The following is a 44,895-nucleotide window of genomic DNA, read 5'->3' on the forward strand; positions in this document are numbered from 1 at the left end:
GCTTCACCTACAGCGATGGTTGCTGCTACTGAAGAGATCGTTTTAAGCACGCTTCAAAAGTCGTAAGCTAGAGTCGAAAATAATGCGTTTGAGTAAGGCAATGAGTAAGCAGCAGATCATCGAGATATTGAAGAAGTCTACTGATGAGCGCTCTGTAGCTCGCTTCAATCCTTCTTTCCTAACGCCTAGACAGGAGATGACAAGCGAAGAGCACGCTCGGCTCAGGTCGCTCATCCCTACCCCTGTGGGACTTCGAAAACGCGAGACATTTTCCTTTCTTGTGAACCTGTCATACGCCTCCTCGCGACTTGAGGGAAACACGTATTCGGAAATCGATACTCGCACGCTGTTAGAGGACAATATTCCATCTGCTGACAATTCAGCTGAAGAAACGAAAATGATCCTCAACCACAAGCGAGCCTTTGATAGATTGCTCAAAGCTGAGAGTCTGGATAAGTCCTTAATACTGGATCTTCATAGGCAGCTCGCTGATAGTCAGGGTGTAGATTCCGCCCAGCACTTCCTTGAGCCTGAGTACTGTGGGGTGATTCGAACCTTTGATGAGCTTTATATAGGTCAGACTACCTATATCCCAACCGTAGATTACCCGGGTAAGAAACCAACGATATCGGATCATCTGGATACCATTGTTGCCTCCGCCAATACCATTAGCGACCCTCTAGAGCAGTCAATGTATCTTTTTACCCGCTTGCCCTACCTACAAGCATTCCGGGACTGTAATAAGCGCACTTCTCGCCTGGCTGGCAATTTTCCGCTGATAAAATCAGGCGACTATCCCATCAGCTTTATGGGTTTCGCCAAGAGCGAATATAACAAAGGCATGATCGCCTTTTACGAATTCGGCTTGACAGACCTCTTTAAAGACGGCTTTGTTGAGGCCTACCTACATTCTGCCTTGAGATTTCACCCGTTCGACCTGGCAACGACGATTTACCTGCAGTCACAGGACAAAGCTGAACTGCTTCGTGGCCTTCGTGAGTATGTCGTTGAGAACAAGGGCTGTGAGGCTGTGGAGAAGATCCTGAGCCACCATATGACAGATGAAACACTAGAGCCGCGGCGCTAAGCTCGCATAGCGCTTCTATCGTAAAGTTTCATAGCTGGTAGGCGGAGCTGATATGCCGTTTAACCATTCTGAAAGTCTCATTTATCCTGCTCTCCTCCTCAAAGTAGCTCTATCAAATTTTGATCAGCCGTAGCGCGAGCTTGGCCCAATCTCGATACGCATAGAGCTTCTCCAAGAAATCGCGACCAGGAGCAGGATGTGTATGGGTGCGCTGACTTAGGGAAAGGTCAAGCGTGGCTATTTGACTTCTCAATAATAGATCCCGATATATTGATGACAATCTTATCTTTGCAGCTGGACGATCGAGAGCGTTTAGCCCGAATAGAGGTAATTCCTGGTATTTGAGCTGTTCAAGATTTAACTGACACCATTGCAGGCATGCTGCCCAGTCATAAGCCTGCGGATCGCTAATGGATTTGGCGCAGACTGAGCAACAAGCACTCCATTTTTCCCTATCAGTCTTCCCCAAGCGCGCCGCCGCTCCGCAAGTGCAGGCTGGAAATGGTGCAATTCTAGGGTCATGGCTACCATACTCACGGGTAACTATATTGGTGACATGCTCGGGTGATTGAAGCTGCGTAAGTAGTGATAGCCGCTTGGCCTGCAGCTGCTCAACTGTGACATTAGGGCGACGATGGAAAGAGGTTGCCATTGGGGTTGTGGGTCCATGCTGAGTGTTATGATAATGCCCCATCTCTGTAGAGGTAGGAAAACTATGTCCGCTCCCGAGTATGGGATCATTCGCAACCAGGCAGACGATGGCTGGTGTGTTGTTCCAGTTAGAAGTGGGAAGTCACCTAAGCTATTTTACGACGTGGCATATGGAGGAAGTTCAGTTGACAGCTGCGTTTTAGCAAAACCTGCCCAAGCCATTAGCTGCGGGATGTAAACCTAGAAATCTGATGCTAGGTCTACCGCGTCGCCTTCTGCAGCATCCGAAACGTGGCTACTCCACTCCTCCTCATGATCGTGCCAGTCTCCCGTGTCTACTCTCACAGAGTTTTCGACAAAGTAGAGTGCGTCAGGGTCAAGATTCGGTGCTGCGCAAGTCAGCTCACAAGTCAACTCACAAGTGAAATCGAATGATTGGTTAAGCTCCGCTCCATCCCCCCTCCGCATATCGGAATTTGATCCCCATTGTAAAGTCACGCCCAGGCTACCGCTAACGCTGATATGAACCGCTTCTGAGGTGATGCCGATTACCTCATGTGAATTTATGTAAATCTTCTCTAGTGAGTAATGTGAGGCAATCTCGTCTATAGCTTCCAAGCTGTCACCAACTACCTGTTCCACAGCTGCAGAATTGATAGCTTCCTCAGAAAGGCGTACACCGATGGCTGCTCGGCAGTCCTGGATACATATCATCAGCCTCGACACCGCCTCGATTGTTTCTTTCGCTAAACGCGCAATCTCTTCATTTTCCAACTGGAAGACTTCTTGTGTGATATGCACGTAGCCGTTCAAGCGGACAACAGCGTCTCGAAGCTCTTCGAATTCTTTACTAAAATCCAGTCCAAGCTTTGTTTTCACATAATGGTTGGATAGGCCACCCTGCGTTGCATACACACAGCGCTCAATCCGTGTTACCTGAGGAGTTACAGGGTTTGCCTTCTTTTTCCACCATATGCACTTCATGACTTCTTCATCTGGCGCAAGACGGGCCAGCGTGTGGCCAACTAACTCGCGCATCGCAAAAGCGAAGTTATGAAAGCGAAGCTTGTTTCGTTGGTCCTCAAGATTAAACATTGCGGCTTCGTACAGGTCCCGCTCGAATGGAGTGTCACCTATGAGCTGCAAAATCCGTTCATCCATAATTTTCTCCAACGTGGCGATTGCTCCAGATCATCGCTCACAACCCTGATAGCAGTCATCCCCGGCGAAGCGACCGCGTACCGTCGGCCGCAGTGTCTGTTAAAGTTGTAAGGCACTTGAGCCGGTTATGTGGCTTTTACTTGAGGCGTTTCGCTGCTTGCACGAAGCAGAGGCAGGCGGGCGTCCTGACAAGAGGAGGTGCCGTCTTCGATTACCGGCTGAGTATTGTAATAGGCCGCTACTACTATAGATGTAAGCTATTAAAAACCGTTGGCCAGAATAGCTAAAGAGGTACGTACTGCCGGGTTAGTGTGACGACTCTCGGGCCAAATCGCTGGGATGTTGTGTCCCTCTACGGCAACCTCGGAAAGAACCGGGACTAACGCTTGGCGCTTTGCCCGGGGATCGGTAATAAGATTCGCATTATTGCTATCGCGGCGCCAGCAGGTGCCGCAATAGCTACTTCTCTGGCATATACGATGACAGCCGATTAGTGCTGCAGCTCGACCTCTTTACCCCCTTCCAGAAGGGCCATCTAAATGATTGTCCTGAGCTTTGATAGCGCAAGCTAACGGTTTCCCTCACCAGCTGAACAGAGTGTTTGGTAGCGCCGCAGCGGTGACGTAATCTGGCGTTTTCTCCCAAGCTTCAAGTGTCAGTACCACCGCCCTGATTTGGCTGCCACGATGGTCTCCAGACTCTCTAGGCTTACACAAACGCTATCAGATATAGTCAACTGATTAGAGTCGGACTAGTTTGATAACCCAGCTGACTGGGTCGAGGTCCCAGGGGCTAGTGGGATAGCGTTGATTCCAATGCAGAGCATACTCAGTCCAGGTGCTATACCCTTCATGTACCCACTCCCCGTCTTCCATACCATCAATCGTTCCGATCCGAGCAGAGGCAACTACTGCTGGCGCCAGCCCCTCAGTCTTCTGATAAGGCCCGATCTTATTTAGCGCAACCTTTGTGCCCGCTGGCCCCAAAGGGTTTCGGTTGGCCAACTCAGCGACACTCAGTTTCTGGCCGCTGCCTACAGGCCACTCATACCCAGCAATGCCTGCCGGCGCGTCGAACAGACCTCCCTGGCCTAGACATTCAGCAGCAAATGGCTTGAGGGCTACGCCAATGGGGATGCGCAGCACGATTGAAGCTTGAGTCTGATATACCTCAGCTCTAGTAGGATCGAGAACAACAGGAACCATGCTCAGACCCCCTGCGGAATTTCTTCGCCACCTAAAGCCTCCAGAAGAGCAGGCATAAGCTCGCGTAGGGTTAGCATCATAAGGGTGAAAGATGCATCAAGCTGCGCTGCAGCATCCTCTCCTCCGTCCTGGGCAGCCTGTTCCTGAAGTAGGTCTTCAAAGCGGATGCGCTTAAGGGCTAATGAGTCGTTGAGAACGAAACTAAGCTTGTCCTGCCATGCAAGGCTAAGGGTAGTAACCACCTTACCGGCATCAAGGTGATTCCTGATTTCATCACTGACCAAGTCCTGGCCCTTAGCACGGATAACGCCACCATCTTCGTGACTATCTCGGAGCTCACATTCATCAAGGATATGAAAATCATGAGTCGCCTGCTGTGTTTTGAGCCAGTCGGTCAGCGTAGCCGTTGGCGCAACTTTAACGGAAACCGGGCGCACCTTGAGAGAGCCTATCGCCTCTCTCAAGGTGGACAGCAAATCTTCTGCACGTTGTGGACTGGAAGCGTCCACGTAAATTAGCCCTCGCTTTGTATCGATCGCAGCCAGCGTTACCGGTTTACGGATAAAGGCCCGCGGTAGTAAGGACATGACAATCTCGTCCTTAATCTGATCACGCTCCTTTTTGTAAACCTTACGCACCTGCTGTGCTTCGATCTCTTCAACCTTTTCCTCCACGGCGTCCTTCACAACGCTACCTGGAAGGATTCGCTCTTCCTTGCGAGCTGCAATTAAAAGGAACTCACCACTTGCATGAACGACAGGTGCTTCGGGCTGCTTACCAATGGGAGAAATAAAACCATAGGTAGATAGCTCCTGACTTGCGCAGGGTCGAGCCTTTTTGGTCTCAAGCGCAATGGCTAGCTGAGCGAAAGGGTCAGCTTCCTCAACTTGAGCTTGGAAAGCTGGAATATCCTGAGTTAAGCGATAGATAAGAATGTTGCGAAACCACATTGCCAAAGATCCCCTAGGAGTAATAGGCCGTCAGCCTGATTTGCATACGTAATACCAATAGCATAATAAGTACAAAAACTAAAATAGGCGAGTGAATCATGTTTGTCCGCGTTGTATAGTGCGATCATAAGTGAAACGCCTAGGAGGCGGACGTGCGTAAATTAGTGATTCCAGCCGTGGTGCTGACTGTTCTTACGGGATGCGCTGGACCTCAGGATTACAACAACACTGCTCAATATGGTGGTATTGGCGCGCTGGCTGGCGCTGTTGCCGGTGCAGCCATCAATCATGACAACCGTATGCAGGGCGCCCTTATTGGAGGAACTCTGGGTGCAGCCGGGGGGGCGGGGATTGGCTATTACGTCGATAGGCAGGAAAAAGAGTTGCGAGCCAAGCTCCTAGGAACAGGCATCAATGTTAAGCGCGATGGAGAAAGGATAAACCTAGTGCTGCCTTCGGATATCACTTTCGAGTCCGGAAGCTATCGGCTTACTCCCTCAGTTCAGCATGCATTAGCAGATGTGGCCAAGACCCTGCAGGCCTATCCAGATAGCCATTTAGTAGTGACCGGCCATGCTGACTCAAGTGGAACGCCGCAAGCTAACCTGGAGCTATCCCGGATGCGTGCCCAAGCCGTTTCAATCTTTTTGCAGAGCCGAGGAGTTGATGCCTTTCGGCTTACTACTCTCGCCGCTGGGGACAGCGTACCGGTTGCGGCTAACAATACTGCAGCAGGTAGAGAAGCCAATCGCCGGGTTGAGATTACTCTTAGTCAACCAGGCGCTCCGCCACAGGTCGTGACCAATGGACCAGTAGTAAACCAGCCCTATACCCAAACCTATCAACGCACTGCTGTACGACAGAATGTGCAGCAGGCCCAGCCTCGCTATCAGTACGTCCCAACTTCAGTGTTCGTTGCGCCCTACACACAGAATACAAGCCAGCGAATCCTGACTAATACCGTGACCACTGGAGTCAATAGCGCCATGTATGGGGGTGCCAACGCCGGAGTACGTGCCGGCCTCAATACCGTGACGCGCGGTGTCACGAATGAGCTGAGCCAAGGGTTACAGCACATGATTAACAATTCGCTCGGTGGGTTCAGTCGATGAGAAAGACAAATGAACCTCAGAACCTCACAAATATAGATAGGCCTCACCCGGACAGTCTGCCGCGGCTGCCGAACATAAGCTATCTCACTGCTTATATATGTGAATCCGAGGCAGACCATTTCATTAATTGTGTGCGTGGTGAATACGCAACCATCACCGAGGAAGCCTGTAGATATAAAGCTGGACAAGAGAAATGCAGTCTTGAAGAGGCGGAGGCAGAGCTGAAGCATCAATGGGAGATGAGCTCAAAGCTCCTCAAGCCTTACCAAGGATTAAGTGCTGATGAGCTATACCTTTGGCACCAGATCCGGGACCAATTCCGAAAAGACCCTAATTTGGTAGGGGATGAATCGCATGTCTGGTTCACGGTTAATACCGAAGGCCACGTTTACTGCGATGCCTATCTTTTGGATGGGCATGATAGCCGAAATATGGATCAGCTAGCGCGCCAGGCTAATGTCGCCTCTGAAGCTGAGCTCGTTTTTGACTCGCTCAACATCCATCCGGAAAACTACTCACATGAGATGCTTGAGTTCATTAAAGGGTCTGGTCTTACGGATGCTTTCAATGAGTACCTAGCGGGCAGGATTCTGCAGCACCAGGATGAAATGACTATTAAAGACCCTGAGTTTTCAGGTTCATAAGGACTTTACCTATGATTATTCATATCTCCCCTACGCTGCTCACCTGTAGCCAGACAGGTCCCAATTGCTCACTGATCGATCTTGTTATCCCTGAACTGGGTATGGCCCTTTGGGAGGGAAAGGAGCTCGTAACCAGGCGGCCTTTTCCCAATAAAAACTACCTTGTTGCCTGTAGGAACTCAGGCAGAAAAGCCATCAAGGGATTGCTTATCGAAACGACGCATCCTATCAAGTCATTCACCATGCTGGCGCGCTGGTCAATCAATGCCAGCTATATCGTCAAACATCGAGTCAACTATGAAATCCTGGATGACGTGTTTGATACAGCTTCGAGCGAGATGTTGTTATGGGGGGAGCAGTCGAGTGAGAAGTTCAGCTTTGAATCTCGCTGGCCTGAGATGCCGAGCGATACCACACCGCTCAATACTCAGCCCAAGATGCAAGTGTCTCAAGCTTCATGGAAGCGCGGCGACTTCCATGATGTCATTAGCCATGGCCGGATCATGGAAAGAGTCGAGAATTTTCGTATGCCGACCATTGAACGGGAGCGCCTGATGCATTCTGTTTGGGACAGATTGCCAACAGTAGATTCAGCTTTTCTAATAGAGCATGAGTCAGGGGCTGTTATTAGCTAGTGTCTCCTATCCTTATGATCATCTGAAAAGCTTGAGGCATTTGCCTCAAGCTAATCACATCGTCGCATTTGGATCACAAGCTGAGATCTTGGCCTCGGCGATATGGCTGACACCGGTCCTACGCAAATGACGACGGCTAAATCGCAGATCGATGAGGTTGTATCGGCGGATAATCAGGCCCGCGCTTATCCTTCCCTTGGTATGCCCATCGAATTATCACGGCAGGGTTGGCCAATCCAGGTGAAGTTTCATTAATGCACAATCTTCAGCCCTGCCCGCTCCGCGTATAGACGCGCTTCAGTTTGCTCAACCGTCTCCCCCGTTTTGGCGATCCTTTCTGAAATGTCCGACGCATCAAAGCCGACCTGATCATTCATGGCTTGGTTAATCTCAGCCATTACCAGCTCAGCATTGCGGGACCATTCACTCACCAGGTTTTGCAGGTGTTTCATGTTGTCATTAATCCAAACCCGCGGATCCTTGCTATCGCTTGCCAGTAAGCCAAGCTCTTTTCCAACAGCCGGAAGCAGCGTCATATAAAGCGTGACCCAGCAAATCGGCTCCATTGGCTCAATTGGATCTATAAGCGCGCTATGTAGATAGGGAGCCGGCCCGGTGTCATCCAGCTCATTAGCGATGTCCGCTATGATCTCAACAAGGCGATCCTCAGTGAGGCTGAAACCGTCCAGTCTGACAGCCGTATGCAATAGGCTGATCAATTCGAACAGCGTGGTCATCTTGAAGGAGTCAGTATTGATTGAGGGCGTCATCTTGTTGCTCGTGATAGTGGTTCAGATGTACCAATGGACTTCAGATGGCGTAGGTTGTTGAGTGTGCCAATACCAAAATGATTACCTCGTCGCAGAACATCTGCCTGGGTAAAGCCGTTTATACTCCTGCTTTAACTTCTCCCAACTGACCATGACCGTTTCTCAATACAAATCGATCAATCTTTTCAGCTATAGCCCTCTCGTTGGGGTCCGCTATAGCGTTACTACAGATCAACAGATACTTGAGGATATGGATCAGCACGGGACATTGTTTTGTCGAAGCACCATAGAGCTTGCAAGGCTGACCAAGCTGGCCGACCCGGCGCAGCGCTTGCAGTTTGGTCTGAGAGCTTATGATCGAGCGCCAGACGAAAGCAGTAGAGAGAACGTGCCCCTTGTATGGATGCTTCTCCATTATGTGCGCGACCTTGAGGAGTGGAGCCATCTGCAACCTGGTGCAGCCCTCAATATCGTCGTCATAGACTGGCCCCAAGGGACTGGTTATGAACTCAGGGCTTGGCTTATCGTTGCCGATAATGCTCTGCAGGCGGCATCGATTCCGGCACTATATTCGGCCAGGCGAAGCTCAAACAATGCTTACAAAGCCATCGATCTGCCGCCTGTTACCCATTCCTGAACGCTCTAGATAAGGCTTGCTATGAATGCAGTGCAAGTTGCCGAAAAGCTCAAAGCTAAAGGGTGCACTATAAAGCGTATAGTCGAGCCTACAGCTGAGGCGCCTGGGCGTATAGAGATAGATAGGCAGATATACGTTGAGGTGCCGTATGAAGGAGACGTGCTGTTCGTGGTGATGACGCTGCCAGATGGTAAAGTTGTATACGGTCGCCCACGGAGGCGAATTGGCTACGTTGAGCTAGATATCTCGTGTGCCATCCATCAGGGATCGCCTAGGCCCTAGGCGTCTTTTTAACGATTATTAAGTACTGCTTCAGCCCTATCCAACATGGGTAGCAATAGCGGCATTACCGATACTCCAACCATGCGATTGTAAAGGGCGACGGCAAAAACTGAGTGCAACACCTGATCCATCCGGTACGGTGTACGCATGTCTTACCAAGAACTCAGCATTGAAGAACGCATCACTATCCAGATTGGCCAGCTCCAAGGGCTGAGCCAGCGAGCCATCGCGAGGATATTGAATCGCAGCTCCTCGACCATCAGCCGAGAGCTTCGTCGTAATGCCGCCGTTGCATCGCCCTATTCGGCCAGCCAAGCCCATCGAAAGATGCGCCAGCGCCGTACGGTCTGCCGGCCGGCCCGCAAGCTTGAACTAGGTACAGAACTCGGTGCCCATGACCATGTAGCCAACCTTGGCGGACAAGTCGGGGGAGAACAGATTGCGCTGGTAACTCAACTCCGTCAGCCGGGTGTACTCGCCCCCATAGATTTCTTGCGCGGACAAGCGGTTGCCAATCAGGTCCTCGGTGGCACTGTGGCCGCGACGATCATTGACCAGCACTTGCACACGACCGGCATCTGGAATGTCGAGCAGTTTGCTCAAGTCAAACTGCGCGCCCAGACGTATCTGTTGTGCATAGCGGGTGCCGCGCTTGATGCCGCCATTCAGGTTGGAAAGGGTTTCCGAGGTGTAGTCACCCGTCAGCTTTATACCTTGCTCCTCCAGCTTCTGGCGCTGTCCGCCCCAGTTGCCAGTGAGCGTAGGTTGCGTCATCAGGCTGGAAGTACCTGCCAGTGCGCAAGGCAGGGGCAGGAAACACAGGGACAAGCCGCTGCACAGGCTGCAGGCCAGCACGGTGCGGAGGGGTAATGACATGGTGGGCAGGCTCCCTTGCGTGAGAAATCGTTGCACAGCCCAGGCTTGCGAGAGGGCCGACTGGAAAGAAAAATCCCCGCGAACGGGGATTTTTCATAGGGCATCAACGAAGCGTTACGGCTTGCTGCTGTCAGGCAGCGCGTACGCGATGATGTAGTCGCCCACATCTGGCGAATGGCTCATGCCACCAGCGGAGATCACCACATACTGTTTGCCGGTGGTGGGCGACTTGTAGATCAGCGGGGCCGCCACGGCGCCCACTGGCAAGCGGGCCTTCCAGACTTCCTTACCGGTTTTCGAGTCGAGTGCACGCAGGTAGTAGTCCTGAGTGCCTGCGAAGAACACCAGGCCGGATGCCGTCGAGGTCGGGCCACCCAGCGTCGGCATACCCAGCGGGATCTGCATATGCGTCTTGATCCCCAGGGGGCCAGTATCCTGAACCGTGCCCAGTGGCACCTGCCATACCAGCTTCTGGGTATTCAGGTCGATCGCGCTCATGCTGCCAAACGGTGGGGTATTGCATGGCACGCCCAGCGGTGACTGGAGAATGTCGATCTTCACGCCGCCATAGATACCTGCAACCTGCGGGCGAATGGTGCCCATGAAACCAGGCACTTCATCGGTCGAGACTTTGTACTTGCGGGTGTTTTCCTGGGTTACCAGCGACATGCGTAACGGCATGCGCATGTCGTTGACGAACATCATGCCGGTGTTTTCATCGATGGAAATACCACCCCAGTTCATGCCACCCAACAGCCCTGGCCATTCGATGTACGGCTTCTCGGTGGGCGGTGTGAACGGGCCGACGTATACCGAGTCCTTGAACATGATGCGGCAGTAGAGTTGGTCGAAGGTGGATACCCCCCACATCGATTGCTCGGTCAATGGGTCCGCACCAATCACCGGCATGCCGGTCGAGAACGGTTGGGTTGGCGAAAGGTGTTCGCCTTCTGCAGCCGGTGAGGTGGGAACGGGGCGTTCCTGGACCTCAGTGACGGGCTGACCAGTACGACGGTCCAGTACGAAGATATTGCCGGTCTTGGTGGTCTGAATCAGCACCGGGGTCTTCACACCTTGCGCATTGTTCATTTCGTAGAGCACGGGTTGCGAAGGCAGGTCGTAGTCCCAGACATCATGATGGACAGTCTGGTAAACCCACTTCGCCTTACCCGTCGACGCGTCGACCGCGACAATCGCTGTGCCGAACTTCTCCTTCACCTGATTACGATCGCCACCCCAATAGTCAGGCGGGCCGTTACCGGTTGGCAGATAGACCAGGTTCAATTCCTTATCGTAGGTAGGAACAGTCCATACGTTAGGTGTTTCCAGCGCGAACTGATGGTCAGCTGCTGCGGTGTCGGTGCCTTCAGGCGCGCCGACATCCCACGCCCATACCAGCGCACCGGTCAGCACATCGAATGCACGTACGGCACCGGAAGGCTCGCCGGCCACGATGTCACGTACCCAACCGCCCACCACCGTGAGGTGGCCCATGACGACAGGCAGCGATGTCGGGTGGTAGCGCTTGCTGTCTTCCGTTGGTCCCATGCCTTTCTTGAGGTCAACGAAACCTTGCTCGCCAAAGTTGGGGCACAAGTTGCCAGTGTGTGCGTCCAGGGCAAACAAGCGGGCATCCACCGACGACACCAGGATGCGCTGGCGACATTGCTGTTCGCTGGCATGGGAGGCCTTGGCCTCGGCGCTCAGGCTGTCGTCGCGGTCGATGTCGTAATAGCCCACACCTCGACAGGTCACGTGCTCGGCGCTCTTGGCGTGCGGATCGAACTTCCAGAGCGGCTTGCCGCTGTCGCCATCAAGCGCGGTGATCAGGTTTTCCGGGGTGCATGAGTAGAGCACGTTGCCGATCTGCAACGGAGTGTTCTCGTCAACGCCGGCACCTGGGCCAGTGGTTCTGCGGCCAGTCCGGTAGGTCCAGGCAACTTGCAGGTCCTTGACGTTTTCTGGGGTAATTTGTGTGTAGGGGGCAAAGCGCGTTCCCGAAGCGTTGCGCCCGAAGAACTCCCAGTTCTCCGGGGCCTCGGCGGTTGCATCCGGGATTGCCTGGCTACCAGCTGCAATCGGGTTGGAGATCCCGCCGTGCGGGAAGAAGGCGGCGATGAACGTGGCGATCAAGGCCAGGAACACAGCAAACCCGGCGCGATTGGCGGCTCGACGTGTGCCCGATGCGGTATCGGGTAGCGCAGCTCCGACCCACAGGCTCAGGGTCAGAATGATGGCTGGAACAACCAGGCGAGGCAGCAGTTGCCAGTAACTGAACTGGCCAACTTCGTAAAAGGCCCAGACGCAAGTGGCAAGGAATATCAGAATGGAAAGTACAATACTGATTTTCTTGCGCAAGAATGCGAGTACAGCCAGCACGACGTAAGCCAGCCCTGCCAGCAAGTAATAACTTGAACCGCCCAAGGCCAGAAGCTTGGCACCGCCATAAATCAATGCCAGCGCTACACACATTACAAGTAGCGAGAAAAGAATTCGCCCGGCACCGCTTAACGAGCGCCTCCCAGCGTTGCTGCAATTTTCATCCGTCATAGTGTGTAAGCTCAATTGGTGAGTACATAGCTGTTCCCTCAGGGCGCGAGCAACCGAGCCAAGGAAAGGGTGGCTTCTGGTTTTAGCAGGTGATACGAACAAAAACTTCGGGAAGGTTTTCGCCAGCAGTAGATCTCGTGTAAAGCGTCAGCGATACAGATTAAATTCTACTAGCTGTAGAACAAATCAGGTGAGCCTGCTGACACGAAAGATCTATAAGCTTGGTATAAGCCCTGCATTAAAGCCCGTAGCCTATAGCTTAACGCTACTAGAAGACTAATCCAAAACAGCCGCCCAAATACATCCACACGATTGAAAAATATTGTTTGCAAATCAGCAACAATCAGTCTAGCTCTATGAAGCCCATGCCCGTAGCACGCTAACCTCTAGCGTTCCAATGAGCCTGATTTGTTGCGTTACTTGTAAAAGACTTGTTATTCTCAGACTAGGGTGAGTTCTGCGACAACGGTTTCTCTAATCTCGGTTCCCAAGCCGATAACTATGTCCTTAGCTTGACGTTGCTTGGCACTTAGCGATTCGACTGATTGGTCCTCATTAGGATAACGATGGGTAGAACCAGGCAAGACTGAACTTAATTCATCATAACTTTCTTTAACTCTAAGCTCGTCTAGACGAGACGGTAGAATAATTAGATCAGGGCGAGCATTAGTGAAGTCAATGATCTTTTTAGCAGCTCTTCTGAAAAATAAATTGAAGCTTACCTTGCTGCATAGATCCGACCCTATTTCGTATACTTTCTCCAAGAGAGAGCAGCGGAAATATTCAAGAAAGCCAAGCTAGGGATAGGCCAGAAGAATTGATGGCAGTATGCAATACTGAGCTACCTCTGTTGCAATGAAAGTAGGGATGCTGGCGCTTCGTTCAACGCCTGAAACGAGTGGACCCCAGCAAAGCGACATGGGGATTTTGGGCAAGTATCATATAGGAATGTTCAGGGGCAAGGGTTGGCTTGTCACTTATTCGCTGCATTCTGTCAGTCTGCTTTGAGAAATTTAGCGGCTAAATTTTTTAAGTGTACTTAGCTAAACAACTAAGACTAAAAATTAAATGTATAGAATGTATTTTTTTTGCCGCACAATATTTTATCAAGCAAGGTCTTGACGCTCTAACTTTTGATTGTTTATAAAACTGTTAGTGACCAAGGCTGAGACATCACTTAGTGATATCAACTAAACATCAATTTGATAATTTCTAAATGATGGATGCAGGAAGTTTTGCGGTACAACTCTTGAGGGATAGGCCAAGTCATGTGAACCACAAAACTATCAATTCTTTAGGGCCAAACCATGCAGCTAAATAGCAGAGAGACCAATTGGATTGTCATAACGATATTTTTTGTTGCTTTTCTATCTTACGTAGTCGTGAAATATGTTGCTGATAGTTTGACATACGGTGATCTGAGAGCAGGCGGATATCTGGTTATGGGAATAGTCATCGCACTCATATGTTTGATGGTGGGGCTCTATAACCATTTTAACGATGGGCTTTTCCGTCTAGGTTTCATGCTTCCGTTAGTATTAGTAGCTTTGGTGTCTGGTCTCTGGCCAGCAATCCAGATCTGGGCAGCGGTGCCGTTTTATCTTCCTGGCATGCCCCTCACGAACGAGAGCGTTGCATGGTGGGCTACAACACACACGAAATTTACTGTCTTAGCGACGGTTCTGTTTGGAGGATGGGGTTTAGCGTACTGGAGAGCCCAGCGTAGCTAGCCGTCTTATCTGAGTGATTGGCTTTCTCCAATGGACACCAATCACTCACCATCACTAAAAAAGCTAGCAGCTAGGCTGAGCTGAAGGTCCCCTATGCCATCCATCAAAGTTAACTTGGCCATGAGCTTGTCCTAGAACGCATCCCTCTAATCATGACATTGGCCTTGGCTATAACTGCCTGTTCCGACAACAAGCCTAGACCAAAAGCCTCAGTCCCCGAGCCGACACGATCCAAATGCCTGGCGCTCTTTGTACTTCACCTTGACCAAACAAAACGAGCCAACTCACTAGACGGCCTTACGGACGAAACTAGTAAAAACAAGCGCTCTGAAGCGCAACGACGTGTTGACCAATACTCCGAAGAAGCGAAGGCGCTAGGATGCGAGCCGTTATAGCTACAGCTCATCAATCACGCTAGAGCTCGTCGTCATTGAGCTCCATACCTTGCTTGAAGCTGTCACCTGCTATAGCTGCAGCGCACAAGAGCGTAAGGCTACGAGAAAGAGCGTATGGGTCCTGGCCACCCTCGCTTTCATCTGCAAGGTTAACATTCAGGCGATTTACTCCACACTGCGGACTCTCAACTGCTATCAGATTTTGGTCATAGCTAAAAAGGATGTTGATGGCCAGCTCCACCTGGAGGCGGCGAGAATCTCCATCATCCTGATGTGGACGCCAAACCCGTTCATTACCGTCCTGGTCGATAATGGTCGGGACGTCATTTTCCCAGTTTTTGATTCTGTACCCTACTGCAGCAGCCGCTAGCACCAGCTGATCTCTGTCGGTGAGTTCAGGTATATCGCCCAGGTTTACCATCTTGATGCCACCCAATGATTGATGAACAGGTTGGACTGTCTGGCGCCAGCATACCTCCAGAAGGTACTGCGCGTTAATAGTAAAGACCCGGGGCTTAGGCAGTTGCCACGCAGATCCTGCATGGCTGTACCTTCAAAGGCTTCTTGGGAAATCACCAGTATGGATTACAGATTACGTAAAGCCTGCATACCTTCGAAGTCCTTCGTCTTTCGATCCATAAACTGCTCGATCACAACGCTGGTATAGCCGAATCGTTTACAGCATGCTTCACGATGTGACATAAAGGCTTATCTACGTATAGTTGATAGCATAACAAGGTATCTAAATCGGGGCGTTTCCATTACAATCGGCAACTGCTTGGGAATGCCTATAGCAGGCTCAGTCGGTGAGATACACCATAACAAAAATAACACTAATCCATCTGGTCTATACGACTTATTGCCATATCTCCTCTTCTGATTACCTTTCGCTCTTCCTCCCCTCCCCTTCTGCTTCCTTTCGTTGTGCCCCTTTGTTCAGGGCAAACCTATATAAAGTGGTCTAGATCAACTAATTCAATGATCTTGGCGATCCAGTCCTTTCCGCAGGGCGATCTCACTCTAGTGTTAGTCGATCCTGGGCTTATAGATCAGTTCATCCAAAGCTCTTGATAGGTTTGCCTCAAAGAGCAATGTCGCGCAGCAAAGCTGCATAAGAAGAGCGTCGATCAGGGTGGAGCGTCAGGAAGGGTTCCAGTTTTGGTAGATATACCTTATCTGGATTAGTGTTATTTTTTAAGGTGATTAGTATGTAGATGGCTGCTCCCTTGTGTCAGGAGAGCGTTTGGGTTTCCGGGTTTTGCTGGATTAGTGTTATTTACTTGGACTGCTCAGATACATAGGCAGCAGACTCATTTAGTAGAACAGCCTATTGGCGAATAAGATCTAGGATGATCGAGCAGCTCATGGTCATCGGTCTGTTGCCGATGGCCATGTGTTTAAAAACGGGCCTGACCATTCGAGATCAGTCTTGGAGGTCGTATGCGGTATCAACCGCGTCCCTTTTGCGCAATCTGAGCCATGCAATCGAATCAAGGCTGTTGTTAACGCCTGTGTAGCTTCTGTGCTCGGGACATCCGCCCTACCAGATTCACGTCCAGCAAGCGTGTGAAGCATAGGAGTTAACACGTCAGCACCCTGAACAATTTTCCACTACGGCCAAACCTATGAACCTAGACGGCCCTGACATAGAAGTCAGTATTTCTTCATTAAGCGGGAAATAGTGGAATAGCAAAATTAAAGAAAGCCCAGCCACCAACCAGAATAGCTACCCCGGCCAAAGCTGATTCTCTGCTAGGGGGCGCCTTGTTGGAGCGTACGGCGATGATGACCGATGGCACAACGCCTAGCAGTGAAATAAGTAATGCTACGCCACTGGGGAGAACGGTTAGATATGGCAACAATGTTTCAAACATTTTTGTCCTTAGGTAATTAAGCCGAAAGCAAGCACTAACCTTCTCCAGGCGTAACCGCTCTCCCCTTAGGGCTCGGTCACCGTAATCGAATGCATCAGGATCAAGCATGTGACTGCATGGCAATGATTGAGGTAATCATCGTCACTATCTTATAGGCTGATGTTTACGCACGCGATGCTAATAGAATAAGATTACAGCCTGTCATAATCGTTGGCTGTCGGTGCTCCCCGAGCCCTGGCAGACCTGATTTTCTAAGACAGACTCGCGCATATGGCGAGCAGTAACCCTATAGTGAAATCAATATTACTTATGTACTAAGTAGAGCTACAGGAACTGCTTTCCATGACCTATACAATCGGATGGGTACGCCAAATGCGTACGAAGGTAGCTTGATGAGTTGTTCTGAATTTTCCAATGGCGCCGCCCATACTCATTGTTTCCCCAAGTCCGGATCTATGCTGCAGATAAGGATTAGTACCCTTTTCGCTTGCGGTTTAGGGGTGATGATCGGAATCATTATTGGCGCAGCAGGGCTACTCTTTGCTGTATCCAAGTGGCCAGTCGCTCTGGATATTGGGACCATGAAGCTTCCACAGCCGATCACGTACGGTACAACTGCTGCTGGGCAAGCTGCTCTATGCGTTGATGGTCTTGCGTATGAACTGGTTAAAAGCAGTGATAATGACGTCCAGGCGCGCCTCATTAAACCTATTCTTGCCTATGACGCTTTGTCCAACTCCAATGTTGATGATCAGGGCTGGCCTGTCCTAAAGCCAGTAAGGCAGAAAGAATGTCAAAGTTTGAATTAAACTCAGGTCAACATCTAGACGCTATGACCACATTTTTCAAGTTCATGATCGAACATATGCTCGGCCCGGCATTTGTTGTTACGCTCGTTACCGTAACTTCTTATGCTATATACCAACCTCAATCGTAGTCATTACTGACTGCAGTACTTTCTTATGCAGCTAAGTTCTGCAAGGAGAATGAGATGTCAGGCGACACAAAGCCACAGAGCACCTTCGGAGGCTTCTTCTCCACACTTGCTAAGTTTTCTTGGGCTCTGTGCGGGGGGCCGATCATAGTCGTCAGCCTATGCTTGTTCATATGGTGGCATTTTCATTGAGGACCTGAAAACCTCGAAATAGACAGCCTCGTGTATGGAGGCATCTACCGCCATTAGTAGTGTCATCGCTTGTGGTTTAGCTTTGAACGATTTCTGGCTGCCTTCCAGGCTTAGTACCCGAAAGACTGGGAAAAGTGCAGCGTGAGTATGCCAAGCATGAGCGCAAGACCAAGCCCGGTAAGAGTCACCCCATGCCTGAGCCGGTTCAGTACATGCGCAACGCGCTGAATGCGCACCTCAAATCCGGCAGTTAAGGGAAAAACGATGCCTGCTATCCCTCGCCTCTTACCAGACAACATCACCATCCCAGGCTACGATGCATATCAGGTTAGGATCATGCGAGGTGACTACGAATATTCTGCCACATTCGCCTGGTCGCGATTCGTCAGCAAAGAAAAGGCGCTGCGGGCGGCAGTAAACTGGCGAGACCGGATGCTTGCGAAACTGCCTAATGCTGGGAATGGGCGTGGAAGCTTCCGCACTTCCCCAATGGCGCACAAACGTAGCGTCGGGCGCGTCGGAATCACCCGCTATCTGAAAAAGGATCGCCGCCGCCTCGGCTGTCCAGTTTACTTGGTGTACGGGGTTAATTGGACAGATGACCAAGGCAGAAAGCGGGTAAAGCAGTTCCAAGTAGGTCGCATGGGCACTTTCGAGTGTCATCAGGAGATGCATGCCTCGCTTACCGCTGAGGCCTTTCGAACCGAATGGGAGTTTTGCCGCAGTACCGGGCAGGTCTTTGAGCCTGATCCTTACCAATGCTGGAAAGAGGTGGAGCTGTATCCATTTTTGCCAGCGACTGATCAGGGAAATTGAGATGCGCTCGCTCTTCGCCAAAGCCAAAACAGCAATTTATGTTTCGGAGCCGGATCTTCAAGCATCGCTAGACCACCTGCCTGCTCTACCATACTCGAAAGTCGACTCAACGCCTCGGGCATGGGATCGTAAAGCGTTGTTCGTAGAGCTACAGGGGCAGGTCAATAAGGGCGCGTTTCAGAAGGTGCGCGACATGCATGCAATCGGTCCCGGTGTTTGGGCGTTGGTAATGATGGAGGCGGTGTGACGATCAAAGCAGTTTTCGTGGGCATTAACAAACATCTCGACACAACAATCCCCGAGCTGGGCGGAGCCCGCCGCGATGCGACGGCGTTGTGGGCGCTGTTCACCGACACAGTCGAAGGATTGGCTGGCCGACTACTTGTCGATGAGGCCGCCACCCATGCAGAAGTATCGCAAGCCATCCTCGGAACGCTGTCGGCTGCATGCCAGGACGACGTGGTTGTCATCACATTCGCTGGACACGGTTCCCCCGATGGAAACTTGGTCCTGTTCGATACCAATGCAGCTGATCTTTCCAGCACAGGTCTGTCGATGGCGGGTTTGGCCGATGCATTCAAAGCGACGAAAGCGCGAGCGGTGCTGTGCGTGCTTGACTGCTGCTTCAGCGGGCAGGCGCCTGCGCGGGTGCTGGAGGCTGCAGCTCGTCCGCGAAGCCCATTTGCGTTGACTGGGATTCACGGTGAGGGGCGCATTCTCCTTGCCGCCTGTGCAACCAACGAATCCGCCTGGGAGCAGCCGGGCACCGGACACGGATTGCTCACGCATGCCGTGATCGAGGCGTTGACTGGTGCGGTCGGCGACTCGGTCAGCTTTCCGGAAATTGCCGGAGAGATCATCCGGCTGGCGCGTGTCGAGGCCGAGCGCATCAGCGTGACCCAGACGCCTGTATTTCTGGGCAACGTCCAGGGTGGCCTCGTGTTTCCTGTTCTCAAGCGCGGTGACAACTACACCTCTGCGTTCCCGGCCCGAGCAGTCCAGCAAATGTCGGGGTCGTTTGCGGAATTTTCCGCGCACAGCTTTCCTCAGGAAATCTTGGATCAGTGGACAACGGACTTCCCAGGAGGCCTCAACGCACTGCAACTTAAGGCAGTCAACGAACATGGCGTACTGGCCGGCAGATCGCTGCTGGTGGTCGCGCCGACAAGTTCGGGTAAGACTATGATCGGCGAACTGGCTGCGATTCAGGCAGTCATAGCCGGCAAGAAAGCGGCGTTTCTGCTGCCGTATCGGGCGCTGGTCAACGAGAAGTTTGAGGAGTTCAGTGAACGATACGGATCCGCCGGGCTGCGCGTCGTTCGGTGCAGCGGTGACGCAACGGATGGCATCGGTCCCGTGTTGGGCGGTCGCTATGACCTGGGGTTCTTTACCTATGAAACTTTTCTCAATCTGGCACTCGGATCGCCACGCCTGCTCAACCAGCTCGGCCTGGTTGTACTTGACGAGGGGCAGTTCATCACGGACCCGAGTCGAGGTATTACAGTCGAGCTGATCTTCGCGCTCCTGCTACGAGCACGTCAGCGTGGCATCGAGCCGCAGCTTGTGATCTTGTCAGCGGTGATTGGCAACCTCAACAGCTTCGATCGCTGGCTCGACCTGCCCTTGCTGATGTCCCGCGAGCGGCCTGTGCCCTTGGTTGAGGGCGTGCTTGATCGACGAGGGATATTCCAGTTCGTTGATGCGGACGGTACTACCAAGACTGAAGCCCTGTTGCCAGCGCATCGAATCGTGCAGCGTCGTGAAAAGCCCAGCTTGCAGGACGTGATCGTGCCGCTGGTCCAGCAGCTGGTCGCGCAGGGCGAAAAGTTGCTGGTCTTCCGCAACATGCGTGGTCCGGCACAGGGCTGCGCCAAATACTTGTCCAAAGAATTGGCACTCTGTCCGGCGACTACCGTTCTGGCCGTGCTGCCGACTCAGGATCTGACTAGCGCCTCGCAGGATCTGCGGGAGTGCCTAGCTGGCGGTACTGCGTTCCACAATACCAATCTCTTGCGTGCAGAGCGCGAAGCCGTCGAGAAGGGATATCGCGATGCTGGCGGCGGCATCCATGCGCTGGTGGCCACGACGACGCTGGCTGCCGGCATCAACACTCCGGCATCAACGGTGATCCTCGCTGAGAATGAATTCGTCGGTGAGGACGGTCGACCATTCACCGTCGCGGAGTACAAGAACATGGCGGGGCGGGCGGGAAGGCTCGGATACAATGAGACCGGTAAGGCAATCATTCTCGCCGACACGCCAATGGCGCGCGCGCAGCTATTCCAGAAATATGTGCTCGGCGTGCCGGAAGATGTGAAGTCATCCTTCCAGCAGCGCGACCTACCAACTTGGACGCTGCGCTTGCTTAGCCAAGTTCGGGGCGTGCGTGCCACCGAAATTCCTGGCCTGTTGGTAAATACGTTCGGTGGCTACTCTGCTTCACGTGCGAATCCTCAATGGATCGCAATGGTGGAGCACGAAGTCGCCGCTTTGGTCGATCGCCTGTCGCGTTCCGGGCTGGCTGAGCGCGAGGGAGAGTTGATCCACCTTACCTTGCTCGGACGCGCCTGCGGCGCTTCGTCTTTGTCGTTTGAGTCGAGCCTGCGGCTAGTCGAGTTGATGAAACAACTCAACGTCGCACAAACGTCCCCCACCCAGGTTCTAGCGATTGTGCAGGTCCTAGACGAGATGGATGCGATCTACACACCGGTCATGAAGCGGGGCAGGTCGGAGAGCGTGCGCGCCAATGATGCGGCGCAGCGTTATGGGCATGCGATGACGCAGGCACTGCAGCGGTATTGCCGGGACGAGATTGAGTTCTGGTGCCGATGCAAGCGCGCGGCGCTCTTGTACGACTGGATCGAGGGCACCCCCGTCGATGTGTTGGAGAAGCGGTTCTCGACCACGCCTTACGGAGGCGTCGTTGGATACGGGAACATCATCGGTATCGCCGATGCAACCCGCTTTCACCTGCGCTCGACGCACCAAATCCTATCGGCACTCTTCCCAGATCAGCCCACGTTCTTGGCGGGACTCGACGAAGTCCTACAACGACTCGAATTCGGCCTTCCGGCCGGTGCGCTGCCACTCATAAAGGTGCCACTGGCTCTGACTAGGGGGCAATACCTCGCGCTTTTTCACGCTGGATGTGTGACACCGGAAGCCGTGAATGCCCTGAATAGCGGGCGGCTGGAGGCATGCATTGGTTCAGCTAGCGCGTTGCTACTTAAGCCACAAAGATGAGTGGAATAGGTCTGCCGCTCCAGGTACACCACAAAACGCTGGGCAGCAAAAACAGGCCACTTCCAGCGTCCAGATCGAGCAGAAAATCTTCATGACCTTCGACTCAGCGATGAAGGCCTTTATCAGGCCAATAATGATTGCTTGCGACGATGATTATTACCAGTTCATAGGCAGTGGAACAGCGTTTGTTTGCCAATATAGAGGGCATTTTTTCGTAGTTTGCGCTCGGCACACCTGGGAAAATATGGGGATTACTATTGAAAATTTTCGCATCTTTATCCCTGGGTATGATTTAGAACTGCCATTCGACTATGAAGCCATTTTTGGTCCTGAAGAACGGAGTGACCTAAAGGTTCTGCGGGTCAATAGAGAGATTATGTCCGGCAATCCCCCAGCCCAGATGAGCGCACTTGATTTGGATAACTTTGCGTTTCCGTCAGAAGATTTCAAAAAAGGGTCTATGTTTCTGGCTGTAGGTTATCCCCAATGTGGAAGAGAATTTCATTATGACACCAAACGATTTATTGCTGACTTGGCAGCGTTCAGTGGCACGCTGGAGGGGGAGCTTACTGACGCAGTGATTACGATGCGTACTGATTTTGGTCATGTTGATGATATAGACGGATTGAGCGGATCTCCCGTCTTCGTATCTGGAGACCCACACCTTTTTGCCGGGGTGGTCATTAGGGCTGGACAAGAGACTGGGCTACTCCATTTCATCCATGGGGCATGTCTTATCCACGCGATGGATACCTTGGTGGACCTTCCCACTGAGCTGATAATGAATTGATCTAGGCAAATAGAGCATGAATATCGAGGATATGGCGGCTGCCATCGCGAAATGGTCCAGCACCCAACCGCTTACTCGGAAGGCGTACCTCTTCGGCAGCCGAGTTCGCGGAACGCATCGACCTGACAGCGATCTTGATGTCGCTGTCAAAGTTTTCACTTTGCCAGCCGATAGCTGCCCATTAGCAACTTGGATCGGAGAGTCGCATCGACTGGAAGCCTAGGTAGCCGGGATTGTTTCCGTGCTTATCGATCTTGAATGGTACGGAGGTGAGGCGGAGACGCCTGTAATCCATAAGGCATTAAAGCGGTCGAGTCTCGTTGTTTATATGGGGTAGGCATGATGGTGTCTTTCAAGCCTCCCTCACCAAAGCTGTATGCATAGGAAACGCCCGCCGCTTCAACCTCAAGCACTTGGTTGTCAGTGTGGTCTGATCTGGAGTGCTTAACCTGGCATACAGAAAGGTTCGAGACATAAAGAACCTTTATATGTACGAAAACGTTTAGGGTGAATAGAACACTGTCCGAAATTAGCGGGGGCATATATTCGGACAGAGTAATCGTAAAGGATCGTTTCTGGACACATTAAACGCGAGGGCATTAAACAGGGCTACCATCAGCCAAAAGCTGCAGGAAACTACGATCGACCACGATACCTTTTATGTGTTAGTCATTGACTATCGATACCGCTTGAGCCTTTGCGCCTTTTACACTTTGGACAACCTTGAACTAGATCCTCCTTAAGCTGGTAGTAGTAAGGGATAAAAATATCCAACCCGCAACTTTTTATCGAATCGAAAGCTAATACCTTTGTAATGACTTCTTTACCATCGAACATGACCTCCTTATCAGCAACCAAAATGTCGGTAAGAGGCAAACCTTCAGGGTTGTAAATCCTGACATCACCCGGCTGCCTTACATATGCCTCAGTATTATCGCCCGGCTTGCCATACGCTAAATCTGTGGCTTTGATCCAGTTAATTGGTTCAGCAGTCTGACACCAACTAATTAATTTACTTAGCTTCTCAGAGGTAAAAGTTCTGGGATAGTCTCCATGCTCCTCGCAGTGTCCAAACTCTGCAAAATTACCAAAGCGATACTCATATGAATAGTCCCCTGCTGTTAAGGGCAGCCTAAAGTAATGGTGAGGAAATGCTTCTTGCGTCTGGGTTTTTTTAAGCAAATTGAAGATAATCTCATACAAACTATATAGGCAGTATCCTTGGCGATCTGGGATGCCATATATAGTTATATCATTAAATTCCTTAATGTCTGAGTTGTAGGAGCTACTGAAATTCTCATCACCAAACTGGAAATAACCTTTTGAAAGAATAAAAACTGCATTAGGCAGCACGCTCTTGTCGTAGGCTTTTGCGTGAAGCCGAAGCTCTGCTACTACATCAGCCCAGTCCATATCAGTATCATAGGCAAAAATTATTCCAAATCCTTCATTTTGAATCTTATCGCTGTGGCCTGAAAAATAGTTTTGACTGTAACTCATCCTCCGCAACCGCTTGAATGAGGCAATGTTGTCAAATCCGCTCTTTAGTTCTTTTTTGGAGAGCTTTGACTTAACCTGAATAGCGCCATAGCAATACTCTACAGGTAAAACTTCATAGACATCTTGCCGCTGCATCAGTGTAAAAGAGTCGAAGGCATTATAGAAAAGTATGTCGATTTCATTGCTCAGATGTCCGCTAGTGGACGCAACGCGAACGCTCGACTTTGATACAGCATAGCGCTGCGGTAAAAGCCTGTTTTCTAGAAAAAAGGCTCTGAGTAGCACCTCCCTAACTGTACCAACATCTCTTGGGTGCTTTATATCTTTTGATATCTCATAATCGCGCAGCATTTTATTCTGCAAATTTATGAATTCGCGCTCCAAACCATGAAATTCTTTATCCTTAGAGCGAAGCTTGTTTGCTCGCAAGGCTTGGTTTGAAAGCCATTCTTTAGTACGCGCCTCCCGGCTTTTAAAATCAGCCCGCTCTTTTTTCTGTGCGGCAGTTAGTCGCCTTCTCTTTTCTGGAATCTCTGACATATAACCTGACTTCATTAGTTTGAGTTAAGCAAATTAGTTGGATTATATAAAATTAGGAAAACCCAACCCTTTTATCCAAAAATTTTTATTCGTGAACCCTAATTTCGTTACCAGCTTGACTGGTGGCTTGGGCGCAAGAGCAGGCCCTCCCCTGGCGATCCCTCTCCCGGCAGGTGTCGAAAGCGATTTGTCAAGTAAGGCAGCGTTAAGCAAGGGCTACTCTCGGCCAATAGCAGTCCCTTGCTTTAGCCAAACCGGAAGTTCGTTCGACTAGACGCTGACATTCATTTTAGCTCTATAGGATCACTCAGGAAGTCGATGAGCTTTGACCCTAAGTCGGTAGTCCTGCGGGCCAGAATCCCTTGGCGCGACATAGTTGTGCCAAGGGATTCTGTATTGATGAGACCGCGCTGATATAGATCACCCCAGATGACCTTGTAGATCTGCTCTTTGCCTCGGAGATCCGGAAAGGCATGTTCAATGGCTTGCGTGATGCTGCCCATGCTCCAGCCACTCGGAAACTCCACTCCGCGCTTCTGGCCCCATGCTTCAGGGCCGCTCATGAGGCTAAGCAGGCGAATGTGGGTCACCGTACAGACATCGATGAAATTAAGGCACAACTGCCTTAGGTCTTCTTCTGGGGCACGGCCTATTGCAACATTCAGTACTGCGTTGCGGAGCGCCTCCAGCTTCTCTTGCTGGTGATTCCGTATCGCCAACATCGATGCTTGGGACACCGTGGTGATAAAGGTTTCGTTGTGCTGCAAGCCTTGCTCGGTCAGAACCTCTTTCTCGATCAGATCGTTCAGTGCATTGCCGACTTGATTCATCCACTGCACTTTTCGTGCATTTAGCGGCGTTTCGATGATTGAATTAAAAATCTCGACTCCGGCACCACCCAGAATGGGCACTGCGCCAATCATGATTCTAGCGAGGCGGTGAGCTTTCTCGCCACCTGGCTCAACGCTTGGGTCGATCAATTCGTTGTCGATCTTGTTCATCTGAAGCTCCATTCGGGGAAGTATCATGACCGACCCTGTAAATCCGTTCATCCTTCCAGCGCTGGCCGAGGATGAGATGACTTACACCGCCTCCAGGTTGAAGCCGCTGCAAGCCTCGCAGCATATTAAATCGCAGCCAGAGTAACGTCCGATCCAGAGATGAGCCGTGTCTATGTGTCTATGTCAGTGACATTATCTGGAAACAGCTAAGTCATAGCGCAAGTAATTAAGAAAAGACAGGACAGCCTCGCAAGTCGAGTTTTAATGCTGCAGATCAGTCGTAGCACTGTTCGGTAGCTAGCAAGCCCCCGCCTAACACCTCAGTCATAGCTCTAAGTATTCTCAAATAAGTTCTAGCGCGCACTAGCAGCTCATATCTCCTCAGCAAAAATTGATGGCCAAACGGTAAGTGCGCCAGAGACTCTGAGCTGAAATTTTTACATATCTATCAGTCTTCTTTCTTATTAAAATAATATAGTTATACTATGGGGTATCAATAAGCATATGTAGCGGCTAGCATTGGAGTTAAAATGAGAAAGCCAGGTGTTCCAGCCACACCACCTCAAATGGTCGGGGCGATCGATATGAAGACGCTTCTCATCAACAAGGCGCTAGAGATTGATGTAGGCAATGACCAAGTTGCATATGCCGCATTAGGCCCCCTCTCTATAGAAGCTGGCGCAAGCTATGAGGATCTGGTTGGAAAACAGGTAGCAGTCGATGTAGGGGGCACGTACACGGCTTTCCCAGTCGAGATCCAAGGGGAGGAGCAACCCTATGACAACACTCTTAATCTCTATTCCGTATCAGGCGTTGAATACAGCATTACCGCCATGGACTTCTCCGGCAAAAATATATTGCTCGGTACATATCACTCGCTACGGGATGTCGAGGCAGCTCACCGGGCCTTCTATGCCACAGTAAATGCTGCCTACGCCACAGCTCAATCAGCCCCACAACAAGGCCCCAGCCAAGATGAGTTGGCTACATCATTTTATGATGTATTGAATAAGAGTTTGGCTACTCGGGACTTCTCGCCGGACTGGAAACGCATGCTCTCTGAGACCTTAGCAGAGACCGCTATAAAGAATCCGGAGCAGCAGGCGCATTACGAGGCGGATTACTCCCCGAGTCTTTAAGCAAATCTCATCATGTCGGCATAGCCTTTAACTACCCATTAGGAAAGCTATGCCCTAAGTTACAGAACCAGGAGCTTACACATGACCATGCTCACGAAAGAACAGTTGTTGGCCATGCCAGAATCAGAATACATGTCAGCCGATCAGTTGCGCTATTTCGAGGATGTGTTGCGAAACCAGCTCACCGAAATCACCATGCGCATGGCTGAGGCAACGCAGCTCATCCGCCAAAGATCCGAGTCGACTGACTCAGCTGACGTAGCAACCGATGAGGAAACGAGGCAAATCAACATGCGCCAGGCTGAGCATGGGCGCATTCAATGCCGCCGTATTAACGCTGCTCTGGAACGCATCAAGACCCAAGAGTATGGCTGGTGCGAAATAACGGGTGAGGCGATTGGGCTTAAGCGCCTGCTTCTTAACCCTACCGCTGAGCTGTCAATCGAAGCTCAAATTCAACGCGAAGCACTCGAAAAGCATATGGCTCGAAGCTTGGCCTAAGTCTCCGCACTGATTTACCTTTATGGCCGGGTCAGCGGATCCGGTCGTATAAAGGTCTACTGTAGTCAACGCTTAGTACTCCCCGTTCATATCGCTATAGGCAACCGCAAAATGTCCGTAATCTGGACGTTGGCAATAGCGTCATCTAAATCCAAACGCAATATAGCCTTGACTTGATCCTTTAGTGTTAAAGGCAAAAAAGGATCGACAGCTGCATACCCTAGTACAGTGGACTCTACACGAACGAGGCCATAGACCTGGGCAACTAGATTGATAGCTTCAAAAGGCTCGATTTTGTCATCAATGGCAATCCAGCTCTGGGCTTCTTCGACGAGGGTAGTCCCCTTCACTTGCGCCAGATAATGGTGCCTCAAAAGCTCTTCCGCCACGCGTCTATATTGCAATAGTGCTTCGTCAGACATCTCTTGATTTCCTTTCCTAAATTCCTCTATATATTTTATGAATGTTATATTAGTGTAGCCCCTTAAATAAAGCGCTATGTTTATGAAGTCATCGCTTTCCGACCTGCTGTCGGCTATCGCAACTAGTGAAATTGAAAGCCGGCCAGTTGATGTCTCATCACCAAGGTTTATCCAGGATGTCATCCGGTCTTGCTCAGGCTTATCGGATGCCATTGATACTGCCTGCCGGTTATTCGAGTCCTTTCGCTCCTATACACTGTCGGCATACGAAGCAGTAATGCATCTCGACCTCCCCAGCACAGTGAGTAATCAGGAGGCCTCGATACGTTTGCTGTTTGCAGCTCATCGAGGCGGCTTTGAGGCTTCGCCCTTATTACCTGCATCGGCTAAGGAATGCTTTTCTCGCTTTGTCATAGCGTTCTTACAGAATCTGAGCCCTATGGTTAGTGAGCCGCAGACAGCCTTCCTATCTGCGCTAACCAGGCTTGCAGACCGATCGAGCGAGGCGATGCAAACGCTTGAGCGATATAAATCACGTAGCTGCGCTTGAAATGTGATCGGCAATAGTACCGTTATCCGCTCAGCCTGCCTCTGTCGAACGCTGTAGAATCATTGCCATTACGAGGCCCCCTATCTTCCTCTGCCTGGCTATCAATCTGCAGAACTGGGCACGCCTTACACTTCGTACCTATGAGGGATCAGCTGTGATTAAGCCTAACGCAAAGAATCGCAACCGCCGCCTTAGCAAGAAATTACATGTAGGTGAGTTTCAGGAGCTAGGCTTCTATTACAGAGCCACCTATGCAGGCAATTCTAATTCCGAAGCCGCCGAAGCGTTGATTGACGAACTTCTAGATTTTGTTATTAACCGCGGACTGGAGCTGTCCGGCTGGGTTGAAGAAGGGATCATCGATCGTTTCCAGGGCTCAGCAACAGATGAGGACCGTATGGCCGTAGAATCCTGGCTTAACGCCCGTCCAGAGCTTACCAACGTCAAGGTAAGCCCTCTCATCGACATGTGGTATGAAGGTGAAGAACACGCCTTTCCAGTGGCCTAACAATTCATAGTCATAGAAATGGTGTTATGGCTCCCTTGTATCTATCGTTTTTTAAGATTCGGCAAAGCGATTCATAGCTCTTCAGCTTTTTGCCGATTCTCTAATGATCAGCCTAGACAGCCATCCTAGGAGGATTGGGTTGGCCAGAAAAAGAGTGCCTACCGCTAACTTAATGGCTAATGGCGCATCAGTAGGTAGCTTAATCCATAAGAAAAATGCAGGGATTGCCCAGGCAAGATTAAGGCAAACAAGGGCAATATAGTCACGCCAAGACTTCTTGGGGGTACTCATGGTGGTCACTACGCAGCTACCAGAAGGGATGATTAACAGATGCGCAATAAGGCCTGGCGCAGCCAGGCTACTACACATACAAAAAATACGATGCTTGAAATGAGGTTATCTCTGAGCGCGCAGGGCCTTCATACGTTTGTTGAATTCGCGCCAATCCTCTAAATCAACTGGGGCTACCTGCACATCATCTGCGTCTGAAAACCAAAAGGCGTGACGCTCAGGCTGACCAAACGTGAAATGAACGCGCATTCGGCCTGCTACAAGCTCTGTAGCAACAATATGAGCGTCGGGCCAAAGCATAAGAGCAATATCACTAGCCTCTTCAAGCTCGTCGCCAACGCCTTGGTGTTTATCACAACATTCCTTTGTGCAGAACGCTTGAATCTCCGTCATGACAGCCGCGTTAGGGCGATCGATCCGCTTGGAACAATAGGCGCACTCCACATAGAAATCACGCTTAAGTAGCTCTAGAGGAGGAACATAACCTTTCTCGATGAAAGTATCAGCCCACGACGCGCGCGCCGCTTTGATGTCGCTCTCATCCAGGTCTCTCATGTCCGCATAGTCGATGATGGCCTGATTTTTTGACATAGCAAACACTATGCTTCTGCGGCCAGCAGCCTGCACCTCAAACGCTCTATTGAGTTCCACGATATACCCCGTAATGTTAAAGATTACGCCCTGGCGCCCTGATGAAGATCCACTACCTCAGGTTCTGGCTGTGGCCCAAGCAGGTATTCGTCGCTACCCAATTCTCCCTGCAGGCGCCCGTTGAAGCATTTGAAACTTGCCCCGTAACGATCATGATCAATGACCACTGGCAAGGGTTTGGCCAGTTGAGGAGTAATGAGCCAATAAAGGCCATCGGTAGAGGGTATGAAATTGTGCTTAGTCATAGCCTGGGTTGCCAGCTTTGGATGAGAAACCAAGGGGCCGTTTGATAGCCTTGCGCCTGAATAGCTAGGCGCCAACTATGCTGCTAGAGAGCCGGCCGTATCCCGGAGCCACCCTCATATATTTCTCAGGTGACAAGCGCCATGGTGCAGCGTGGTGACTGACAAGTCAATGCTAATGTCTATTCAATAGCATAACTTTACAGGTAACCGACCAACGATATTACGATTATTTATCTAAAATTCAAAAACCCATTCGGCAGTCGGATATTTAGCGGTAGCCCCTTGGCTCGGCGGTTGAAAGCCAGAAAGCCACTGCTTAATTTCTTCTACTGTAGCCCTTGACAGTTCATAAGCCTGGCCTCTTTCCTTTTTTACACCCAAGAAGAGACCTTTACTGCTGTCTAAGTCATCCATTGTTGACCCGCAGAAAACAGTTATGAACTCACCCATCCCCTTACATGAGGTCAAGGGGTCGTAGAAGCTCAGCCAGTACTCATTATCTTCTTTCGTGTAATCGTTTAGCCTCACGACATTGATTGGATCGCCTCCAATCGATAAGACTTCTTTTGCTGCAATCTTAAAATTTGTATCAGCCAATCTTATCTGCTTTGCCCTTGTGCTAGCTCTGTCATGCACGCTTTCTGAACTTTTTCTCATCTTTCATCCAATCGTACTGACACCTTTTGCCTATGCTAAGACGATGTCGTATGCATACAACATTTAAATTGTTTGGCCACCTGAAGCGTCACAACTCGTGCTTACCTCTTGCCAGACGCATAATGACTCACCGGAACTTAACCACAGAGCACTTGGTTCTGGTTCGGCTGATCCAGGGTTAAACGAAATTCGTATTGAAAGGCTATCCCCTGCTTTACCATCAAGCGTCTCAGTAGCCATTTTTCGAGAATAGACAACCGGGCCTCCGGAAGTTGACTCGACTAACCAGTCCGACATGCTCGAACAAACGAGACCTTCCCCTAAATCGAGCGCCGAAGTGAAGCCATGTACTATTGCTAAACGCTGGGCAATAATGCTTCGGACATGTAGATCTTCTAAAAGAACCGTGACGTCCGATTCGCTAAATCCACTGTCAAGAAGATATCCCAACTGGTAAGCGACACCAGCATTGTTCGCATCAGAAGCGGTACGTGACGCCTGGTTGTAGCTAACCCCTGTAACACTTGAGTAGTGCTCTGTAGCATCATGAACAAGATCGTCTAGATGTTGCTCAATCAGGTTGTATGCCTGAGCTTTGCTGACAAGGTTTTCTAATACTTGCGCTTTAGAGTCGACGACACTATCTGAGGTGGTAGGCTTTCTCATGGATTCCGTCCTTAGTGAAGGGATATATTTGGGTCAAGATCCTGATCAGGATCGAAGACACCATTCGGGTCCCAGGCATCCAGGCCAGCTTTGCGGCAAGCGGAAATAGATGCTGCCGTATGATTGAAGACGTCAGCGGTAACGGCAACAAACCTCAATTGAGAAAGGAAATCTTCCTTCTCTTCAGCAGGTAAATCCCATGTTTCAACAAAATCTCTGGCCTCCTCCATAGACGGCCAGCATGGAGCAGCCTCCTGGCCAACAGGATCTAATTTGCTCCAGAAGCCTAGTCCCAGCATATGACCAAGAAAGACTCCGTCTTTGCTATGAGCTATAACGTAGCCCTCACTATGATCGGATAATCTGGTTTTATCTGCTGAATCTTCGACCGGAATTTCATTGCCCAAGGAAGGTTTACGCATCAGGGCCTCGTGGAAATAAGTATGGTTAGCTGGCATGGCACGGACTGGTTTAGAGTGGTTTGATTAGTCGAACTTACAGGCCGAATGCATAGCCTTCATCGGACACCGTTCTGTCTACAGTAGGGTTCAGCACCCTAGAGAAACCATTAATCTCAAACCAGGTTGCAAGGGGAATATCGAAGTGAAGCTCTGAGCTTATCTCCATCTGTTCAGCTGTTCTTTCCAGACAGGCTTGCAGCACCGCATCGGTTGCAGGCAGAACGCGCATCTCTTCATCGAAATCTGTTGCGAGACCAAGATCAGCGGCGAATAGCCCGCCTTGATTAGTGATGTGGCCTATTAGCAGATCCTGGTCTGGTTCAGCCCAATAAATTCCGTCTTGGCCTTTGCCGAGCACGCCCACCCTTGCCTTAACAGGCTCATTGGAGTGAGCGTTTTCTTGAGAGCAGAGCGTCCTTAATACAGCCTTGTAATTCTCAAGGCCCTCTTCGCGCAGGGCTCGTGCTGGATGCCTAGTTGTAAACTCAAGATCCTGTTTAAATTGAGCGATCAAACGAGCATATTCAGCTTCGTATGATTCAGGCGCCTTGTATTGAGCAGTGGTCCAGCCACTGGTTTTATAGGAGCAAGTACGGCCCATTTCCATAATGTGAAGACGGATTAGATCTTGAAGGGTCTGTGACATCCGGGATCGGGCCATAAGGAAACGCTGAGGTTCGATCATTTGCTCGCTAGCAATTTCAAACTTGTAGCTGTCCCAGGTCGAGCCAAACCAGTCTTGATTAATCTGCCAAACTCCAACGATCTGACTCGTCCCGGCAGAGGTTGTACCTGCTTCAAAACCCCACTCACGAGCATGTACCCGATAATTGTCTTTTAAGGTCTCATATCGAGTGAAAGCATCGTTATTCTTGGGGTCGTCTCAGAAAACGGAAAATAAAGCACGCTAAGGCATAGCCGAACCTGCCAAGCTTGCTCCACCCTGTAGTGACGCGATCAGCGGGCAGGAAACGTTCCCCCTTCGCGCATGGCAGGCGCACACCAACTCAGACAGCACGGCCTCCATGCGCGCCAGGTCAGCCATTTTCTCGCGCACGTCCTTGAGCTTGTGCTCGGCCAGACTGCTGGCTTCCTCGCAATGGGTGCCATCCTCCAGCCGCAGCAGCTCGGCGATCTCATCCAGGCTGAAGCCCAGCCGCTGGGCTGATTTCACGAAGCGCACCCGCGTTACATCCGCCTCGCCATAGCGGCGGATGCTGCCATAGGGCTTGTCAGGCTCCAGCAACAAGCCCTTGCGCTGATAGAAACGGATGGTCTCCACATTGACCCCGGCCGCCTTGGCGAAAACGCCAATGGTCAGGTTCTCCAAATTGTTTTCCATATCGCTTGACTCCGTACATGAGTACGGAAGTAAGGTTACGCTATCCAATTTCAATTCGAAAGGACAAGCGCATGTCTGAACCAAAAACCGGGCGCGGCGCGCTCTTCACTGGAGGGCTTGCCGCCATCCTCGCCTCGGCTTGCTGCCTCGGGCCGTTGGTTCTGATCGCCTTGGGGTTCAGCGGCGCTTGGATCGGCAACTTGGCGGTGTTGGAACCCTATCGCCCCATCTTTATCGGCGTGGCGCTGGTGGCGTTGTTCTTCGCCTGGCGGCGCATCTACCGGCAGGCAGCGGCCTGCAAACCGGGTGAGGTCTGCGCGATTCCCCAAGTGCGAGCTACTTACAAGCTCATTTTCTGGATCGTGGCCGCGCTGGTTCTGGTCGCGCTCGGATTTCCCTACGTCATGCCATTTTTCTACTGATCGGAGTTCACCATGAAGAAACTGTTTGCCTCCCTCGCCCTCGCCGCCGTTGTTGCCCCCGTCTGGGCCGCCACCCAGACCGTCACGCTGTCCGTACCGGGCATGACCTGCTCCGCCTGCCCGATCACTGTCAAGAAGGCGATTTCCAAGGTCGAAGGCGTCAGCAAAGTTGACGTGACTTTCGAGACACGCCAAGCGGTCGTCACCTTCGACGATGCCAAGACCAGCGTGCAGAAGCTGACCAAGGCAACCGCAGACGCGGGCTATCCGTCCAGCGTCAAGCAGTGAGTCACTGAAAACGGCACCGCAGCACAACGGACGTCATTGTCTGGCGCCACAAACGATAAAGGATCTGTTGCATGACCCATCTAAAAATCACCGGCATGACTTGCGACTCGTGCGCGGCGCACGTCAAGGAAGCGCTGGAAAAAGTGCCAGGCGTGCAGTCGGCGCTGGTGTCCTATCCGAAGGGCACAGCGCAACTCGCCATCGTGCCGGGCACATCGCCGGACGCGCTGACTGCCGCCGTGGCCGGACTGGGCTACAAGGCAACGCTAGCCGATGCGCCACTGGCGGACAACCGCGTCGGACTGCTCGACAAGGTGCGGGGATGGATGGCCGCCGCCGAAAAGCACAGTGGCAACGAGCCCCCGGTGCAGGTAGCGGTCATTGGCAGCGGTGGAGCCGCGATGGCGGCGGCGCTGAAAGCCGTCGAGCAAGGCGCGCAGGTCACGCTGATCGAGCGCGGCACCATCGGCGGCACCTGCGTCAATGTCGGCTGTGTGCCGTCCAAGATCATGATCCGCGCCGCCCACATCGCCCATCTGCGCCGGGAAAGCCCGTTCGATGGCGGTATTGCGGCAACTGTGCCTACGATTGACCGCAGTAAGCTGCTGGCCCAGCAGCAGGCCCGCGTCGACGAACTGCGGCACGCCAAGTACGAAGGCATCCTGGGCGGTAATCCGGCCATCACCGTTGTGCACGGTGAGGCGCGCTTCAAGGACGACCAGAGCCTTACCGTCCGTTTGAACGAGGGTGGCGAGCGCGTCGTGATGTTCGACCGCTGCCTGGTCGCCACGGGTGCCAGCCCGGCGGTCCCGCCGATTCCGGGCTTGAAAGAGTCACCCTACTGGACTTCCACCGAGGCCCTGGCGAGCGACACCATTCCCGAACGCCTTGCCGTAATCGGCTCGTCGGTGGTGGCGCTGGAGCTGGCGCAAGCCTTTGCCCGGCTGGGCAGCAAGGTCACGGTCCTGGCGCGCAATACCTTGTTCTTCCGTGAAGACCCGGCCATCGGCGAGGCGGTGACAGCCGCTTTCCGTGCCGAGGGCATCGAGGTGCTGGAGCACACGCAAGCCAGCCAGGTCGCCCATATGGACGGTGAATTCGTGCTGACCACCACGCACGGTGAATTGCGCGCCGACAAACTGCTGGTTGCCACCGGTCGGACACCGAACACGCGCAGCCTCGCGCTGGACGCAGCGGGGGTCACTGTCAATGCGCAAGGTGCCATCGCCATCGACCAAGGCATGCGCACGAGCAACCCGAACATCTACGCGGCCGGCGACTGCACCGACCAGCCGCAGTTCGTCTATGTGGCGGCAGCGGCCGGCACCCGTGCCGCGATCAACATGACCGGCGGCGATGCGGCGCTCGACCTGACCGCAATGCCGGCCGTGGTGTTCACCGATCCGCAAGTGGCGACCGTGGGCTACAGCGAGGCGGAAGCCCACCACGACGGGATCGAGACCGACAGCCGCACCTTGACCTTGGACAACGTGCCGCGTGCGCTCGCCAACTTCGACACACGCGGCTTCATCAAGTTGGTTATCGAGGAAGGCAGCCATCGGCTGATCGGCGTACAGGCGGTCGCGCCGGAAGCGGGTGAACTGATCCAGACGGCGGCTCTGGCCATTCGCAACCGCATGACGGTGCAGGAACTGGCCGACCAGTTGTTCCCCTACCTGACGATGGTCGAGGGGTTGAAGCTCGCGGCGCAGACCTTCAACAAGGATGTGAAGCAGCTTTCCTGCTGCGCCGGGTGAGAAAAAGGAGGTGTTCAATGAACGCCTACACGGTGTCCCGGCTGGCTCTTGATGCCGGGGTGAGCGTGCATATCGTGCGCGACTACCTGCTGCGCGGATTGCTGCGCCCGGTGGCGTGCACACCAGGCGGCTACGGCTTGTTCGATGACGCCGCCTTGCAACGGCTGTGCTTCGTGCGGGCGGCCTTCGAGGCGGGCATCGGCCTCGACGCGCTGGCGCGGCTGTGCCGGGCGCTGGATGCGGCGGACGGCGACGAAGCGGCCGCGCAGCTTGCCCTGCTGCGTCAGTTCGTCGAGCGTCGGCGCGAAGCGTTGGCCGATCTGGAAGTGCAGTTGGCCACCCTGCCGACCGAGCCGGCACAGCACGCGGAGAGTCTGCCATGAACAACCCCGAGCGCTTGCCGTCCGAGACGCACAAACCGATCACCGGCTACCTGTGGGGCGGACTGGCTGTGCTGACTTGCCCCTGCCACCTGCCCATCCTCGCTGTCGTGCTGGCCGGCACAACCGCCGGTGCTTTCCTCGGCGAGCATTGGGTCATCGCGGCGCTCGGTTTGACCGGCCTGTTCCTTCTGTCCCTGTCGCGGGCGTTGCGGGCATTCAGGGAAAGAGAATGAGCGCTTTCCGGCCGGATGGATGGACGACGCCGGAACTGGCCCAAGCGGTCGAGCGCGGGCAGCTTGAACTGCACTACCAGCCCGTCGTCGATCTGCGCAGTGGTGGGATTGTCGGCGCGGAAGCCCTGTTGCGCTGGCGTCATCCGACGCTTGGACTATTGCCACCGGGCCAGTTCCTGCCCGTGGTCGAATCGTCCGGCCTGATGCCTGAAATCGGCGCTTGGGTGCTGGGCGAAGCCTGCCGCCAGATGCGTGACTGGCGAATGCTGGCATGGCGACCGTTCCGGCTGGCCGTCAATGTTTCGGCGAGCCAAGTGGGACCGGACTTCGACGGGTGGGTAAAGGGCGTGCTGGCTGATGCCGAGTTGCCCGCCGAGTATCTCGAAATCGAGCTGACCGAATCGGTCGCGTTTGGTGATCCGGCGATCTTCCCCGCCCTGGACGCCTTGCGGCAGATCGGTGTGCGCTTCGCCGCCGATGACTTCGGGACGGGGTATTCCTGTCTGCAACATCTGAAGTGCTGCCCAATCAGCACGCTCAAGATCGACCAATCGTTTGTCGCCGGGCTCGCCAACGACCGCCGCGACCAAACCATCGTGCACACCGTGATTCAGCTTGCGCACGGGCTGGGCATGGATGTGGTGGCTGAAGGCGTGGAAACATCGGCGAGTCTTGATCTATTGCGACAAGCGGACTGCGACACAGGACAAGGCTTCCTGTTCGCGAAGCCAATGCCGGCGGCGGCATTCGCCGTCTTCGTCAGTCAATGGAGGGGTGCCACCATGAATGCAAGTGACTCGACCACCACCAGTTGCTGCGTGTGCTGCAAGGAAATCCCGCTCGATGCCGCCTTCACCCCGGAAGGCGCGGAATACGTCGAGCACTTCTGCGGGTTGGAGTGTTATCAACGCTTCGAAGCGCGTGCCAAGACAGGGAACGAAACCGATGCCGATCCGAACGCCTGCGACTCGCTACCGTCAGATTGAGGCATACCCTAACTTGGCGTCAGACCATCCGGCGCTAAATCGTCAGAATAGAGTTGCCTTCCGAATTGATTGACATACGCCGTCAAGGGTCATAGATTTCTTCCTGACACATTTCCCTCAGGAGGATACCTTGCACGGTCAGCGCATCGGTTACGTCCGCGTCAGCAGCTTCGACCAGAACCCAGAACGGCAGCTCGAACAGATCCAGGTGGATAAAGTGTTCACCGACAAGGCGTCGGGCAAGGACACACGGCGGCCCGAACTGGAACGGCTGCTCGCCTTCGTGCGCGAAGGCGACACGGTCGTGGTGCACAGCATGGATCGTCTGGCGCGCAACCTCGACGACCTGCGCCGCCTGGTGCAGGGCCTCACCCAGCGCGGCGTACGCATCGAGTTCCTTAAGGAGCATTTGACCTTCACCGGCGAGGACTCGCCGATGGCGAACCTGATGCTGTCGGTAATGGGCGCGTTCGCCGAGTTCGAACGCGCCTTGATCCGCGAGCGGCAGCGCGAGGGCATCGCGCTCGCCAAGCAGCGCGGGGCCTACCGTGGCAGGAAGAAATCCCTGTCGTCTGAGCGTATTGCCGAACTGCGCCAACGTGTCGAGGCTGGCGAGCAAAAGACCAAGCTGGCTCGTGAATTCGGAATCAGTCGCGAAACCCTGTATCAATACTTGAGAACGGATCAGTAAATATGCCACGTCGTTCAATCCTGTCCGCCGCCGAGCGCGAAAGCCTGCTGGCGTTGCCGGACACCAAGGATGAGTTGATCCGTCACTACACGTTCAGCGAAACCGACCTCTCCATCATCCGGCAGCGGCGCGGCCCGGCCAACCGGCTGGGCTTCGCCGTGCAGCTCTGTTACCTGCGCTTTCCTGGTGTCATCCTGGGCGTCGATGAGCCGCCGTTTCCGCCCTTGTTGAAACTGGTCGCCGACCAGCTCAAGGTCAGCGTCGAAAGCTGGGACGAATACGGGCAGCGGGAGCAGACCCGGCGCGAGCACCTGGTCGAACTGCAAACGGTGTTCGGCTTCCAGCCCTTTACCATGGGCCACTACCGGCAGGCCGTCCAGTTGCTGACCGAGATGGTCTTGCAGACCGACAAGGGCATCGTGCTGGCCAGCACCTTGATCGAGCACCTGCGGCAGCAGTCGGTCATTCTGCCTGCCCTCAACGCCGTCGAGCGGGCGAGCGCCGAAGCAATCACCCGCGCCAACCGGCGCATCTACGATGCCTTGGCCGAACCGCTGTCGGACGCGCATCGCCGCCGCCTCGACGATCTGCTCAAGCGTCGGGACAACGGCAAAACGACCTGGCTGGCCTGGCTGCGCCAATCGCCCGTCAAACCGAATTCGCGGCACATGCTGGAACACATCGAACGCCTCAAAGCGTGGCAGGCGCTCGACCTGCCTTCTGGCATCGAGCGGTCGGTGCACCAGAACCGCCTGCTCAAGATCGCCCGTGAGGGTGGCCAGATGACGCCCGCCGACCTGGCCAAGTTCGAGGCGCAGCGACGCTATGCCACCCTGGTGGCGCTTGCCATCGAGGGCATGGCCACCGTCACCGACGAAATCATCGACCTGCACGACCGCATCCTGGGCAAGCTGTTCAACGCCGCCAAGAACAAGCATCAGCAGCAATTCCAGGCGTCCGGCAAGGCGATCAACGCCAAGGTGCGGTTGTTCGGCCGCATCGGCCAGGCGCTGATCGAGGCCAAGCAGGCGGGCCGCGATCCGTTCGCCGCCATCGAGGCCGTCATGTCCTGGGATGCCTTCGCCGAGAGCGTCACCGAAGCGCAGAAGCTTGCGCAGCCCGAGGACTTCGATTTCCTGCACCGCATCGGCGAAAGCTACGCCACGCTGCGCCGCTACGCGCCGGAATTCCTTGCCGTGCTCAAGCTGCGGGCCGCTCCCGCCGCGAAGGACGTGCTCGACGCCATCGAGGTGCTGCGCGGCATGAACAGCGACAACGCCCGCAAGGTGCCCGCCGACGCGCCGACCGAGTTCATCAAGCCGCGCTGGCAGAAGCTGGTCATGACCGACACCGGCATCGACCGGCGCTACTACGAACTGTGCGCGCTGTCGGAGATGAAGAACGCGTTGCGTTCCGGCGACATCTGGGTGCAGGGGTCGCGCCAGTTCAAGGACTTCGAGGACTACCTGGTGCCGCCCGCGAAATTCGCCAGCCTCAAGCAGGCCAGCGAATTGCCGCTGGCCGTGGCCACCGACTGCAACCGGTACCTGAACGACCGGCTGACGCTGCTGGAAACACAGCTTGCCACCGTCAACCGTATGGCGACGGCCAACGAGCTGCCGGACGCCATCATCACCGAGTCAGGCTTGAAGATCACGCCGCTCGACGCGGCGGTACCCGACACCGCCCAAGCGCTGATCGACCAGACGGCAATGATCCTGCCGCACGTCAAGATCACCGAACTGCTGCTGGAGGTGGACGAATGGACGGGCTTCACTCGGCATTTCGCGCATCTGAAATCGGGCGACCCGGCCAAAGACAAGAACCTGTTGCTGACCACGATCCTCGCCGACGCGATCAACCTGGGCCTGACCAAGATGGCGGAGTCTTGCCCCGGCACGACCTACGCCAAGCTGGCTTGGCTGCAAGCCTGGCACATCCGCGACGAAACCTACGGGGCGGCGCTGGCCGATCTGGTCAACGCACAGTTCCGCCATCCCTTCGCCGAGCACTGGGGCGACGGCACCACCTCATCGTCGGACGGCCAGAACTTCCGCACCGGCAGCAAGGCCGAGAGCACCGGCCACATCAACCCGAAATACGGGAGCAGCCCAGGGCGGACGTTCTACACCCACATTTCTGACCAGTACGCGCCATTTCACACCAAGGTCGTGAACGTCGGCGTGCGCGATTCGACCTACGTGCTCGACGGCCTGCTGTACCACGAGTCCGACTTGCGGATCGAGGAGCATTACACCGACACGGCGGGCTTCACCGATCACGTCTTCGCCCTGATGCACCTCCTGGGCTTCCGCTTCGCGCCGCGCATCCGCGACCTGGGCGACACCAAGCTCTACATCCCGAAGGGCGACGCCGCCTATGACGCGCTGAAACCCATGATCGGCGGCACGCTCAACATCAAGCACGTCCGCGCCCATTGGGACGAAATCCTGCGGCTGGCCACCTCGATCAAGCAGGGCACGGTGACGGCCTCCCTGATGCTCCGAAAGCTCGGCAGCTACCCACGCCAGAACGGCCTGGCCGTGGCGCTCCGCGAGCTGGGCCGCATCGAGCGCACGCTGTTCATCCTGGACTGGCTGCAAAGCGTGGAACTGCGCCGCCGCGTGCATGCCGGCCTGAACAAGGGCGAGGCGCGCAATGCGCTGGCCAGGGCAGTGTTTTTCAACCGCCTGGGTGAAATCCGCGACCGCAGTTTCGAGCAGCAGCGCTACCGGGCTAGCGGCCTCAATCTGGTAACGGCTGCCGTCGTGTTGTGGAACACGGTCTATCTGGAACGGGCTGCGCACGCGCTGCGTGGCAACGGCCATGCCGTTGATGACGCGCTGTTGCAGTACCTGTCGCCGCTCGGTTGGGAGCACATCAACCTCACCGGCGATTACCTCTGGCGCAGCAGCGCCAAGATCGGCGCGGGCAAGTTCAGGCCGCTACGACCGCTGCAACCGGCTTAGCGTGCTTTATTTTCCGTTTTCTGAGGCGACCCCTTCTTAGCTCCTAGCAGACTAAAAACGTGTTGGATAATACCCTCAAGGTCTTTCCACTGTTGCTGGAGCTCATCCTCGGTATACGTATCCAGACTAACCGGCTCTTCTGACTCGGTGAGCTGGGAAAGGTAATCTTCATACCCTTGCGTATAGTCCAGGATGTCATCGACAAGAAACGTTCCGCCTGTTTCTTCGAAATTGTCGGAATATACGCCTACGCCCATGACTGATCCTATGCCTTGATTATCAAGCGAATGAGGGAACAGACATAGATTACTGTGACTGATTGAGAGCAGAAAGTATTTTTATATATAATTTACTATTGTATATACTTTTCAACACTAAATTCAGTAGGCACATGAGGTAGAAACCGCTCCAACCATTCATGGGCAGAACTTCGCGATAGTTAATCCATAAGAAACATCATCGCTGGCACACACATAGTCCGACCATATTGCCGTCGATGAGCAACGTAGCGTAATTGAAGCCACCTTCATGGCGCTCAAATTGGGATTCATGCCGGCCACGCCAGAAAGCTGCGCCAGCCATAACGCAGGTGCGCTCCACTATGCGTAAGGCTGAATACCAACGGCTTTGTAACTTACGTAACGGAAGCAGCTACAGCCGTCCGTCTTCGTCTTGTCTGATAGTGGATTGGATGATGAAAAACACTGGATAACGGACAATCCCAGGGAAGCAATCAATGACATTGATGAGTAAACCGACTCTGACAAGGAATCGCCGTATGACCGCCAAACAACGCTTCAATAAGGCCAATATAGCTCAGGCAGTAATGAGCTCTGTTCACTGGACTAGAGGATTATCCGCCATTCGAGGGCAGTTTCTCGCTGAAAGCTGGACAGTACGCTTTGGCTTTATTGTGTTGATGCCCTTTGTGGCAAACGCTCAGGGGCAAGCATTTACGAATCAGGCTGAGCAACCCAGCCAAGCCGAACGCCTGGCCATGCAGTATGGAGAATTTGATTGTGGTGTTCTAACTGCTGATGCTAAAAGTCAGCAAGCCGACGACAATCAGAAGCTTTACTGTCAGTACCTTACTGAATCGATTTTGTCAGGGTGTGGAAACAACAACAACTGCCTTACCTACCAAGGTTGGGCGTCTTCGCTCCCCTTATCTATCAAGCCAGGCTCATCTACCTTTGAGGACGACCTCAAAGTCAGAGCTGATGGTTTTAGACGGTCTTATACCGATAGTAGCAAGGGCACTGAACAGTATCGTTATGAATAAAAGCTGGAACTCAAGCTGTTTCTTGAAAGCCAAGTAATACTGTATTGACGACAGGCTAAGCAGGCTAGCTCAGTCTGTAGCTAGCGATGGCAAGTCGTCTACTATAAGCGGCATAAGCGGTAAATGGCGTTACCGCCTTAAGTCGATACCTCATTCTGACCTATGTAGGTGTGGCTCTGGCTTCAAGCCCGCTTCTTGCTCAGCAATAGACTTTTTCATCCAGTCCCAGATGCCGTTCTGTCCGCCTAAAGAGCCAGAACAGACCAAAGAAGCCAAGATCGCCAGACATCACCTAGGGATTGGCCAACTGCCTATCCATAACAAGCCATAAGAAAAACAGGTTGATTCATGTACATATGAGGTAGAAACCTTGTTTAAAACGATAGTGTTTTCCTGATAGCGCAAGAATCAGCATCGTAGCGGCTACTACCCGCCTTAAGGCCCGCCTCTGCCGATCAGTGCCTGCTCCTCATGCAGAAAGCTATAGACGACAACCGACACTTTTGAACCAGGATATTTTCGGAGGGAAAGCACAGCTATCTTATAGCTTATTGAATGATGTTCTATCCTGTATACGTTTATAAATCTTATAAACCAAAATATGCCATCATGTGTTGACCTTAGCCGTATTCATAGGGAACGACCATGGCAACATCTCTCAAAGGATTAATTTCAAACGCCTCTAGCTCTATAGAGGCGGGCCCTCAACCGGCTTCTAAGAGGCTACTTTTGCCCGGAGAAGAGCCAAATCAGGAACGATCCACACTTGGGAGTGTTTATGATCGAGTGCAGGAGATACAGCGCGTTTATGATCAAGCAAAAGACCGCGAGGAAACTCCGCTAGAGCGTAGTCTTGATCACATGTACACAGGGATGAAAATAGGCGGTGGCGTAGGTGGGGCTGTTGGTCTTGCAGTAAGTCAGATTAAGGAAAAGTCAAAGCATGATGATGACAGCCTTGAGATCGCTAGCAGCCTCGCTGCCAACCCAGCTGCGGCCGTTGCAGGATATGCCGCGGTGCAACTAGCCGGGGATAAGATAGACAACAAGACAATGGCTTATACAAAACTTGCTGTTGCTGGCGCAGGGCTTGCTATGGGTGGCCCTGTTATTCTAGGCGTTGGAAGCGTGGCTGCAGCAGCCAAGGGAGTCTATGACGCACTTCATAAGGCTCCTGAAAAAGATTCTGCCTATCAGTCTGGCACTTCAAGCCAAGCACCCGATTCCGCTCCAGTGCTATACGAGTCCACCCAGATATTTGTGCAAGCTGATGGTGAGTGGGCAGATCTAAACCCTAATATGCGCTAAGTGCTCCCCTATCCTTTTGGAACGCGAGAAGCTGGCCAAGCCGCTTCTTGCCCTCACTACTACCATACTAGGAACCGGGTGAATTTCTTGATCCAGGACAGACACACAACACGCCGGAGCTTGCCCTTTGTAGCTCCCATAGATAAAGGACAATGCGTTTAACCGTACTCGTACCTGTCCTATTCAGGACCAGAGGTAGCTAGCAGTACATTTTCTCGCAATGCTATACTTTCGAGACTACAACACAATCATTTGCTGGTTGCACTATGTCTCGTGATGCTTCTTTCTGGTTGAGCCGTAAATTTCAGGTCGCTTTCTCCGGCATGAGTTCTGTTCTTATGGCCTGCCTTTACAATCCTTACTATGTATTGTTGTTTCCACTCGTTTATATCTGCCTTCTTGTCCTGGAAGGACTTCACAAGTGGCTTCCACACCCGTTGAAAATAGGCGCTCCATTTATTGGGCTTTTTGCACTGCTGCTTTTTTCAGTAGGTCTCACGTTACTTTCCGCGAAGGTGCTAGCTGCTGAGGTGGGCGCCGAGCCTGGTGAGCCAGCACATACTAGCGAGACATCTCAAAATTCTGAGGCGGAACAGATTGCCCGTATCTACCTGCTCTTTCAGAAAGAGTTTGATGCCCGCAAAGCCAGTTCGGGCGGCAGCGTTGAGCAGATCAAATGGATTCAGGCTATGAAGTCGTGCGCAGACCAGTCAGAGCTTATTACTGTGACTCCAGAAACTATGACTCGAATGGCTAGCTGCGCTGATCAGCGTCTTAAAGAAGAAGACCTGGCTGCCCAAAATACTGAGCTAGCACCACAAGCCAAATGAAACCCTTTGTTCTTTTAGCCCTGTCAGCCTTTACGCTCGGCTCGGCCCAAACTCAAGCTCAGCAAGTTGAGCAGGCGCCTTACGTCCATGTAATGCTCCTACAAACCAATGCTACCCAGGAAGAAACCGATGCAGCGCTGGCGCTTCAGAGCTTGGCTGGATCTGAGGGCTCCTACATCATCCCAGCCGATCATGGTATCGCTGATAATCTCCTTAGAGATCTTTCGTCCTCCCGCCCTCGTATCCTCAGCGAAGCTGACATAAAGCCATCCACACGTATCGCCAGTACCGCCCTGGAGACTGTTCTAGATGCTGAAAGCTATCTGATACGTACGAAGGCGAGAGGGATTGTAGAAGACAGGTTTACTATGTGGCTTGGCATCCAGCGATCGTCTGCCGGCAGTGGCCCGGCAAAGGTGCTTGAGCGTGTAGGGGTTCCCCTTGAACTGGCCTATGGTGAGGCAGCCGTAACCCGCATAACACCAAAGCTTCTGGTAGCCGTCATACCTGGTTCATTTGACATTCAAGCGCCCCTGACTGGTACACAACCATCGTTGTCCGGCGAGGCCAACGGCGTTTCTGTCGAACAGACCTCATTGAGCCGGTCAGATCAGGTCGAGGACATAAAAGAGACTTATATCAAGTGGGATGCCCCAGAAGGAGCGGTACTACCCGACGCTGAAGGGCTCCGTCGAATACTTCAAGAGCCGTGACTGCTCCCCGCCCTGTCGGGCGAGG

The 44,895-nt window shown here is 52.9% G+C and carries 44 protein-coding genes and 1 pseudogene; 27 read left to right on the forward strand and 18 right to left on the reverse strand.

The annotated features are described in order from the left end of the window. Positions 1–100 precede the first annotated feature (100 nt). Positions 101–1,087: a Fic family protein gene (locus PLU01S_RS21895; RefSeq protein ID WP_159435127.1), complete on the forward strand. Its 987-nt coding sequence runs from the start codon at positions 101–103 to the stop codon at positions 1,085–1,087. 891 nt (positions 1,088–1,978) lie between these two features. On the opposite strand, the gene PLU01S_RS21900 is transcribed toward PLU01S_RS21895, so the two are convergent. The 3 genes from PLU01S_RS21900 to rdgC form a co-directional block, all read right to left on the reverse strand. Then, positions 1,979–2,899: a pPIWI-associating nuclease domain-containing protein gene (locus PLU01S_RS21900; protein ID WP_074829987.1), complete on the reverse strand. Its 921-nt coding sequence runs from the start codon at positions 2,897–2,899 to the stop codon at positions 1,979–1,981. Between the two features lie 740 nt (positions 2,900–3,639). After that, on the reverse strand, positions 3,640–4,104 hold the full coding sequence (locus PLU01S_RS21905; protein ID WP_074829984.1) for a hypothetical protein: 465 nt from the start codon (positions 4,102–4,104) through the stop codon (positions 3,640–3,642). A gap of 2 nt (positions 4,105–4,106) precedes the next feature. Continuing rightward, entirely contained in the window at positions 4,107–5,054 is a 948-nt protein-coding gene (rdgC, locus tag PLU01S_RS21910) for a recombination-associated protein RdgC (RefSeq protein ID WP_074829982.1), read from the reverse strand. A gap of 152 nt (positions 5,055–5,206) precedes the next feature. Between rdgC and PLU01S_RS21915 the strand changes: the two genes are divergently transcribed. The 3 genes from PLU01S_RS21915 to PLU01S_RS21925 are packed head-to-tail and all read left to right on the forward strand — an operon-like array spanning position 5,207 to position 7,445. Next, positions 5,207–6,166 carry a YiaD family glycine zipper/OmpA-like lipoprotein gene (locus tag PLU01S_RS21915; RefSeq protein ID WP_074829979.1) on the forward strand — a complete coding sequence of 320 codons (960 nt, stop codon included), beginning with the start codon at positions 5,207–5,209 and terminating at the stop codon, positions 6,164–6,166. Then, complete coding sequence (locus PLU01S_RS21920; RefSeq protein WP_074829976.1) at positions 6,163–6,810, forward strand: hypothetical protein; 648 nt, start codon at positions 6,163–6,165, stop codon at positions 6,808–6,810. The genes PLU01S_RS21915 and PLU01S_RS21920 overlap by 4 nt, the downstream gene beginning before the upstream one ends. An 11-nt stretch (positions 6,811–6,821) precedes the next feature. Then, positions 6,822–7,445, forward strand: coding sequence for a DUF6012 family protein (locus PLU01S_RS21925; protein WP_074829974.1), 624 nt, complete (start codon positions 6,822–6,824; stop codon positions 7,443–7,445). 251 nt (positions 7,446–7,696) lie between these two features. Here the strand turns inward: PLU01S_RS21925 and PLU01S_RS21930 are convergent, their stop codons facing one another. Continuing rightward, positions 7,697–8,215, reverse strand: a complete 519-nt coding sequence (locus PLU01S_RS21930) for a hypothetical protein (protein ID WP_074829971.1) — start codon at positions 8,213–8,215, stop codon at positions 7,697–7,699. A gap of 151 nt (positions 8,216–8,366) precedes the next feature. Between PLU01S_RS21930 and PLU01S_RS21935 the strand changes: the two genes are divergently transcribed. Further along, entirely contained in the window at positions 8,367–8,852 is a 486-nt protein-coding gene (locus PLU01S_RS21935) for a hypothetical protein (protein WP_139208952.1), read from the forward strand. Between the two features lie 429 nt (positions 8,853–9,281). After that, positions 9,282–9,518, forward strand: a pseudogene (locus tag PLU01S_RS21945) (helix-turn-helix domain-containing protein); the annotation flags it as partial. On the opposite strand, the gene PLU01S_RS21950 reads toward PLU01S_RS21945, so the two are convergent. From PLU01S_RS21950 to PLU01S_RS21965, 3 genes are all read right to left on the reverse strand, one after another. After that, positions 9,507–10,010: a carbohydrate porin gene (locus PLU01S_RS21950; protein WP_425326536.1), complete on the reverse strand. Its 504-nt coding sequence runs from the start codon at positions 10,008–10,010 to the stop codon at positions 9,507–9,509. The pseudogene PLU01S_RS21945 and the gene PLU01S_RS21950 overlap by 12 nt on opposite strands. A 114-nt stretch (positions 10,011–10,124) precedes the next feature. Then, positions 10,125–12,560, reverse strand: coding sequence for a membrane-bound PQQ-dependent dehydrogenase, glucose/quinate/shikimate family (locus PLU01S_RS21955; RefSeq protein WP_074829967.1), 2,436 nt, complete (start codon positions 12,558–12,560; stop codon positions 10,125–10,127). 2,144 nt (positions 12,561–14,704) lie between these two features. Beyond that, entirely contained in the window at positions 14,705–15,106 is a 402-nt protein-coding gene (locus PLU01S_RS21965) for a hypothetical protein (RefSeq protein WP_074829959.1), read from the reverse strand. 1,845 nt (positions 15,107–16,951) lie between these two features. Here PLU01S_RS21965 and PLU01S_RS21970 point away from each other — a divergent pair. From PLU01S_RS21970 to PLU01S_RS26425, 6 genes are all read left to right on the forward strand, one after another. Beyond that, positions 16,952–17,368, forward strand: a complete 417-nt coding sequence (locus PLU01S_RS21970; RefSeq protein WP_139208950.1) for a hypothetical protein — start codon at positions 16,952–16,954, stop codon at positions 17,366–17,368. Between the two features lie 581 nt (positions 17,369–17,949). Beyond that, on the forward strand, positions 17,950–18,501 hold the full coding sequence (locus PLU01S_RS21980) for a hypothetical protein (RefSeq protein WP_074829955.1): 552 nt from the start codon (positions 17,950–17,952) through the stop codon (positions 18,499–18,501). Between the two features lies 1 nt (position 18,502). Further along, the gene (locus PLU01S_RS21985) at positions 18,503–18,748 is read left to right on the forward strand and encodes a hypothetical protein (RefSeq protein WP_074829954.1); all 246 of its coding nucleotides are present in this window, start codon (positions 18,503–18,505) and stop codon (positions 18,746–18,748) included. Next, positions 18,745–21,744, forward strand: coding sequence for a DEAD/DEAH box helicase (locus PLU01S_RS21990; protein WP_074829952.1), 3,000 nt, complete (start codon positions 18,745–18,747; stop codon positions 21,742–21,744). Before PLU01S_RS21985 ends, PLU01S_RS21990 begins: the two co-directional genes overlap by 4 nt. Then, the gene (locus tag PLU01S_RS21995; RefSeq protein WP_074829943.1) at positions 21,704–22,534 is read left to right on the forward strand and encodes a hypothetical protein; all 831 of its coding nucleotides are present in this window, start codon (positions 21,704–21,706) and stop codon (positions 22,532–22,534) included. Before PLU01S_RS21990 ends, PLU01S_RS21995 begins: the two co-directional genes overlap by 41 nt. Positions 22,535–22,565: 31 nt before the next feature. Beyond that, positions 22,566–22,757: a nucleotidyltransferase domain-containing protein gene (locus PLU01S_RS26425; protein WP_369690099.1), complete on the forward strand. Its 192-nt coding sequence runs from the start codon at positions 22,566–22,568 to the stop codon at positions 22,755–22,757. Positions 22,758–23,203: 446 nt separating this feature from the next. Here the strand turns inward: PLU01S_RS26425 and PLU01S_RS22005 are convergent, their stop codons facing one another. After that, positions 23,204–24,574: a DUF6602 domain-containing protein gene (locus tag PLU01S_RS22005; protein ID WP_074829937.1), complete on the reverse strand. Its 1,371-nt coding sequence runs from the start codon at positions 24,572–24,574 to the stop codon at positions 23,204–23,206. 284 nt (positions 24,575–24,858) lie between these two features. After that, the gene (locus PLU01S_RS22010; protein WP_074829935.1) at positions 24,859–25,575 is read right to left on the reverse strand and encodes a hypothetical protein; all 717 of its coding nucleotides are present in this window, start codon (positions 25,573–25,575) and stop codon (positions 24,859–24,861) included. Positions 25,576–26,105: 530 nt separating this feature from the next. Here PLU01S_RS22010 and PLU01S_RS22015 point away from each other — a divergent pair. Next, a complete protein-coding gene (locus PLU01S_RS22015; protein WP_139208949.1) occupies positions 26,106–26,714 on the forward strand; it encodes a hypothetical protein in 609 nt (202 codons plus the stop codon). Between the two features lie 81 nt (positions 26,715–26,795). Continuing rightward, entirely contained in the window at positions 26,796–27,215 is a 420-nt protein-coding gene (locus PLU01S_RS22020; protein ID WP_074829931.1) for a TraR/DksA family transcriptional regulator, read from the forward strand. Positions 27,216–27,301: 86 nt separating this feature from the next. Here the strand turns inward: PLU01S_RS22020 and PLU01S_RS25495 are convergent, their stop codons facing one another. Continuing rightward, the gene (locus tag PLU01S_RS25495) at positions 27,302–27,637 is read right to left on the reverse strand and encodes a hypothetical protein (protein ID WP_139208947.1); all 336 of its coding nucleotides are present in this window, start codon (positions 27,635–27,637) and stop codon (positions 27,302–27,304) included. Between the two features lie 704 nt (positions 27,638–28,341). Between PLU01S_RS25495 and PLU01S_RS22030 the strand changes: the two genes are divergently transcribed. Then, positions 28,342–28,695, forward strand: a complete 354-nt coding sequence (locus PLU01S_RS22030) for a YggL 50S ribosome-binding family protein (RefSeq protein ID WP_159435126.1) — start codon at positions 28,342–28,344, stop codon at positions 28,693–28,695. 396 nt (positions 28,696–29,091) lie between these two features. Here PLU01S_RS22030 and PLU01S_RS22035 read toward each other — a convergent pair whose 3' ends face one another. The 7 genes from PLU01S_RS22035 to PLU01S_RS22065 form a co-directional block, all read right to left on the reverse strand. Continuing rightward, positions 29,092–29,637, reverse strand: a complete 546-nt coding sequence (locus tag PLU01S_RS22035; RefSeq protein WP_139208945.1) for a hypothetical protein — start codon at positions 29,635–29,637, stop codon at positions 29,092–29,094. A gap of 23 nt (positions 29,638–29,660) precedes the next feature. Continuing rightward, positions 29,661–29,882: a hypothetical protein gene (locus tag PLU01S_RS25500; RefSeq protein WP_074829915.1), complete on the reverse strand. Its 222-nt coding sequence runs from the start codon at positions 29,880–29,882 to the stop codon at positions 29,661–29,663. Between the two features lie 234 nt (positions 29,883–30,116). Continuing rightward, positions 30,117–30,539 carry a hypothetical protein gene (locus tag PLU01S_RS22045; protein ID WP_074829909.1) on the reverse strand — a complete coding sequence of 141 codons (423 nt, stop codon included), beginning with the start codon at positions 30,537–30,539 and terminating at the stop codon, positions 30,117–30,119. A 63-nt stretch (positions 30,540–30,602) separates the two neighbouring features. Then, positions 30,603–31,205: a hypothetical protein gene (locus PLU01S_RS22050; RefSeq protein WP_074829904.1), complete on the reverse strand. Its 603-nt coding sequence runs from the start codon at positions 31,203–31,205 to the stop codon at positions 30,603–30,605. 11 nt (positions 31,206–31,216) lie between these two features. Next, on the reverse strand, positions 31,217–31,627 hold the full coding sequence (locus PLU01S_RS22055; protein ID WP_074829901.1) for a hypothetical protein: 411 nt from the start codon (positions 31,625–31,627) through the stop codon (positions 31,217–31,219). A 73-nt stretch (positions 31,628–31,700) separates the two neighbouring features. Then, positions 31,701–32,351, reverse strand: coding sequence for a hypothetical protein (locus tag PLU01S_RS22060; RefSeq protein ID WP_074829899.1), 651 nt, complete (start codon positions 32,349–32,351; stop codon positions 31,701–31,703). Positions 32,352–32,573: 222 nt separating this feature from the next. Then, positions 32,574–33,008 carry a mercury resistance transcriptional regulator MerR gene (locus PLU01S_RS22065; RefSeq protein ID WP_003131969.1) on the reverse strand — a complete coding sequence of 145 codons (435 nt, stop codon included), beginning with the start codon at positions 33,006–33,008 and terminating at the stop codon, positions 32,574–32,576. Between the two features lie 71 nt (positions 33,009–33,079). On the opposite strand from PLU01S_RS22065, the gene merT reads away from it, so the two are divergent. The 8 genes from merT (at position 33,080) to PLU01S_RS22105 (ending at position 40,737) form a co-directional block, all read left to right on the forward strand. Further along, positions 33,080–33,430 (forward strand): mercuric ion transporter MerT, encoded by a 351-nt coding sequence (merT, locus tag PLU01S_RS22070; RefSeq protein ID WP_003131974.1) that lies wholly within the window; start codon positions 33,080–33,082, stop codon positions 33,428–33,430. Positions 33,431–33,442: 12 nt separating this feature from the next. Then, complete coding sequence (gene merP, locus PLU01S_RS22075; RefSeq protein ID WP_003131987.1) at positions 33,443–33,718, forward strand: mercury resistance system periplasmic binding protein MerP; 276 nt, start codon at positions 33,443–33,445, stop codon at positions 33,716–33,718. Positions 33,719–33,789: 71 nt separating this feature from the next. Further along, complete coding sequence (merA, locus tag PLU01S_RS22080; protein ID WP_003158917.1) at positions 33,790–35,475, forward strand: mercury(II) reductase; 1,686 nt, start codon at positions 33,790–33,792, stop codon at positions 35,473–35,475. A 17-nt stretch (positions 35,476–35,492) separates the two neighbouring features. Then, positions 35,493–35,858 (forward strand): mercury resistance co-regulator MerD, encoded by a 366-nt coding sequence (gene merD / locus PLU01S_RS22085; protein ID WP_000995360.1) that lies wholly within the window; start codon positions 35,493–35,495, stop codon positions 35,856–35,858. Continuing rightward, entirely contained in the window at positions 35,855–36,091 is a 237-nt protein-coding gene (gene merE, locus PLU01S_RS22090; RefSeq protein ID WP_003132004.1) for a broad-spectrum mercury transporter MerE, read from the forward strand. The genes merD and merE overlap by 4 nt, the downstream gene beginning before the upstream one ends. Next, the gene (locus PLU01S_RS22095; RefSeq protein WP_003132006.1) at positions 36,088–37,077 is read left to right on the forward strand and encodes a DUF3330 domain-containing protein; all 990 of its coding nucleotides are present in this window, start codon (positions 36,088–36,090) and stop codon (positions 37,075–37,077) included. The genes merE and PLU01S_RS22095 overlap by 4 nt, the downstream gene beginning before the upstream one ends. 130 nt (positions 37,078–37,207) lie before the next feature. Beyond that, on the forward strand, positions 37,208–37,768 hold the full coding sequence (locus tag PLU01S_RS22100; protein ID WP_003124096.1) for a recombinase family protein: 561 nt from the start codon (positions 37,208–37,210) through the stop codon (positions 37,766–37,768). Between the two features lie 2 nt (positions 37,769–37,770). Next, the gene (locus PLU01S_RS22105) at positions 37,771–40,737 is read left to right on the forward strand and encodes a Tn3 family transposase (protein WP_074829896.1); all 2,967 of its coding nucleotides are present in this window, start codon (positions 37,771–37,773) and stop codon (positions 40,735–40,737) included. Here PLU01S_RS22105 and PLU01S_RS22110 read toward each other — a convergent pair. Then, on the reverse strand, positions 40,734–40,994 hold the full coding sequence (locus PLU01S_RS22110; protein ID WP_074829891.1) for a hypothetical protein: 261 nt from the start codon (positions 40,992–40,994) through the stop codon (positions 40,734–40,736). The genes PLU01S_RS22105 and PLU01S_RS22110 overlap by 4 nt on opposite strands. A gap of 521 nt (positions 40,995–41,515) precedes the next feature. Between PLU01S_RS22110 and PLU01S_RS22115 the strand changes: the two genes are divergently transcribed. The 4 genes from PLU01S_RS22115 to PLU01S_RS22130 all read left to right on the forward strand — a co-directional run bounded on the left by PLU01S_RS22115 (position 41,516) and on the right by PLU01S_RS22130 (position 44,870). Next, complete coding sequence (locus PLU01S_RS22115; protein ID WP_074829887.1) at positions 41,516–42,019, forward strand: hypothetical protein; 504 nt, start codon at positions 41,516–41,518, stop codon at positions 42,017–42,019. Between the two features lie 645 nt (positions 42,020–42,664). Next, a complete protein-coding gene (locus PLU01S_RS22120) occupies positions 42,665–43,327 on the forward strand; it encodes a hypothetical protein (protein WP_074829882.1) in 663 nt (220 codons plus the stop codon). 266 nt (positions 43,328–43,593) lie between these two features. Next, on the forward strand, positions 43,594–44,157 hold the full coding sequence (locus tag PLU01S_RS22125) for a hypothetical protein (protein WP_139208943.1): 564 nt from the start codon (positions 43,594–43,596) through the stop codon (positions 44,155–44,157). Then, a complete protein-coding gene (locus PLU01S_RS22130; protein WP_074829877.1) occupies positions 44,154–44,870 on the forward strand; it encodes a hypothetical protein in 717 nt (238 codons plus the stop codon). Before PLU01S_RS22125 ends, PLU01S_RS22130 begins: the two co-directional genes overlap by 4 nt. The last annotated feature ends 25 nt before the right edge of the window (positions 44,871–44,895 follow it).

This window comes from Pseudomonas luteola NBRC 103146, from assembly GCF_002091675.1.
In the GTDB taxonomy this organism is placed as follows: domain Bacteria; phylum Pseudomonadota; class Gammaproteobacteria; order Pseudomonadales; family Pseudomonadaceae; genus Chryseomonas; species Chryseomonas luteola.

Coding starts and splice junctions, on each gene's coding strand:
- PLU01S_RS22130 (WP_074829877.1), top strand. CDS start 44,154: ATGAAACCCTTTGTTCTTTTAGCCCTGTCAGCCTTTACGCTCGGCTCG.
- PLU01S_RS22050 (WP_074829904.1), bottom strand. CDS start 31,205: ATGAGAAAGCCTACCACCTCAGATAGTGTCGTCGACTCTAAAGCGCAA.
- PLU01S_RS22095 (WP_003132006.1), top strand. CDS start 36,088: ATGAGCGCTTTCCGGCCGGATGGATGGACGACGCCGGAACTGGCCCAA.
- PLU01S_RS21900 (WP_074829987.1), bottom strand. CDS start 2,899: ATGGATGAACGGATTTTGCAGCTCATAGGTGACACTCCATTCGAGCGG.
- PLU01S_RS25500 (WP_074829915.1), bottom strand. CDS start 29,882: ATGACTAAGCACAATTTCATACCCTCTACCGATGGCCTTTATTGGCTC.
- PLU01S_RS21905 (WP_074829984.1), bottom strand. CDS start 4,104: ATGGTTCCTGTTGTTCTCGATCCTACTAGAGCTGAGGTATATCAGACT.
- PLU01S_RS21895 (WP_159435127.1), top strand. CDS start 101: ATGAGTAAGCAGCAGATCATCGAGATATTGAAGAAGTCTACTGATGAG.
- PLU01S_RS22125 (WP_139208943.1), top strand. CDS start 43,594: ATGTCTCGTGATGCTTCTTTCTGGTTGAGCCGTAAATTTCAGGTCGCT.
- merA (WP_003158917.1), top strand. CDS start 33,790: ATGACCCATCTAAAAATCACCGGCATGACTTGCGACTCGTGCGCGGCG.
- PLU01S_RS21955 (WP_074829967.1), bottom strand. CDS start 12,560: ATGACGGATGAAAATTGCAGCAACGCTGGGAGGCGCTCGTTAAGCGGT.
- PLU01S_RS22005 (WP_074829937.1), bottom strand. CDS start 24,574: ATGTCAGAGATTCCAGAAAAGAGAAGGCGACTAACTGCCGCACAGAAA.
- PLU01S_RS22065 (WP_003131969.1), bottom strand. CDS start 33,008: ATGGAAAACAATTTGGAGAACCTGACCATTGGCGTTTTCGCCAAGGCG.
- PLU01S_RS21925 (WP_074829974.1), top strand. CDS start 6,822: ATGATTATTCATATCTCCCCTACGCTGCTCACCTGTAGCCAGACAGGT.
- merD (WP_000995360.1), top strand. CDS start 35,493: ATGAACGCCTACACGGTGTCCCGGCTGGCTCTTGATGCCGGGGTGAGC.
- PLU01S_RS21950 (WP_425326536.1), bottom strand. CDS start 10,010: ATGTCATTACCCCTCCGCACCGTGCTGGCCTGCAGCCTGTGCAGCGGC.
- PLU01S_RS22055 (WP_074829901.1), bottom strand. CDS start 31,627: ATGCGTAAACCTTCCTTGGGCAATGAAATTCCGGTCGAAGATTCAGCA.
- PLU01S_RS22060 (WP_074829899.1), bottom strand. CDS start 32,351: ATGATCGAACCTCAGCGTTTCCTTATGGCCCGATCCCGGATGTCACAG.
- merT (WP_003131974.1), top strand. CDS start 33,080: ATGTCTGAACCAAAAACCGGGCGCGGCGCGCTCTTCACTGGAGGGCTT.
- PLU01S_RS25495 (WP_139208947.1), bottom strand. CDS start 27,637: ATGTCTGACGAAGCACTATTGCAATATAGACGCGTGGCGGAAGAGCTT.
- PLU01S_RS21970 (WP_139208950.1), top strand. CDS start 16,952: ATGAGTTGTTCTGAATTTTCCAATGGCGCCGCCCATACTCATTGTTTC.
- PLU01S_RS21985 (WP_074829954.1), top strand. CDS start 18,503: ATGCGCTCGCTCTTCGCCAAAGCCAAAACAGCAATTTATGTTTCGGAG.
- PLU01S_RS22020 (WP_074829931.1), top strand. CDS start 26,796: ATGACCATGCTCACGAAAGAACAGTTGTTGGCCATGCCAGAATCAGAA.
- PLU01S_RS21980 (WP_074829955.1), top strand. CDS start 17,950: ATGCCTGCTATCCCTCGCCTCTTACCAGACAACATCACCATCCCAGGC.
- PLU01S_RS22110 (WP_074829891.1), bottom strand. CDS start 40,994: ATGGGCGTAGGCGTATATTCCGACAATTTCGAAGAAACAGGCGGAACG.
- PLU01S_RS22045 (WP_074829909.1), bottom strand. CDS start 30,539: ATGAGAAAAAGTTCAGAAAGCGTGCATGACAGAGCTAGCACAAGGGCA.
- PLU01S_RS21965 (WP_074829959.1), bottom strand. CDS start 15,106: ATGGTAAACCTGGGCGATATACCTGAACTCACCGACAGAGATCAGCTG.
- PLU01S_RS22010 (WP_074829935.1), bottom strand. CDS start 25,575: ATGAACAAGATCGACAACGAATTGATCGACCCAAGCGTTGAGCCAGGT.
- PLU01S_RS21920 (WP_074829976.1), top strand. CDS start 6,163: ATGAGAAAGACAAATGAACCTCAGAACCTCACAAATATAGATAGGCCT.
- merE (WP_003132004.1), top strand. CDS start 35,855: ATGAACAACCCCGAGCGCTTGCCGTCCGAGACGCACAAACCGATCACC.
- PLU01S_RS21930 (WP_074829971.1), bottom strand. CDS start 8,215: ATGACGCCCTCAATCAATACTGACTCCTTCAAGATGACCACGCTGTTC.
- rdgC (WP_074829982.1), bottom strand. CDS start 5,054: ATGTGGTTTCGCAACATTCTTATCTATCGCTTAACTCAGGATATTCCA.
- PLU01S_RS22120 (WP_074829882.1), top strand. CDS start 42,665: ATGGCAACATCTCTCAAAGGATTAATTTCAAACGCCTCTAGCTCTATA.
- PLU01S_RS26425 (WP_369690099.1), top strand. CDS start 22,566: ATGGCGGCTGCCATCGCGAAATGGTCCAGCACCCAACCGCTTACTCGG.
- PLU01S_RS22115 (WP_074829887.1), top strand. CDS start 41,516: ATGACCGCCAAACAACGCTTCAATAAGGCCAATATAGCTCAGGCAGTA.
- PLU01S_RS22105 (WP_074829896.1), top strand. CDS start 37,771: ATGCCACGTCGTTCAATCCTGTCCGCCGCCGAGCGCGAAAGCCTGCTG.
- merP (WP_003131987.1), top strand. CDS start 33,443: ATGAAGAAACTGTTTGCCTCCCTCGCCCTCGCCGCCGTTGTTGCCCCC.
- PLU01S_RS22015 (WP_139208949.1), top strand. CDS start 26,106: ATGAGAAAGCCAGGTGTTCCAGCCACACCACCTCAAATGGTCGGGGCG.
- PLU01S_RS21935 (WP_139208952.1), top strand. CDS start 8,367: ATGACCGTTTCTCAATACAAATCGATCAATCTTTTCAGCTATAGCCCT.